General features: G+C 55.8%; 55 protein-coding genes and 1 riboswitch (1 of these 56 running past the window's edge). Of the genes, 36 read left to right on the top strand and 19 right to left on the bottom strand.

From position 1 onward, the window contains the following. The 5 genes from AC6RNO_RS29645 to AC6RNO_RS29625 form a co-directional block, all read left to right on the top strand. Nucleotides 1-566, top strand: partial view of an ABC transporter permease subunit gene (locus AC6RNO_RS29645; protein ID WP_497107690.1) — the 3' portion only. The gene continues 193 nt to the left of window position 1, outside the view; only the last 566 of its 759 coding nucleotides appear in the window; its start codon lies beyond the left edge, outside the window; its stop codon occupies nt 564-566. A 192-nt stretch (nt 567-758) separates the two neighbouring features. Continuing rightward, the gene (locus tag AC6RNO_RS29640) at nt 759-1997 is read left to right on the top strand and encodes an MGDG synthase family glycosyltransferase (RefSeq protein ID WP_474681105.1); all 1239 of its coding nucleotides are present in this window, start codon (nt 759-761) and stop codon (nt 1995-1997) included. 105 nt (nt 1998-2102) lie between these two features. Continuing rightward, nucleotides 2103-2798, top strand: a complete 696-nt coding sequence (locus AC6RNO_RS29635; protein WP_488436781.1) for a TVP38/TMEM64 family protein — start codon at nt 2103-2105, stop codon at nt 2796-2798. 27 nt (nt 2799-2825) lie between these two features. Further along, nucleotides 2826-3911 (top strand): beta-propeller fold lactonase family protein, encoded by a 1086-nt coding sequence (locus tag AC6RNO_RS29630; RefSeq protein WP_497107689.1) that lies wholly within the window; start codon nt 2826-2828, stop codon nt 3909-3911. 175 nt (nt 3912-4086) lie between these two features. Further along, complete coding sequence (locus AC6RNO_RS29625; protein WP_474681102.1) at nt 4087-4242, top strand: hypothetical protein; 156 nt, start codon at nt 4087-4089, stop codon at nt 4240-4242. A gap of 1089 nt (nt 4243-5331) precedes the next feature. Here the strand turns inward: AC6RNO_RS29625 and AC6RNO_RS29620 are convergent. The 4 genes from AC6RNO_RS29620 to AC6RNO_RS29605 all read right to left on the bottom strand — a co-directional run bounded on the left by AC6RNO_RS29620 (nt 5332) and on the right by AC6RNO_RS29605 (nt 8869). After that, nucleotides 5332-7476, bottom strand: a complete 2145-nt coding sequence (locus tag AC6RNO_RS29620) for a glycosyltransferase family 39 protein (protein WP_497107688.1) — start codon at nt 7474-7476, stop codon at nt 5332-5334. A gap of 608 nt (nt 7477-8084) precedes the next feature. Beyond that, nucleotides 8085-8237 (bottom strand): hypothetical protein, encoded by a 153-nt coding sequence (locus tag AC6RNO_RS29615; protein WP_497107687.1) that lies wholly within the window; start codon nt 8235-8237, stop codon nt 8085-8087. A gap of 111 nt (nt 8238-8348) precedes the next feature. Then, the gene (locus tag AC6RNO_RS29610; RefSeq protein WP_474681099.1) at nt 8349-8555 is read right to left on the bottom strand and encodes a YwbE family protein; all 207 of its coding nucleotides are present in this window, start codon (nt 8553-8555) and stop codon (nt 8349-8351) included. Between the two features lie 125 nt (nt 8556-8680). After that, entirely contained in the window at nt 8681-8869 is a 189-nt protein-coding gene (locus AC6RNO_RS29605; protein WP_474681098.1) for a hypothetical protein, read from the bottom strand. 27 nt (nt 8870-8896) lie between these two features. On the opposite strand from AC6RNO_RS29605, the gene AC6RNO_RS29600 reads away from it, so the two are divergent. The 8 genes from AC6RNO_RS29600 to AC6RNO_RS29565 all read left to right on the top strand — a co-directional run bounded on the left by AC6RNO_RS29600 (nt 8897) and on the right by AC6RNO_RS29565 (nt 16702). After that, nucleotides 8897-9808 (top strand): helix-turn-helix domain-containing protein, encoded by a 912-nt coding sequence (locus AC6RNO_RS29600; RefSeq protein ID WP_497107686.1) that lies wholly within the window; start codon nt 8897-8899, stop codon nt 9806-9808. A gap of 16 nt (nt 9809-9824) precedes the next feature. Then, nucleotides 9825-10814 (top strand): Gfo/Idh/MocA family oxidoreductase, encoded by a 990-nt coding sequence (locus tag AC6RNO_RS29595; RefSeq protein ID WP_497107685.1) that lies wholly within the window; start codon nt 9825-9827, stop codon nt 10812-10814. 69 nt (nt 10815-10883) lie between these two features. Beyond that, nucleotides 10884-11684 carry a TIM barrel protein gene (locus AC6RNO_RS29590; RefSeq protein WP_497107684.1) on the top strand — a complete coding sequence of 267 codons (801 nt, stop codon included), beginning with the start codon at nt 10884-10886 and terminating at the stop codon, nt 11682-11684. 56 nt (nt 11685-11740) lie between these two features. Beyond that, complete coding sequence (locus AC6RNO_RS29585; protein WP_497107683.1) at nt 11741-13189, top strand: sulfatase-like hydrolase/transferase; 1449 nt, start codon at nt 11741-11743, stop codon at nt 13187-13189. Between the two features lie 6 nt (nt 13190-13195). Continuing rightward, on the top strand, nt 13196-14233 hold the full coding sequence (locus tag AC6RNO_RS29580) for a Gfo/Idh/MocA family oxidoreductase (protein ID WP_497107682.1): 1038 nt from the start codon (nt 13196-13198) through the stop codon (nt 14231-14233). Further along, complete coding sequence (gene cysC / locus AC6RNO_RS29575) at nt 14230-14775, top strand: adenylyl-sulfate kinase (RefSeq protein ID WP_497107681.1); 546 nt, start codon at nt 14230-14232, stop codon at nt 14773-14775. Before AC6RNO_RS29580 ends, cysC begins: the two co-directional genes overlap by 4 nt. Then, a complete protein-coding gene (locus AC6RNO_RS29570) occupies nt 14772-16163 on the top strand; it encodes a sulfatase-like hydrolase/transferase (RefSeq protein WP_497107680.1) in 1392 nt (463 codons plus the stop codon). The genes cysC and AC6RNO_RS29570 overlap by 4 nt, the downstream gene beginning before the upstream one ends. Before the next feature lie 5 nt (nt 16164-16168). After that, the gene (locus AC6RNO_RS29565; protein ID WP_497107679.1) at nt 16169-16702 is read left to right on the top strand and encodes a hypothetical protein; all 534 of its coding nucleotides are present in this window, start codon (nt 16169-16171) and stop codon (nt 16700-16702) included. On the opposite strand, the gene AC6RNO_RS29560 is transcribed toward AC6RNO_RS29565, so the two are convergent. Further along, on the bottom strand, nt 16685-17488 hold the full coding sequence (locus AC6RNO_RS29560) for a polysaccharide deacetylase family protein (protein WP_474681089.1): 804 nt from the start codon (nt 17486-17488) through the stop codon (nt 16685-16687). The genes AC6RNO_RS29565 and AC6RNO_RS29560 overlap by 18 nt on opposite strands. 164 nt (nt 17489-17652) lie before the next feature. Further along, the gene (locus tag AC6RNO_RS29555; protein ID WP_497107678.1) at nt 17653-18501 is read right to left on the bottom strand and encodes a YheC/YheD family protein; all 849 of its coding nucleotides are present in this window, start codon (nt 18499-18501) and stop codon (nt 17653-17655) included. Nucleotides 18502-18699: 198 nt separating this feature from the next. Between AC6RNO_RS29555 and AC6RNO_RS29550 the strand changes: the two genes are divergently transcribed. Beyond that, nucleotides 18700-19251 carry a hypothetical protein gene (locus AC6RNO_RS29550; protein ID WP_474681087.1) on the top strand — a complete coding sequence of 184 codons (552 nt, stop codon included), beginning with the start codon at nt 18700-18702 and terminating at the stop codon, nt 19249-19251. A 59-nt stretch (nt 19252-19310) separates the two neighbouring features. Here AC6RNO_RS29550 and AC6RNO_RS29545 read toward each other — a convergent pair whose 3' ends face one another. Further along, nucleotides 19311-20225, bottom strand: coding sequence for an FAD:protein FMN transferase (locus AC6RNO_RS29545; protein ID WP_497107677.1), 915 nt, complete (start codon nt 20223-20225; stop codon nt 19311-19313). 191 nt (nt 20226-20416) lie between these two features. Here AC6RNO_RS29545 and AC6RNO_RS29540 point away from each other — a divergent pair, with 191 nt between their 5' ends. The 5 genes from AC6RNO_RS29540 to AC6RNO_RS29520 all read left to right on the top strand — a co-directional run bounded on the left by AC6RNO_RS29540 (nt 20417) and on the right by AC6RNO_RS29520 (nt 24251). Then, the gene (locus AC6RNO_RS29540; protein ID WP_497107676.1) at nt 20417-20737 is read left to right on the top strand and encodes a hypothetical protein; all 321 of its coding nucleotides are present in this window, start codon (nt 20417-20419) and stop codon (nt 20735-20737) included. Beyond that, nucleotides 20718-21437, top strand: a complete 720-nt coding sequence (locus tag AC6RNO_RS29535) for a response regulator transcription factor (RefSeq protein WP_474681085.1) — start codon at nt 20718-20720, stop codon at nt 21435-21437. The genes AC6RNO_RS29540 and AC6RNO_RS29535 overlap by 20 nt, the downstream gene beginning before the upstream one ends. Further along, nucleotides 21410-22711, top strand: a complete 1302-nt coding sequence (locus tag AC6RNO_RS29530; protein WP_497107675.1) for an ATP-binding protein — start codon at nt 21410-21412, stop codon at nt 22709-22711. Before AC6RNO_RS29535 ends, AC6RNO_RS29530 begins: the two co-directional genes overlap by 28 nt. A gap of 74 nt (nt 22712-22785) precedes the next feature. Further along, nucleotides 22786-23385, top strand: a complete 600-nt coding sequence (locus AC6RNO_RS29525; protein WP_497107674.1) for an FMN-binding protein — start codon at nt 22786-22788, stop codon at nt 23383-23385. 20 nt (nt 23386-23405) lie between these two features. Next, on the top strand, nt 23406-24251 hold the full coding sequence (locus tag AC6RNO_RS29520) for an RnfABCDGE type electron transport complex subunit D (RefSeq protein WP_497107673.1): 846 nt from the start codon (nt 23406-23408) through the stop codon (nt 24249-24251). Between the two features lie 28 nt (nt 24252-24279). On the opposite strand, the gene mdcH is transcribed toward AC6RNO_RS29520, so the two are convergent. The 6 genes from mdcH to mdcA are packed head-to-tail and all read right to left on the bottom strand — an operon-like array spanning nt 24280 to nt 30424. Then, complete coding sequence (gene mdcH / locus AC6RNO_RS29515) at nt 24280-25203, bottom strand: malonate decarboxylase subunit epsilon (protein WP_497107672.1); 924 nt, start codon at nt 25201-25203, stop codon at nt 24280-24282. After that, nucleotides 25200-25847, bottom strand: coding sequence for a malonate decarboxylase holo-ACP synthase (locus tag AC6RNO_RS29510; protein WP_497107671.1), 648 nt, complete (start codon nt 25845-25847; stop codon nt 25200-25202). The genes mdcH and AC6RNO_RS29510 overlap by 4 nt, the downstream gene beginning before the upstream one ends. Continuing rightward, complete coding sequence (locus AC6RNO_RS29505; RefSeq protein ID WP_497107670.1) at nt 25838-27547, bottom strand: biotin-independent malonate decarboxylase subunit beta; 1710 nt, start codon at nt 27545-27547, stop codon at nt 25838-25840. The genes AC6RNO_RS29510 and AC6RNO_RS29505 overlap by 10 nt, the downstream gene beginning before the upstream one ends. Continuing rightward, nucleotides 27544-27837, bottom strand: a complete 294-nt coding sequence (locus tag AC6RNO_RS29500; RefSeq protein ID WP_474681079.1) for a malonate decarboxylase subunit delta — start codon at nt 27835-27837, stop codon at nt 27544-27546. Before AC6RNO_RS29500 ends, AC6RNO_RS29505 begins: the two co-directional genes overlap by 4 nt. 16 nt (nt 27838-27853) lie before the next feature. Continuing rightward, nucleotides 27854-28762: a triphosphoribosyl-dephospho-CoA synthase gene (locus AC6RNO_RS29495; RefSeq protein WP_497107707.1), complete on the bottom strand. Its 909-nt coding sequence runs from the start codon at nt 28760-28762 to the stop codon at nt 27854-27856. Nucleotides 28763-28765: 3 nt separating this feature from the next. Further along, nucleotides 28766-30424 carry a malonate decarboxylase subunit alpha gene (gene mdcA, locus AC6RNO_RS29490; RefSeq protein ID WP_497107669.1) on the bottom strand — a complete coding sequence of 553 codons (1659 nt, stop codon included), beginning with the start codon at nt 30422-30424 and terminating at the stop codon, nt 28766-28768. Nucleotides 30425-30586: 162 nt separating this feature from the next. On the opposite strand from mdcA, the gene AC6RNO_RS29485 reads away from it, so the two are divergent. The 13 genes from AC6RNO_RS29485 (at nt 30587) to AC6RNO_RS29425 (ending at nt 46436) form a co-directional block, all read left to right on the top strand. Beyond that, the gene (locus AC6RNO_RS29485) at nt 30587-31501 is read left to right on the top strand and encodes a LysR substrate-binding domain-containing protein (RefSeq protein ID WP_497107668.1); all 915 of its coding nucleotides are present in this window, start codon (nt 30587-30589) and stop codon (nt 31499-31501) included. A 50-nt stretch (nt 31502-31551) separates the two neighbouring features. Beyond that, nucleotides 31552-31631: riboswitch (ZMP/ZTP riboswitch) on the top strand. A 50-nt stretch (nt 31632-31681) separates the two neighbouring features. Then, nucleotides 31682-32269, top strand: coding sequence for a DJ-1/PfpI family protein (locus AC6RNO_RS29480; RefSeq protein WP_497107667.1), 588 nt, complete (start codon nt 31682-31684; stop codon nt 32267-32269). Nucleotides 32270-33106: 837 nt separating this feature from the next. Further along, entirely contained in the window at nt 33107-34333 is a 1227-nt protein-coding gene (locus AC6RNO_RS29475; protein WP_497107666.1) for an MFS transporter, read from the top strand. A 104-nt stretch (nt 34334-34437) separates the two neighbouring features. Then, nucleotides 34438-36291 carry a cache domain-containing sensor histidine kinase gene (locus AC6RNO_RS29470; RefSeq protein WP_474681073.1) on the top strand — a complete coding sequence of 618 codons (1854 nt, stop codon included), beginning with the start codon at nt 34438-34440 and terminating at the stop codon, nt 36289-36291. Then, nucleotides 36288-37832, top strand: coding sequence for a response regulator (locus tag AC6RNO_RS29465; RefSeq protein WP_497107665.1), 1545 nt, complete (start codon nt 36288-36290; stop codon nt 37830-37832). Before AC6RNO_RS29470 ends, AC6RNO_RS29465 begins: the two co-directional genes overlap by 4 nt. 226 nt (nt 37833-38058) lie before the next feature. Continuing rightward, a complete protein-coding gene (locus AC6RNO_RS29460) occupies nt 38059-39429 on the top strand; it encodes an extracellular solute-binding protein (RefSeq protein ID WP_497107664.1) in 1371 nt (456 codons plus the stop codon). Between the two features lie 116 nt (nt 39430-39545). Continuing rightward, entirely contained in the window at nt 39546-40412 is an 867-nt protein-coding gene (locus tag AC6RNO_RS29455) for a carbohydrate ABC transporter permease (protein ID WP_488436806.1), read from the top strand. A gap of 170 nt (nt 40413-40582) precedes the next feature. Further along, the gene (locus AC6RNO_RS29450) at nt 40583-41362 is read left to right on the top strand and encodes an ABC transporter permease subunit (RefSeq protein WP_497107706.1); all 780 of its coding nucleotides are present in this window, start codon (nt 40583-40585) and stop codon (nt 41360-41362) included. Between the two features lie 40 nt (nt 41363-41402). Continuing rightward, nucleotides 41403-41927 (top strand): GNAT family N-acetyltransferase, encoded by a 525-nt coding sequence (locus AC6RNO_RS29445; protein WP_497107663.1) that lies wholly within the window; start codon nt 41403-41405, stop codon nt 41925-41927. A gap of 10 nt (nt 41928-41937) precedes the next feature. Next, a complete protein-coding gene (locus AC6RNO_RS29440; RefSeq protein WP_497107662.1) occupies nt 41938-42771 on the top strand; it encodes a helix-turn-helix domain-containing protein in 834 nt (277 codons plus the stop codon). Nucleotides 42772-42936: 165 nt separating this feature from the next. Next, nucleotides 42937-43752, top strand: a complete 816-nt coding sequence (locus AC6RNO_RS29435) for a hypothetical protein (protein ID WP_474681068.1) — start codon at nt 42937-42939, stop codon at nt 43750-43752. A gap of 911 nt (nt 43753-44663) precedes the next feature. Beyond that, entirely contained in the window at nt 44664-46148 is a 1485-nt protein-coding gene (locus AC6RNO_RS29430; protein WP_497107661.1) for an alpha-L-arabinofuranosidase C-terminal domain-containing protein, read from the top strand. A gap of 3 nt (nt 46149-46151) precedes the next feature. Continuing rightward, complete coding sequence (locus AC6RNO_RS29425) at nt 46152-46436, top strand: DUF6171 family protein (RefSeq protein ID WP_474681066.1); 285 nt, start codon at nt 46152-46154, stop codon at nt 46434-46436. A gap of 180 nt (nt 46437-46616) precedes the next feature. On the opposite strand, the gene AC6RNO_RS29420 is transcribed toward AC6RNO_RS29425, so the two are convergent. The 6 genes from AC6RNO_RS29420 to AC6RNO_RS29395 all read right to left on the bottom strand — a co-directional run bounded on the left by AC6RNO_RS29420 (nt 46617) and on the right by AC6RNO_RS29395 (nt 51205). Beyond that, nucleotides 46617-46841, bottom strand: coding sequence for a spore germination protein (locus AC6RNO_RS29420; protein ID WP_474681065.1), 225 nt, complete (start codon nt 46839-46841; stop codon nt 46617-46619). A gap of 133 nt (nt 46842-46974) precedes the next feature. After that, nucleotides 46975-48117 carry an ABC transporter substrate-binding protein gene (locus AC6RNO_RS29415; protein ID WP_488436752.1) on the bottom strand — a complete coding sequence of 381 codons (1143 nt, stop codon included), beginning with the start codon at nt 48115-48117 and terminating at the stop codon, nt 46975-46977. 50 nt (nt 48118-48167) lie between these two features. Beyond that, nucleotides 48168-49052, bottom strand: a complete 885-nt coding sequence (locus AC6RNO_RS29410; protein ID WP_488436751.1) for an ABC transporter permease — start codon at nt 49050-49052, stop codon at nt 48168-48170. Continuing rightward, complete coding sequence (locus AC6RNO_RS29405) at nt 49052-49795, bottom strand: ATP-binding cassette domain-containing protein (RefSeq protein ID WP_497107660.1); 744 nt, start codon at nt 49793-49795, stop codon at nt 49052-49054. Before AC6RNO_RS29405 ends, AC6RNO_RS29410 begins: the two co-directional genes overlap by 1 nt. Nucleotides 49796-49905: 110 nt before the next feature. Continuing rightward, nucleotides 49906-50595 (bottom strand): GntR family transcriptional regulator, encoded by a 690-nt coding sequence (locus AC6RNO_RS29400; protein WP_488436749.1) that lies wholly within the window; start codon nt 50593-50595, stop codon nt 49906-49908. 289 nt (nt 50596-50884) lie between these two features. Then, nucleotides 50885-51205, bottom strand: a complete 321-nt coding sequence (locus AC6RNO_RS29395) for an ArsR/SmtB family transcription factor (RefSeq protein ID WP_474681060.1) — start codon at nt 51203-51205, stop codon at nt 50885-50887. A gap of 146 nt (nt 51206-51351) precedes the next feature. On the opposite strand from AC6RNO_RS29395, the gene AC6RNO_RS29390 reads away from it, so the two are divergent. From AC6RNO_RS29390 to AC6RNO_RS29375, 4 genes are all read left to right on the top strand, one after another. Continuing rightward, on the top strand, nt 51352-52740 hold the full coding sequence (locus AC6RNO_RS29390) for an MFS transporter (protein ID WP_497107659.1): 1389 nt from the start codon (nt 51352-51354) through the stop codon (nt 52738-52740). Nucleotides 52741-53155: 415 nt separating this feature from the next. Beyond that, nucleotides 53156-55966 carry a golvesin C-terminal-like domain-containing protein gene (locus tag AC6RNO_RS29385; protein ID WP_497107658.1) on the top strand — a complete coding sequence of 937 codons (2811 nt, stop codon included), beginning with the start codon at nt 53156-53158 and terminating at the stop codon, nt 55964-55966. Between the two features lie 54 nt (nt 55967-56020). Continuing rightward, entirely contained in the window at nt 56021-56692 is a 672-nt protein-coding gene (locus AC6RNO_RS29380; protein WP_497107657.1) for a molybdopterin-dependent oxidoreductase, read from the top strand. A gap of 106 nt (nt 56693-56798) precedes the next feature. Beyond that, nucleotides 56799-57381 (top strand): MFS transporter (locus AC6RNO_RS29375; RefSeq protein WP_497107656.1); only part of this gene is annotated, 583 nt, incomplete at its 3' end.

The raw sequence follows: 57381 nt of genomic DNA, 5'->3' as shown, positions 1-57381 counted from the left end.
ATACGGTAATCGGGTATGTGTTGGCCAAATTTTCGTTTCGCGGCAAAAACGTCATATTTATCGCGATTCTCAGCACGCTAATGGTGCCTACTGAAATGCTGATCATCCCCTGGTACTTGCTGACCGTGAAGCTCGGCTGGGTGGATTCGTATGCCGGCATTTTGTTCCCGGGCCTCATATCGGCTTTCGGCATTTTTCTGATGAAGCAGTTCATGGAATCGCTGCCGGAAGATTTGCTCGATGCCGCGAGAATGGACGGAATGAACGAATGGAACATCCTGCTTCGCATCGCGGTTCCGCTTGTCCGGCCGGCTGTTGCCACATTGTGCATTTTAACGTTTCTCGGGAGCTGGAACGCGTTTATATGGCCGCTGATCGTGACCCAAACGCCGGAAAGACTGACGATTCCCGTCGGCATCTCGTTTTTTTCAAGCGAGCTCAAGGACAGCAGCAGTTGGGTGCTGATCATGACGGGGGCTTCCGTATCGGTCATCCCGCTTATTGTTTTGTTTTTCTTTTTTCAAAAGCAAATTATTCGCGGAATTGCCCTCACAGGGTTCAAGTGACGGTAAAACCGGAATTTTCGCAAAAGCTTGTCCGGGGAGCGGAATGCTGTCGGATCAGGCTTTTTTTGCGTTGTTCGGCTGGGCTTGGGCGGATTTAATAATAATTTAATAATTGTTTCACAATTGTTTTATTTATAATGATTATGATTTGTTTTGTAAAGGAGCTGTACAGAAGTTAAGGAGGAAGGTCCTGTGGGGAAAAGAAATCCGCGAATCATGATACTGACTGCCAGCTACGGGGACGGCCATTTACAGGCGGCTCGCGCGCTGAAGCAAAGCTTGTTGCAGCAAGGGGCCGCAGACGTACAGGTCATCGATTTAATGAAAGCTGCGCATCCGCTGCTGAATACGATCTCGACCAGCCTCTACATAGCCAGTATGCAAACGTCCCAATACGGGGCGGATTACTACGGCTGGGGCTACTATAAAACGCGCGATACGGATTCCAACCATCCATGGGCCCGATACTTGAACCGATTGGGGAAAAAGAAATTAAGCGAGCTGATCCGAATCCATCGTCCCGATGCGATCATCAATGCGTTTCCTTACGGCGCCGCTTCGGAAATCGGCCGCGATTGGGGCATCCCCGTGTTTACGGTGCTTACCGACTATGCCTTGCATTCGCGCTGGATGCATCCCAATACGGATAAATACTATGTGGCTGCGGAAGAGCTTAGAACCGAGCTAGCCGCCAAAGGCGTCCCGCGCGGGCGGGTTGAAGTAAGCGGCATACCGGTCAGATCGGCATTTTACGGTGCGGCGGATACGAATAACGGCTTTCGCGAACTGCTGGACCCTTCCAAAGAAACGGTGCTGATTGCAGCGGGCGCTTACGGCGTGCTCGATCAAATCGAAGAGATGGCGGATTCGCTGTTGAAAAAGGCGGCTTGCACGCTGGCGATCGTCTGTGGTCGAAACCGGAAACTTGAATATAAATTAAAGGAGATGTTTGCGGGGAATCCGAACGTCCGCGTTTTCGGATTTGTCGACAACGTCCATGAGCTTATGGCGCTTGCTTCCTGTATCATTACGAAAGCGGGAGGGCTTACGCTGTCCGAAGCTTTGACGCTTGGGCTTCCCGTGTTTGTCTATAAACCGTTCGACGGGCAGGAGAAGGAAAATGCATTGTTTTTTATGAACAAAGGCATCGGGCAAATTTCGAACAGTCTTCCGGAGCTCGAAGAGCAGATCGTCCGATACTTATCGGACCGTTCGGGGGCAGCGCATATGAGGAAACAAATGACGGCTCTGCGCAAGGGAAGAGCGGCCGATACGATCGCCGGCGATGTGTTCCGTGCCATTGAGCGTTCGGCAAAACGCCCGCGCGTGCCTGAGGCAAGAAGGAGAGGATTCGTATGGCCGAGCATCGATTCGTTCAAACTGAGATGGAGCAATTTTTGGAGTATGTCCATCAAATTGAGGCAAAAATAACGGAATTGATTTTGAAAACAACGTTGACGGAGCAAGAAAAACAATACATTTTGGACCATATTTTGATTGTACCGGGCAAATCCGACGGGAATTGGACGGGGCGAAATGAGCGTTGAAGCGGATGCGGCAAAAGTCAAGCGGTTCAACCGGTCCGTCAGCATTACGGGACTGGTTCTCATCGCCGTCGTCGCCCTCGGGTATGGATATGTACTGCATACGGGAGATGCTCAAAGCTGGCTGAAATCGATTCAAAACCTGGGCGGCTCCGGCGTCCTTATCGGCATTGCGGTCCAGACGCTGGTCAACATGTTCCCGCTTCCGGGCGAATTCACTTCCCTTGTCCTGATGGAAATTTACGGCCCCGTATGGGGAGGGATTTATTCATGGATAGGGGGAGTGACAGGCGCCGTCGGCGGATTTTATCTCGCGAAGTGGGTAGCCAGGCCATTCTTCAGCCAACTGGCGTCCCCCATTCTCCATAAAGTAGATGAACTGGTCGCCAAGCGGGAAGTGGCTGGGCTGCTCGCGCTTCGTTTTGCCCCGTTTGTTCCTTACCATCTGGCGAATTACGCCGCAGGGCTGCTGAAAGTGAAGCTGTGGAGCTTCGTGTGGACGGCTGGCGTCGGAATTCTGCCATATACGGTCGCCATGAGCGGAATTTACGCCGGGGTCAGGAAGGGCTCGATGGGATGGGGCATTGCGGGCGGAACGATTTTTGTTCTGCTTGCGGGAATCGGCTGGTATGCGAGGCGGAGAAAACAGCGTCAAACTATTTGCCAAAAGGAAATGGATTTGCGATAATGCGCATAGGACATGATTGTAGATGGGATGTGCATAATGTTGGAAAATAATATCGTAGCTTTCATAGGTTCCTATGCAGATTCAAGTACACCAGGGGTATATGCATGCAAGTACGATGCGGAAACCGGAAGCCTTGAGCTGATCGGCCAAACGGCAGGGCTGCAAAATCCGACTTTCCTCGACATCGATGCGGCTAATAAGAGATTATACGCCATTTCCGAGGGCGTCGGTGCGGACAATCAGCGCTGCGGTGCCGCGGCTGCATTTGCTTTTGATCCCGCAACCGGAACGCTGACGCTGCTGAATGAAGAGATCACAGTGCCGGCAACGACTTGTCATATTATTTTGGATCATACCGGAAAGTGCTTGATGGTTTCCAGCTATCACGGCGGCATGGCCGGGTTGTCGCCTGTGCTGGAGGACGGGCGAATCGGTGCGGCCGCGGACATTCGGCAGCATCATGGCTCCAGCGTCCTTCCCGTGCAGGACCGCCCGCGCGTGCATTCCGTGTTCATCGACCGGAACAACCGGTTTGCCGGCGTTTGCGATCTGGGTTTGGATCGCATCTTTATGTATCGGCTTGACGCCGCCGCGCATCGCCTCATCCCTCACAATGAGGTCGCAGTTGCACCGGGTTCGGGGCCGCGGCATTTTGCGTTTCACCCTTCGTTTGCATACGGGTACCTCATTAACGAGCTGAATGCTACGATAACGGCGTTCTCGTATGACGAAGAACTGGGTGAATTGCGCGAAATCCAAACCGTACCTACGCTGCCGGACTCGTATGAGGGGGAAAACTCCTGCGCGGACATTCACGTTTCTCCGGACGGAAAGTTTTTGTACGGATCCAATCGGGGGCATGACAGCATCGTCGTATATGCCATCGATCAGGCCTCCGGCCGGCTCGCCTTCGTCGAGCACGTGTCGACGCTGGGCGGCCATCCGCGCAATTTCGCGATTTCGCCGGATGGACGTTTCCTGCTGGCGGCAAATCGGGACGGCGGCAGCATCGTGACGTTTGCCAGGGACGCCGCCACCGGCAAGCTCGTTCCGACGGGAGCGGTGTTCCACGTGTCGAAGCCGGTGTGCTTGAAGTTCGCCGCGTTTGAATGAGCTTGAACGATTGAACGCCCTCGGCCCCTTGTGCCGGGGGCTTTTTTTGTTTCTGTTGTGACATTTGTCACATGAAAATAAGTCCATTCTTTGTATATTGGACGCAAGACGATCTTTCAGACATGCGTTGACAGCTAATGTACGAGAAAAGCATACGATGGAGGTGTGTGAGGCGATGATTACTTGCGAGCAATGCGGCAAAACCAACGGGCACGGCGAAATCGGGACAAATTGGGTCTGCGAGGACTGCAAAATGGGCGAGGACGAAACTCCCCGCCAGCCGGACGAGGCCCCGGGGAAGGAAGCGAAGACTGGGCAGAATCAGGAGTAAGGCGGGAGGCGGGCGCAAAGCGGGCTGAAGTAGGAGTGAGGCGGAAGGCGGGCGCAAAGTGGGCTGAAGTAGGTGTGAGGCGAAGGCGGGCAAGTGGGCTGAAGTAGGAGTAAGGTGGAAGTGCGTCGGGACACGTCCACCTTGTGACCTCACCGGGTGCCGCGCCTCTGTAGGAGCCACTTCCCTGGGAGCCACCTCTTTGGGCGCTGCCTCGTGGGAGCCGCTTCCCTGGGCCACCTCTCTGGCCCCGCCATCCTGGGCGCCATCTCCCCGGGACCATCTCCCTGGGCGCCTTTTTCCCGGGAGCTTTCTCCCCCGGGGGGAGGGGAAAGGGGAGACCGGAGGAGGGGCCTTCCAGAGTGGTGACAAACAACGTTCGCGTGGGCGATTTTCGCGGAGCCTGACTCGCGCGTCGCCCCTGGAACGATGGGAAAATCGTTGCTGGAGCCGCGGGGGAGCTTCGAACGATGGCAAACATCGTTCGAGCGAGCGATCCTGCGCAAAAAAACTGCAAAAGTACATCTTTTTGCGCGTTGATGCACTCGCTGAGAAAAATTCCTGCAAAAGTGCAGGCTTTTCGCGGAAATCTAGTGCCCAGCCCTGTCCTGCGCAAAAATTCCTGCACAATCGCAGGCTTTTCGTCCAAACGGACCGTTTCTTGAGAAAATTCCTGCACAATTGCAGGTTTTCCCGCTATCGTGCCAAATTGGTTGCGCTTTCAAACCTTTGGAGCGGAAAAAACACAAAATAACCCTCGGCGCCCAACAAAATAATCTCCCATGCCACCCAATTAGCTTACGACGCCCAACAGAATAATCTGCAATACCCAGTAAACTAACCTACGACGCCCAACAAATTCCCCTTCTTATCCCCACTTATGCGGTAACAGTGACCTAGAAAAACGAAATTTACTTGTCGGAGCTTGTTTGGGTGGAACTTTTTTGAATAGGTGGTGTGGGGGCATCGCGAAGGATTGTACAAGGCTCCGGGATTTTTGTGGGAACTGCTTTCGGTCGTTTTAGGACAGCATACGGGGAGCGGTTGGTCAACAAAAAAGGACGCCTCCGTTTGCGGAGGCGTCTTTTTGATTCAGGATAGCGTGTTGTACTGATACAAGACTTCGCCTGATTTGGATTTGCCCGCGGCTTGGTTGCCGGGTGAAACGATGGTGCAATGCTGCAAAATCCAGTCGGTATATGGCATTTTTCTGCCGAAGCCGGAGTTCTGGGGCAGCAGGAAGTATTTGACTTTCCCTTCCTGGGCGAGCTGCTGGAGCTGATCCTTCGTCAGTATCGGATCGGAGCCGCTGAAGCCGCCCAAGGTGAGAACGGGCAGGCCGGTATTGAGAATGAGCGGCGATGAAGTTTGCGCCGACGGCGTCGCCACCAGGTAGTCGCCGCTGGTGTAGTGCGCCTGGAGGAAGGAAGTCAGACTTTCTTCCTCCTTCGACTGCAGGCTCGCCGTATGGCGGCTAGCCAGTTCCGGGCCGGCGACCGGGTCGGAGCCGCCGGCACCATAGTATGCCGGTGTCGCCGACCAGACGACCGGACCGATCAAAAGCGCGAGCAGGCAGGAGCCTTTCGCGATAAAGCCGATGAAGCGGCTGCGTTCTTTTCGCAGCAGCAGGAATGCCGCCAGGGCGCCGAGGGACACGACGGTCAGCCCGCCGATGACGTAAGCGAGCGGCTGGCCGAGCCCCTTATAGCTGAGCGCTATCGTGACCGCAAGCGCAGCCGTGGCGGGCAGCGCCGCAAAAAGCAGCCAGACGCTCCGCTTGCTGTTGGCCGCATACCGCCAAAGCTGTACGAGTCCTGCTCCTGAGAGCGCGGCGATAGAGGGGGCCATCATGACGGTGTAATAACGATGGAACATCGTAGCCATACTAAAAAATACCGCCATCGGCACAAGCCACGCCAGCCAGAACAGGACGTGCCTGTGCTGCGCACTAAGTCTGGAAGGCCTGTGCAGCGGTGCTCTCCACAGCAGAGCGGCCGCACCTAGCAAGGCCAGCGGCAGCAGCCAGCCGACTTGCCCGCCAAGATCGGGCGTCAGCAGCCGGAATGGGCCCGCTTTGGCGGCGGCGCCGCGGCTGTAGTCCCTGGCGCCTGAATCGGCCGCGTCATGGGAAGCCGCAGTTGAAGCCGTCCGCTGAAGCCCGCTCGCGGCTTCAAAATTCGCGCGCGGACCTTCCGCAGAAGCAGTCCAGGCATCAGCCCTTGCACCGGCGTTAGCTCCTGCCCAGGTTCCAGCACTACTTCCAGTTCCGGCATCACCCGCCGTACCAGCACTAGCTCGCGCCTTGGTTTCACCCGTTATCCCAGCGTCAGCCGCCGACTTTGTTTCACCTATAGTCCCAGCCCCGGCTCCTGCCCTTGTCCCATCACTCGTCCCGGACTCGGTTCCGCCTTTGGAACCCGCAAACAGATGGGACGTTTGCGAAAAGCGGTCCGCCGCGTTGTGCTCCAAGGCGAGCTCAAGGACGGAGTTGCCTTTGGTGCTGCCGACGTACGGGCGCTCATTTTGGGGGGTGAGATCGACGGCGAACGCCCAGGATAAAGAGACGACCGCCAAAGTGACAGCGGCGAACGTGAACTGTTTGAGCTTGCTTCTCCAGTTGAACCCCGGAGCAAGCAGCACAAACAAAAAGAACGCCGGCAGCACCAGGTAGGCTTCCATCATTTTGATGTTGAAGCCGATGCCGATCATCGCCGCGGCAGCGACGGTCCAGCGGACCACGCGGCCGGTTTCCGCCGCTCTGAACAGCATCCAGGCCGCGAGCAGAACGGCGAGCACGAGCGTGCCGTCAATCGTGTTGTTGCGCGCCGCGGCGACGGAAATCGGCGTTACCGCCAGGATCAGCGCCGCGATCAGACCGCTGGCGGTGCCGAACACTTTGCCGACCAAACGATAGATCAGCACGACGGACAAAAGGGCCGCTGCGATTTGCGGGAGCATTAGGGCCCAGCCGTGAAATCCGAACACGGCCGCACTAATAGCCTGCAGCCAAAATCCGAAAGGCGGCTTGTCGACGGTCACGAAACCGCCGGGATCGTAGGCCAAATAAAAGAAATTGTGCCAGCTTTCCAGCATGCTTTTCACACCTGCCGCATAATAAAGATTTCCGTATCCTTCCTGGTTCAGCCGATACGTATTCAGGGCAAGGGAAAGCAGCACAATGGCTGACAGCATCACATGTTTCGGGCGAATGTTACCCAATAAACGTCTTGATGGCATTGCTGGCCTCCTCCTCGGCATTTGTTCGTTTCCCCCAATATACCCACCGCGGATGACAAAAAGCTGAAAAAAACCTTAAAACAAAATAAGTTCTGTCTGGCCGACGGTCGTGCGGTGCAGTTGATCATCGTTTACGTGAGCGGTACGGTGAAATGTCCGAGGTCTACTTCGCCGTCCCGGTCTCCCGGTAGCGCTGCGGCGAGACACTTTTGCAGGTATTGCTGGTTGCCAAGTAGCTTCACAAAGCCGCCGGTGCTATCGAGCCGGTGAAAACCATCGTAGTTGAGGCGCAAACGTCTGGAACGTCGGCAGTAAGCAAAAAGCCTGCGAAAGTGCAGGCTTTTTGCTCGTTGATACGCTGACGGAAGAAGTATTCCTGCAATTGTGCAGTTTTTTTCGCTAAATGTGGGGTTCAGGCCCGGGTATAGTCGAAAATTCCTGCACAATCGCAGGCNGATACGCTGACGGAAGAAGTATTCCTGCAATTGTGCAGTTTTTTTCGCTAAATGTGGGGTTCAGGCCCGGGTATAGTCGAAAATTCCTGCACAATCGCAGGCTTTTTCGCCGAACGGGGTGCTACTCTGGAAAAAGCCTGTACTTTTGCAAGTTTACGCGCCGCCAAGTAGCTTCACAAAGCCGCCGGCGCCACCGAGCCGGTGAAAACCGACTTTGCGCAGCAGGCGCAAACGGCCCGCTTTCATCGTCCCCTCACAGCAGAGCCTGTCGATGTGAGTTTCCGCGGTCACGCGTGTGGGAATCATCGCTCCGGGAACGTAAACGGCCGGCTTCGGCGGCGTAGAAAAGCCCCCGCAGCAGGGTCCGGCGATCTGAGTGTCCCGGAGGCAGGTTTTTGTAGTCGGTGTCCCGCAGCTTTATTCGGCTGTGATGATGGCTTTGACCCGGCCGACGGCTCCGCTTTGCAGCCTAACTTTAACCCCGTGCGGGTGATAGGGCGAGTTGGTCAAAATATCTTTTACGACACCGCGGGTCAATTGTCCTGTGGTCTGGTCTTTTTTCAAAACGATATCTACAAGCAGTCCGGGCCGTAAGGCCGACCGCTGTTGTCCGCCAGTGCTCATGCTTGCGCGCGCTCCTTTCTATGCTTGCCGGATGCCCTCTATCATATAGCAAGTGCAAGCTCAATGCAAAACACTTTAAATCCGGAGTTTTGTTGGAATTTTGTTGGAGTCTTGGCGGCGTTTTATTAATGCTTGTTGACATAGGACGAGCTGCGATGAGTTATAATTTTCATGAAGCAAGCATCCCGGTTCTTTTTGGCGCAATCCCCATGCAAGTTGGCGCGAACCGCAATGAAAGCGGCGGTGCCATTCGATAAGATGATTATCAAGGAGGCCATCGTAATGATAAAAGCGTTGATGTTGTTTACGGACATGGCATGTTCGTCCGGATCGGGGGAGCTATGGTCAAACAACTGAAGACAGCGCAGTACATTTGCGACACCCAAATTCCTTTTAACATCGCCAGATACTACCATGATGAGCACAATATGCCGGTCGATCATTCGCATGATTTTATTGAGCTTGTTTTTCTGGTAAGCGGCAGCGCCCGGCACTTGTTCGAGGGCGAGAGCTATCCGATCCGGTCGGGAGACGTTTTTATTATTAATCCCGGGGAGGTTCACGCTTACCGGACGGAGCCGGGGGAAAGAATCGAAATTATCAACTGCCTGTTTACGCCCGGGCTTATTCACGAGTCTCTGCTGCGCGAGCTGGGCGTTTCGCAGTCGATGGATTATTTTTACGTGCATCCTTTTCTGGATGTTAGAGAGCGCTTTCATCATCGCTTGAATTTGAGCGGAGGGAAGGCGGGGCAGGTGTTGAGTTTGCTGGAAGCGATGATGGCGGAATGGGAGCCGCACCGGCCTGGATACTCGACTGTCATCAAGCTGCAGCTGCTTCAACTGCTTATTGTGCTTTCGCGCTTTTATGCAGAGAGCGTGACGGCTTGCAAGAAGCCGGCCCGCGAGGGCGAGCATACGCTTTTGGTCAGGCGGATCACAGGCTTTTTGGAGCGGCATTTTGACAAGAAACTGGCGGTTCCCGATTTATGCGGTCTTTTTCATATCAGCAACCGGCAGCTGAACCGGATTTTCAAGCAGGAAAGCGGGCAAACCGTAACGGAATGCATCCATCAAATCCGCATCGAGCGGGCAAAGCAGTATTTGGTTGAAGGCAACGATAAGGTGATTCAAATTGCGCATAAGGTGGGCTATGAAGACCCTGCCTTTTTCACGCAGCTGTTCCGGCGCATCGTCGGCTGCTCGCCCGGGCAATACCGGGATGCACATGGGGAGGTTCAGGATTTTATATGACACGGAGGGATGCGGATTGGTTTTAAAAGTCGGGGTTGTCGGTGTAGGCAATATCGGATCGATTCATGCCGGCGTGTACAAGGAGCACCCGAAAACGGAGCTTGCGGCGGTATGCGACATTGTCAAAGAGAAGGCTGATGCGGCGGGAGCCAAATTCGGCTGCAGAGCTTTTTACAGTGTCCGGGAGATGCTGGAAAGCGGGATTGAGCTGGACGCTTGCAGTATGGCGACCAAAGGGGAGGAAAATGGGGGCGAGCATTACGGGCCGACGATGGAGCTTTTGCATGCGGGGATTCCGGTGCTTGGCGAAAAGCCGATTTCCAACCGCATCGACGAGGGAGAGCGCATGGTGGCGCTGGCGAAGGACAACAAACTGCCCTACGGCGTTAACCTCAATCACCGCTTCACCCCCGCCGCTCTGAAGGCCAAAGGGTGGATCGAGGAGGGGCGGCTCGGGAAACTGTATATGATCAATATGAAAATGTGGATCAACAATCCGGTGGAGACGTCGCCGTGGTTCCATTTGCGGGCGCTGCATCCTCATTCTTTTGACGTCATCCGGTATTTTTGCGGGGATGTCCGCAGAGTCGGGGCGTTCATGATGAAAGGGGAGGGTCGAACCATTTGGTCCAATGCCCAGATCATCATGGAATTTGAAAATGGCGCTATCGGCCATCTCGTGGGCAGCTATGACGCCGGGGCGAGCTACGGCCTGGAGTGCGCGGAAGTAGTCGGGTCCAAAGGACGGTTTGTGCTGGAAGACGCTTGCGAGCGCTTGACTTATTTCCCGAGAAATAGCATCGAAACGGAATCGTACCGTTATTTGGGAGGGATGCGCGCTTTTCCGGAAACGTTCAAAAGCCGCATAAGCGACTGGATCGAGCAGCTTGACGCGAAAACCGCATACGACCAAATCCACGGCTCCGGCTCGGATGCGCTTAAAGCGCAGTATATCATTGAAGCGGCCATTCGTTCTTTTGAAACGTCGCGTATTGTTGAACTGTGAGCCAGGAGTCTGGGCATATGCGCAAAAGCAACTCCGCTCGCCAGACTCATCGAAGGGAGAGAAAAGCCAATGATACAACTCGGTATTAATTCGGTATTGTTCAAAGAGTTCGATTTCGCAACCGCAGCCAAACATATCCGGCTGTGCGGCTATGACGGCGTCGAAGTGTCGGCGATTAAAGGCATGTGCGAGCACCTGGAGCTGGACCGCTGGCGGGAGCAGGCTCCCGATATCCGGCGTATCGCGGAGGAGCACGGGCTCAAGCTGCTTTCGATGGAAGTGGCGGCGCTGGATGAGTCCAGGCTGGCGCTTGCTTTCGATGCGGCGCAGGAGCTAGGCATTCCGATCGTCAACGTCGGGCCGGGCGGCAAATCGGGCGTGGAAGACGATCTCGCGGCTTCCATCGACAAGCTGGCGCGGCTGTCGGAGCTGGCCGGCAGGCACGGCGTCACGCTCTGTGTGAAAGCGCACGTCGGTCAAGCCATCTACAACACGCCGACGACGCTTGCGGCGATGGCGCAGATCGAGGCGCGATCGTTCGGCATCGATATGGATCCGAGCCATATTTTTCGGGCGAACGAGAACCCGGAAGAGGCGCTCTCGCAAGTGATCGGACGCGTCCGGCACGTTCATATCCGCGACTGCAAAGGCCGTCAGGCCGGTCCCGGACCGATCGAGGCGCAAGCTTGCGGGCGAGGAGATATCCGCCTGGCCGAATACTGCAAAGTGCTGGCGGAGAACGGTTACAGCGGCCCCGTTTGCCTGGAAGTCATTGGCGCCGGCGGCCACTCGCTTGCACAGGTTTCCATCGTAGCGGCAGAAAGCTGCGGGTATTTGAACGGTGTGCTGAAGTCGCTGGGAATACGGTAAAGAGCACGGTAAAGCAGCGGGTTCAATCCTATTTTGCGAAAAAAGGAGCTTGCGAGATGACGCGAAAAAAAACGAATCTTATTTTGCTCGGCATCGACAGCTTGCGCAGAGATCATATAAGCGGGTACGGCTACCATCGGCTGACGACGCCGCACCTGGACCGCTTCAGCGAAGGGGGCGTGCTGTTCGAGCAGCATATTTCACCGAGCATTCCGACGACTCCGGGATACGCTTCGATGCTGACCGGCATGGACTGCTTCGGCACCGATGTCGTTGCGCTCCGTCACGAAGGCCCGCTGGGCTCCCATGTGGCGACGCTGGCCGAAGTGCTGGGAGCGGAAGGCTACCAGACGACCTGCATCGGGTTTACGGGCAATCCTTCCTCCCGGGGATTTCAGACGTATTTGGATTACGAAGCGTGGGGCATGGACGAAACCGGCAGATGTCCGAAAGCGGAAAATTTGAACAAAACGGCGATCCCCGAACTGAGGCGCCTGGCTGCCGCCGACAAGCCGTTTTTCCTGTTTTTGCGGCATATGGACCCGCATTCGCCGTATTTGCCGCCGAAGCCGTTTGAGCGGATGTTTTATGGCGGCGACGAGAAGGACCCGGACAATCGTTCGCTGGAAAAAATATACCAATTCAAGCCGTTCGCAGACTATTTCGCTTCGTGGTTTCCCGAAGGCTGCACAGACAGCGCCTATATCGACGACCAATATGACGGCGCCGTCGCTTACATGGATGCTTCCATTCAGTCGCTGTTTGCGGCTTTGGCGGCGCTGGGGCTGGAAGAAGAGACGCTGGTCATCGTCACCTCCGATCACGGGGAAACTTTGAACGAGCACGATTGCTATTACGACCATCACGGCTTGTACGAAACGAATTTGCGCATTCCGCTGATACTGCGCCTTCCGGGTACGCTGCCGGCGGGCTTGAGAGTGCGCAGCCAAACGCAGATCAAGGACGTGATGCCGACCGTCCTGGAGCTGCTCGGCGTGGAAAGCGGCATCGCCTTCAACGGGCGCAGCCTGCTGCCGCTCGTGCAGGGCGAAGCGTGGGAGCCGGAAAGCGAGGCGTACATCACCGAATGCACCTGGATGCGCAAGCACGGCTGGCGCACGCCGGAGTGGAAGCTGATCGTGGCTTTGGAGCCGGATCTGCATTTCAAGCCCGCCGTGGAGCTTTACAATTTGATCCGCGACCCGGAAGAACTGCGCAATGTCGCCGACGAGGAGCCGCAAATCGCAGCCCTGCTGCAAACGCGAATGATGTCCTATATCGAGCGGAGGGAAAAGCAGAACGGCCGCATGAACCCGATGGACACGAATCTCAACTGGCATGGAGGAAAAGGCGGGCCTTTCGTTTCCTCCCGGCAGGCTTACGAATCCATGCATATCGGCTCGTCGACGGTGGCCAAAAGGCTGCAGGCCAAAGCTGCGCACGCCGAACCGGAGCAGGAGCAGGCGCCGAACGATGCGGAAAAGCCGCATTCCGACAGGAGGTAGCTCAAGATGCTGAAAGCTGCTGTCGTCGGCGTCAATCACATCGGGCGCATTCACTGCCGGTGTTACAAGGAGCATCCGGATGTAGAGCTTGCCGCCGTCTGCGACTTGAATGAATCTCTGGCTGACGAGGCGGCGCGCCGGTTCGGTGCGAAAGCTTACCGCGATGTGGCGGCGATGCTGGAGGCGGAAGAGCTGGACATCGTCAGCGTCGCCACCGGCGGCATGGAGAACGGTTCGCATCATTACGGGCCGGTGATGGCGGCCATTGCGGCGGGCAAAGACGTCCTGGTCGAAAAGCCGATCTCCAACCGCCTGGAAGAAGCGCGCGAAATGGTTCGCTTTGCCCGGGAAAAGGGTGTGCGCTTCGGCTGCAACCTGAACCACCGCTTCACGCCAATGGCGCTCAAAGCGAAAGAATGGGTCGACCGCGGAGAGCTCGGCCGGCTCCTTTTCATCAATATGAAGCTGACGATCGGCAACCCGAACGAAACGAGCCCGTGGGTCCAGATGAGAGCGCTTCATCCGCATTCTTTCGACGTCATTCGGTATTTTGCCGGAGATGTCAAAAGAGTGCAAGCGTTCATGACCAAAGCTCCCGGCCGTTCGGTGTGGTCTACCGCTTCCGTCAATCTTGAATTCGCATCCGGGGCCGTCGGCCATCTGACGGGCAGCTTCGACATGTGCAACAAGCATCCGATCGAAGCGTGCGAAGTGGCCGGGCACCGCGGCCGGTTCGTTCTCGATAACGTCTACGAATCGCTAACTTGCTATACGCACGGACAGGAGGAGCTGCGGGTGTTCCGCAACCCGGTTCTCGGAGGCTTCCAAGGCTTCGACGACACGTTTCGGATGCGGATCGGCACGTTCGTCAGGCAGGTCAAGGAGCGGGTTCCCGCCGGACAGATCGACGCATCCGGAGCCGACGCGCTGGTCGTGCAGGAGCTCATCGAAGCCGCGATCCGCTCCCAGCTTGCCGGAGGCGCGGTCGTGGACATAGCGGGCGCAGGCATGCCTCATTTGACGGAGGAAGGAGGAGGGATATGAGTCAACAGGACGGGTTGGTGCTGTGGTTCACAGGGCTTTCGGGAGCAGGCAAAACGACGACGGCCCGCTGCTTGCTGGACCGGCTGCGCGAACAGGGAACGAGAGCCGAACTGCTGGACGGCGACGAGCTCAGGGCGGTCATTTCCAAAGGGCTCGGCTTCAGCCGGGAAGACCGCATGGAACATATACGCCGCATCGTCTACATCAGCAGGCTGCTGTCCCGCAACGGGGTGACTGTGCTCGTATCGGCCATCACCCCTTACCGGGAGATGAGGGATTTTGCGCGGAAGGAGCTTCCGGGTTATGTGGAAATTTTTGTGGACTGCCCACTGGAGGAGTGCGAAAGGCGCGATGTAAAAGGGCTTTATGCCCAAGCGCGCGGCGCCGGGCTCAGCCGGTTTACCGGCATCGGAGACCCGTATGAAATTCCGGAGCGGCCGGATATCGTGATCCGCACGCATTTGGAGGATCTGGAAAGCAATGCGGCATTGATTCTCGATTACGTGGCATCCCGACCTGGCGGCAGGGGGGATGCCGGATGAACATCGTCTTCGTCTCGCTGGATACGCTGCGCGCTTCCCGTCTCGGCTGCTACGGGTATGAAAAGCCGACTTCGCCTTACCTCGACGCCATCGCCTCGCAGGGCGTTTTGTTCGAACGGGCGTATGCGGCGGATATCCCGACCGAAGCGGCCCATACGGGGATTTTCACCGGAAAAGTCGGGCTCCGCACCGGCATCGTATCGCACGGCTCCGCCTTGACCGGGCTGGCCAAAAGCGAGCCGTGGCTGCCGGCTTTGCTGCGGGACGCGGGGATTACGACGGCTGCCGTCGACAACTTGTACCAGCTTAAGGAATGGTTCGCGCGCGGCTACCGGTACTACATCAATTCCGCCGGAGCGAAGCGGCATATCGACGGAAAAACGGTCAATGCGCTCGCGCTGCCCTGGATTCGCGAGCATAAGGAGGAGAACTTTTTTCTGTTTCTCCATTACTGGGATACGCATACCCCTTATGTGCCTCCGGCCGAATATGTGTCCCGGTTTTACGAGGCCGGACGCGATCCGTTCGACCCTGCGAACCGCAGCATGGAAGCGGCGTATAATCATGCGGCTTATCCGTTTTTCAAGCACCACCACTACGACATGCTGGGGCCGGTGACGGACGCCGCTTATCTCAACGCTCTGTATGACGCGGAAGTGCGGTATTTGGACGACCGCCTGAAAGAGCTGGATGAAGCGCTGACTGCCGAAGGACTCCGCGAGCGGACTTTGCTGGTGCTGTTCGGCGACCATGGGGAAAGCTTGACTGAGCATGACATTTATTGGGATCATTGCGGACTGTACGAGACGACCGTTCATGTTCCCATGATCATGAGGTGGCCGGGGGTGATCCCGCAGGGCAGGCGGGTGAGCGGGCTCGTGCAGCAGACCGATCTGTTTCCGACGCTGCTGGAAGCCGCGGGTGTGGCAAGTCCCGACACGCCGGACGGCAAAAGCTTGTGGCCGAGCATCCGCGGGGAGCAGGACGGCACGCACGACACCGTCTACTTGAGCGAGTGCGCCTGGCAGGCCGCCCGCGGAGCCGTAACCCGCGACTACAAGCTGATTTGCACGGTGGATTCGGGGCCGTTCACGCGTCCGCGGAGGGAACTGTACGATCTCCGTGCTGACCCGAATGAAACCGATAACGCCGAGCGCCGGCTGCCGGATGTAGCGGACCGTCTGGAGCGGCAGTTGGCCGATTGGGTGCAGGCCACGCTCGCGGAAAAAGCCGATCCGATGGATCGGCAGCTGACGGCCGGGCTGCCCTTTCGCAACCGGATACACGAAATTTTGCTGCAGTACGGGCTGACTTGGGAGTCATGGATAGCCGACCCGCGCCGCTCGCGTTTCGACCGGGCGGCAGAAGCCCGCCGGAGAGGAGGATGATGGGTATGGCCGCACGAAATGGCGCGCAGAAAACCTGCAAAAGTACAGTTTTTTCCCGGTTGATGCGCTGGCTGAGGCATATTCCTGCAAATGTGCAGGCTTTTTGCCGCGAACACGGGCTCTGGTTCATTTTATCGAAAATTCCTGCACAATTGCAGGCTTTTCGCCAAAATGAACCATTTTTACGAAAAAAACCTGCACTTTCGCAGGTTTTCTCCATGCTAAGCCGCCTTGCCCCCTACTTCAGCTCCGCAAACCGAGCAGGAGAGGCGAGTGTTGGGGAAGAGTGGGTATGCCCCTCTGGCTCCTCTAACCCGTCATTTTTTCAACAAGTTGACTTTCGCAGGTTTTCTCTCTGCCAAGCCGCCTTGCCCCCACTTCAGCTCCGCGACCCGAGCCGGAGAGGCGAACGCTGTGCCTCTCCGGTTCCTCTAACCCGTCATTTTATCAACAAGCTGACTTTCGCAGGTTTTCTGCGCGCGGGCCCGCCGCAGCGGCGCAGGAGTCCATCGGCCGGACTCCTAGTTGGCTTTCAGTGAAGTTAGCAGCTCGGGCACCGTGACGAAGGAGTAGCCGTTGCTTTTCAAATACGCGATGATTTGCGGCAAAGCTTCGACCGTGTTGTTGAGGTTTCCTTTTTTGCCGCCGGAGCTGTGCTGCAAAATGATGGCTCCGGGAGACGCTTGTTTTTTGACTGCGGCCATGATTTGCTGAACGCTTTTGCCGTCCCAGTCCATGGTATCTACGGACCATCCGATCAGCCGATGGCCGCTCGACGCGGCATCCGATTTCACCTGTTCATTGACCGCTCCGTAAGGCGCGCGAAAAAGGGAAGGGGACTGCCCGGTTATTTGTTTAATCATCTCGTCCGTTTTTTCAATTTCGTTATGTATGCTTTCTGATGGCAGCTTGGCCAGATCCTGATGATCCCAAGTATGGTTGCCGATGATGTGACCTTCTTCCGCGATGCGTTTGACCGTATCAGGGTACCTTTCTGCATGCTCGCCGACCAGGAAAAACGTAGCCTTGATTTGATTCTTTTTCAGAATATCGAGAATTTTAGGCGTATATTTGTGGTCCGGGCCATCGTCGAATGTAAGAGCAATTTGCTTGCGCGCATCCAAAGGAACATGGTTAATGACACGGTCATCCACCGTTTCCTTGGAAACGGGCTCCGCGATAGATTGCGGGACGGATGCCTTCTCGTGGTCGGGGGGAGCAGTCGCAGCTGCAGCCGTATCAACTTTTGCAGTTTGCGGGGTGCCGCCGCACCCGGAAATTGTAGCAGCCAATAACAAAATCGCCAGTTTGTTGTAGTGTTTCACGGTTTCGCACTTCTTTCAGTTTACTTTTTTGGGGAGGATGAGGGGAACTGCCTATTATGAAAAATATTCATTCACGCAGCGATTTATATCCTGGCCATGCTTCTATTATAGCAATCTTAAATTGCGATGGAAATTGACAATTATTAATATTTTCCGACAAAATATCAGGGCGCTCCGGAGGCGCCCTTTTTGGTGGGAATTCGCTTCGCACGCCTGCCGGACGACTTGTGCGCCGGTCGGGGGGTGCGTGTTTTTTTTGGCAAAAATCTGCCGTGAAGCCGGGTGAGCCGCATCACTCTGCGGAACACTTTGGAATTGCGGAGCTTGAGGAATATGAACGGATCGGGTCTCGAATTCACTTCGAAAATCCACGGAAAACAGTTGCGGTCGAGCCCCACGTCCACGCCGATTTCCTTCAATCGGGGAAAGGCGGTTTGCATATGTGCAGCAACCTTCAGCCCCAGATCGGAAAGCTCTTTTTGGAGCGTTTTGCTTTCGTTCGCATTCAAGTGGGGCTTGAGCAAAACAGGAAGCGGCAAAGGAGTGCCGCCGTTATGATAATTGGTCACAATTCGCCGCGGATGGGCGACACGCCCGATCGTCCCGGTGTGCTCCCATTTGTTCTGCTCATTTTTTTGCACCATGATGCGGATATCGAACGGGCGATTGTTGTAGCGGAGCATGCGGATGCCTTTTTGCACCAAATAAGTGCGCCTGCCGAATTTTCCTTGCATCGATTTGACGAAAGCGTCGAACTTGCCGAACCGGTAGGTCCGCGTATTGTGCGTGTAGACGTAGTTGGTCAATTTCCCGTTTTTCACCATTTCAGCCTTCATAATTCCGAATCCTCCGGTGCCGAGACTAGGTTTGACATACACCATCCCGTATGTTTTCAGCATCGAATCCAGCGCTTCTTTAGACGCTTTTCTCGTCTCGGGGACAAAGCGAGCCAACTCCTTGCTGCGGTTCAATAGCCGGGTTTTGCCCCATTTGTTGTTGTCATACCGTACCATATGATCCCTCCGCCGGAACCGCCCGCTGTCTGCGGCCGCCCCTTGACTCCTGTCTGAAACAGTGTTGTTATATCGTATGGCGTTCGGCCGGTTTGTTTCAGGCGGGGAGCAAGAATGGGCGAGGGAATTTTTTCATTTATTTTTCAGAAAACTAAAGTATAGTTGAGCTGATAGACAAACATAATAGGAGGGAAATTTTTGGAGCAAATTGGAAGAAAATCGGCATCCGCTTCGAATTGGATACCTGCTCATGAGCGGAAATGGGTATATGCGGCGCTCGTTGTGTCCGTCGTATTAGTATGTTGGGAAATGTGGAACTTGCTGCATCTGTCCCCGGCGGTCGTGCAAAGCAAACGATTCGAACATACGTTTAAAAATTACGGTTCCGATGCGAGGCTGGCGTTATTTGTCGTGCTGGCGAACTACGTTCTCCTCCTGATCGTCAAACAGCGCGTTTTTGACAGCTTTCGCAGCGTGAAAAAAGGGCTGGCCGCGCTTTTGCGGTTCGTCCGTACGTGGCATGTCCCTGCTGCAATTATAGCTATCGGCTTCATCGTTCTTCATGCAGTCGCCGTGTTTATGCACGGTTTTGCCTTTGATTTCAACAACATCAGCGGCTTGCTTGCGCTGTTGGTTCTGCTGCCGGTGCCGGTGTCCGGGCTGTTCAGATACAAGAGATTGGACCGGAAATGGCATTTGCGGCTGGGTCTGGCGTTCGCCGTGTTGTTTTTGATCCATGCTTTTCTGTAGCCGACCGCCGCGCTTGCCCTACACGTCCAAAGCCGGCTTGCCCGGCAAGCAGGCCGTTTTTATCCCATGACGAACCCGGGGGTCATCTTGAGCGCCACGGAGGGGAGTACGAACAGCCCTTCCAGGCCGCCCGATTGCAGCAGCCCGAGACCGGGATCAGGCCCCAAAATAAAGGCGGCTGTAGAAAAAGCGTCGGCGAGCATGGCGTAAGGTGCAATGACCGTACAGCTCAGTACGTCTGTCCGGCTTCGTCCGGTTTGCGGAACAATCAGGTGATGTTCGCCGGGCAGCTGCGGATTTTTTCTTTCATAGCCCCCGGATGTACAAACGGCCGTATCGAAAAGCCGCAGCAATCCGATATTCTCGTCATGCCGAAGCGGGTGCCGGATGCCTACTTGCCAAGGCTCGTCCCTGGCATTCAATCCCCCGACGTACAAATCTCCGCCGGCCTCGACGAGAAAGCCTTCGAACGGCTGAAGCTCCTTGACGGCCAGATCGATGGCGAACCCTTTTGCCAGTGCTCCCAAATCCAGAAGGAGCGGTTTTTTCAATAAAAGAGTACGATTTTTTTCGTCGAGCTGCACATCCCGAAAGGAAACGGACGCATGTTCTTCTAACTCATCCGTTACGGGCTGTCCGGTCAGGTAGTGATGCTTGAAGCCGAGCGCAGTCATACGGCTGCCGACCGCCGGATCGAAGCTTCCGTTCGTCAAGGAAGCGACCGTCAGTGCAAACCGGACCAGCTCAAACAACATATCGCTGACCCGGACCGGACTGCCGGGCTGCTTGAAAAGCTGCCGGACTTCGCTATCGTCCGAAAACCGGCTGCACACGCTCTCGACGAGATGAAACGATTGCAGGACGCGTTCGATTTTGCGCAGTGCCTCTTCCTCGGGCTGCGATGTAATCACTTCGATGTGCACCGTCGTTCCCATGGAAAGAGCCTTTCTGGCCACTGTTTTTCTATCCGCCATGGCGATGTCCCCCTTGAAATGGTTTGATTTTTTTATCTTACGTTAAAATAATGAAATCAAACTGAAATTGCTAGAACAAGCTCGCCGCGCCGGGAGACAGCGCATCTTCGAACAGGAGGGGCATCGGCTCTTCCGCAACACATGCATCTCCTGTATGGGTTACGAAACTGAAGTGGGGGGGCGAGGCGGCTTTGCAGGAAAAACCTGCGAAAGTGCAGGAATTTTTTGCAAAAAGGGTCCGTTTTGGCGAAAAGCCTGCGAAAGTGCAGGAATTTTCGATTACAGCGGGTCTGAGCTCATGTTCGCGGCGAAAAGCCTGTACAATTGCAGGAATTCTTCGCGGGCAGCGATTAAGAACGCAAATTCATGTATTTTTGCAGGTTTTCTTCGCGACACCAGGCAGGTTATGCGACTGGCTCGGGCGTCTGGGTTTCTCCGTATCCTGCACTTTTGCAGGTTTTCCGCTAAACGTTGCAAATGGGGGGGATAGACATGAATATTTTGCTCGTTGAAGATGACAGGAAGCTTGGCGAGTTGATTCAATATAAGCTGAAAAAACAGCTGTTCCGGGTGGAATGGGCCCAGGATGCGGATGCTGCGGCGGATTTTATGGAAAGATACCCGTTTGATATTTACATTTTGGATTGGATGATTCCTGGGAAAACAGGCGTGGAGCTGTGCAAGGAAATACGCATGAAAAAAAATCAGACGCCGATTCTGATGCTGACTGCGCGCGATGCCGTTTCAGACCGGGTGCAGGGACTGAATGCGGGAGCGGACGATTATTTGGTCAAGCCATTTGATTTCGAGGAATTGATCGCGCGCCTGAACGCGTTGTACCGGAGGAAGGAAACGGCTTGGGAAGGGGAAGTCAAAGCTTTCGGCGATACGCTTGCCGTCCATTTGACAACCCATGAAGTGTATAGAAACGGTGTTCCCGTCATGCTTTCGCGGCGCGAATTTCAATTGCTCTCGTTCATGGCGAACCATCACGGACAAATATTAAGCAGGGAGCAGCTGCTCGACCGGGTATGGGGAATGGATGCGGACATCACTTTGAACGCTGTCGATGCGACAATCAAGCTGCTGCGCAAAAAATTGGACGATCCGTTCCCGGACAAGCTCATTCACAATGTGCGGGGACTCGGGTACCGCCTGCTGGCGAAAGGGGGAGAAGGGGACCCGTGTTCGAGCGAACGAGAAAGCGATTGACTTTGCTGTTCGGCGGCATTTTGGCCGTAATCTTGATCGTCGTTACCGTTATTTATTACCTCATCCTGCAGCAGACGCTGCAAAAGAACGAGCGGATTCACTTGGCCAACGTGCACGATAAAATGAACCGTCAATGGGAGCACCGGGTGGAAGAGCAGCGAAAAACACGCGGCGACAAGGCGGACGGGCACGAAACGAAAAACATGGAATGGGCGTTCCTGCAATCGGATGAGCTTGCCGTATTGGTAGCTCCCGATGGAAAGACGTCGGCTTCGCCCACCGCTTTTACGGCCATGGGAGCTCAACTGCTGCAATGGGCCCAGAACCGGCAGTACTTGGGGGTGCAAGGAGACGTTTTTCAGCTCGACGACGGAGGGACTAAAGAAACTTTTTTAGCAAGCACGAACACGTTGAGCCTTTCCGGCGGAACTTATTGGGTAGCCGTGAACATTTCCGACGATCTCCTATTGATCGGGCAAATGAAGCTGTTATTGTCCGTTTTTTCGATAGTGCTGCTGACGGTTGCCAGCGTTGTAGGTTATTTTTTTGCCGGAAAAGCGATAGTGCCGATAAAAAATTCGTTTTTTCGGCAAGTCGAGTTTACGACTAACGCCTCGCATGAACTGAGAACGCCGCTTAGCGTCATCCATTCTTCGGTAGAGCTGCTGGAAGAGTGCAAAGAAGCTCTCCCCGATTTTGAACAGCGCGTTCTGACAGGCTTGAAGGATGAAGTGAAGCGCATGATTCGGCTGGTGGAATCTTTGCTGACTTTGGCCCGCAGCGATGCGAAAGTGTCGGTCTACAGGCAGGAGCCGGTCGATTTGGCCCGAATAGCGGCCCAGGCGGTTCAAGCGATGCAGACATTGGCGCGAAAAAAAGAGATTTATTTGCATATGGACCTCTCCCATAAGGAAGAAGCGGCCGTTCAAATCGAAGGAAACGAGGACCAATTGCGGCAATTGGTTTTGATCGTGCTGGACAATGCCATTAAATACACCTCCGCAGGGGGAGAGGTTACAGTCGCGTGTCATAGAGGCAAACATGCCGGAGCGGTTCTGCAGGTCACGGATACGGGGATCGGGATGTCCAGGGAGGAGCTGCCGCACATTTTTGAACGGTTTTACCGGGTGGATAAAGCGCGGTCCCGGGAATTTGGCGGAGCGGGATTAGGGTTGTCCATTGCAGCGGAAATATTGCGGCAGCACCGGGCGTCAGTCCATGTCGAGAGTGAAGCTGGAAAAGGGAGCCGCTTCGAATTCGTGTTTGGACCGTAGCTTTTTTCACTTTGTTTTCACTTTCGTGCCGTAAAGTATGCGGTAGACAAGAAAGCAAAGGAAGTGTTGTTGATATGGCACGAATGGGAAAAAAACTGGTCGCTCTTTGTTCGACCGCAATCGGCATCGTCTACTCCGCCGGTTACATGATCAACCAGCCGCCGGCGCAAACGGTCCTGCCGTCAACGTCTGACTCTTACTCAGCATCTGCGTTTGCGCAGGGGCTGACCGCCGAAGAGACTCCAGGCTTAACGCCGGAGCCTTCCAAAACGATGCAGCCCTCTACCGTTCCGGCCTCGACTTCGACTGTGAGTTCGGTTCCGGCCCCGATTTCGACTCCAACCACAAAGCCGGTACCGAGAGCGTCCGCCGAACCGCCCAAACCGACAGCTCCGGCCAAAGCGGCATCCAAATATAAGGACGGAACTTATACCGGTTCGGGTACGAACCGTTTTGGCACAGTCGCGGTGAGCCTTTCGATTGTTAAAGGTAAAATCTCATCCGTCGTCATCACGGAATCCAAAACCCGTTATCCTCAGCGCTATATCGATTCGCTGCCAAGTCAAGTCGTTGAACTGCAAAGCGCCGCTGTCGATACGGTCAGCGGGGCCACCCGGAGTTCGGAAGATTTTATCGAAGCCGTACAAGTAGCGCTGAAGCAAGCGCAAGTATAGAGAGTGGAGGATGAACGGTTATGAGAAAGACCGAATCTGCCCGGGATACCGGCAAAAAAGCAATACGCATATGGAACACGCCCAAAGGATTTGTCATGCTCATGCTGTGCCTTCTGCTTGGCCTGGAGATTGCTTATACGCGAGAGTACCAAGGGCTGCTCCATGCAGGCGTCGCAATTTTTGCCGCCGCGCTTGTCGACGTGTGGGTCGGCTTGCTGCAAAAAAGGAAGCGCCTGTTTCCGGACGGAGCTATCGTTACTGGGTTGATCATAGCTCTCGTTCTGAGCGTAAAGGAGCCTTGGTATATCGCTTTGGCAACTTCGCTGTTCGCGATCGTATCCAAGCATATATTGCGGGTGAAGCGCAAGCCTGTTTTTAACCCGGCGGCATTCGGATTGCTGTTGTCCGTCTTCGTATTTTCAAGCGGCGAGGATTGGTGGGGAAGCTTGACGGATCTGCCCGTCTGGGCTGTGGGCATCATGCTTGTAATCGGATTTGCGGTTGCCGGGAAGGCGAACAAATTTCCGCAGGCGTTTTCTTTTTTAGGCGCGTACTTTACGATTTTGCTGGCGCTCGGCATATTTCATATCGGCGAAGTTGCGGAACTATACCAGCCTCCGTTCATTAACGCCGTTTTGTTTTTAAGCTTTTTGATGGTTACAGACCCGCCTACCTCTCCCGGCAAATATGCGGGACAAATCTGGTTCGGCGTGTTCGCGGCGATCGTCAGCATCGCATGGAATCTGACATACGGCGGCATTTCATTTCTCCTGGTCGGATTGATCGCCTCCAACTTGGTTCATGCCGCGACGCATGCGGTTAAAACGAAATCGTTGAATAAAGAGCCGATACGAAGTGTACAGTAAAAATTCTCCAATCGAAGCTCGCGGTTCCCTATAAAATCCTGCCGGCCAAAAGCTTGACCGTCTCATGCCCGGCTTCGCCCAAGGCGACGCTTCGCACTTCGGGGAAGGCCTGATTGGCAAGGTCGGAGAGCACATGGCCGGGAGGCATTTCCACAAACAGCCGGGCTCCCAGTTCGAACATCAGGGAGACGGTGTCATGCCAGCGCACCGGATGGGCGACGCCGAAAGCCAAATCGTCCCGGATTGCGGCGGCATCCGTCAATAACCGCGCGCGGCGGGCTCCGGCATACGGCACGCTAGGGCGGCGCAGGCTGATCCGGTCCAGCGCTTCGGCCAACCGGGCGGCGGTGGAGTCAAGCAGCCGGCAGTGCGAAGGGACGCTTACCGGCAGCATGACGCCTTTGCGCGCGCCGGCCGATCCGGCCGCTTGGAAAAGGGCTTGAATGCCTGCGAATTTGCCGGAGACGGCGATTTGGGAAGGGGCATTCAAATTCGCGATATGGACCGGCGCTTCGGGCGTAGAAACTTGCCCGATCAAAGCGAGCAGCCTGCGCTCCGTCAGGCCGGTAATAACGCCCATCCCGTAGCCCCCGGGATATGCGCTCTCCATGCATTCCCCCCGCAGTTTGACGAGAGTCAGCGCATCGTCAAAAGCCAGCGCTCCGGAGGCGACGGCGGCTGCGAAGGCCCCGACCGAATGCCCGGCGACCATGTCCGGCACGATGCCTTCCGCTTGCAGCGCGGCGGCGGCTCCGACCCCGGCCGCGAGCAAACAGATTTGCACCCAAACCGTGGAGCGAAGATGCCGGTCATCGTCCACGGACAGCACGTCCAGCCGCAGCACCTCGCTTGCTTCTTCCAATACAGCCTTGACAGCCGGATGATCCGGCAAACAATGCAGCATGTCCGCGTGCTGCGAGCCTTGTCCGGGAAACAAAAAAACGATGCTCATCGTATCCTCCTATCCGCTTGCGGCGACCAGGGATCGGCCGTTAACCACGGCCCTTCGAAAGTCCGCAGCAGCACCTGGCGCTCTCCGCGGGCGTACTCGATCAGCGACACAGCGCCATAAGGGGTTTCGATCTGCATGTCGAGGCGAACCGGCAGCACATCCTGCAGCCGGAGCAAGCCGCATGCTTCCTTAACCGACAACGGGGCATCCGCCCGAATCGTCACATCCAGGTCGCTTCCTGGTCCGGCGGTTTCCGCGCCGCTCGCCAGCTCGAAGCCGACGCTGCCCGCCGGTCCCCATGCGGCGCCCAGCCCTGTGAAAAAAACGTCCGCCTCCTCCAGCGCGGCGATGGCCGGCACGAGCCCGGAGCGGGGAGCGCTCCGCCATGCTTTGCTTGCCGCAAGCTGCTGCGGCGTTATCCTTTCGATGGCGTCGCCAAGGGGCAAAAAGGCGGCATAACGCTCGTTCCGCCTGCGCCCCCGCACGCCGACCGGAGCCGCCCCCTGCAGCCAGGCGGCCCGGCGGACGACGACAAAGGGTGCTCTTGCCAGCGATGCTTCGACCCAGGCAAGCTCCGGTACCGCTGCGCCGCGGGCGAGTGCGCCGGGACGGATGCGCACAATGTCATGCGGCGTCAGTTCCACAGCGCAGCCATGCGTTCACGTACGCGGATCGAAGCGGCCCGGCCGGTGCGGGCTGCGTCGGAAGCAAGGCGGCCGCCCAGACCGCCGTCCCCGGTGCGGACGATCGCGATAGCGTCCGCCAGCAGGCCGCGGACGCGCTCCACATCGTCCGCTTCCGGAGCGTCCGCGCGAATGCCGCCGATCAGTTCGTCCACGGCGCCGAGCGAAGCGAACGACTTGATGTCGTAGGCGGTCGCCGGCACTTTTCGGGCGGCTTCCTCCAACTCCGCGACCGTTCTGCGGGTGACGCGCGCCGCCGATGTTTTGGACATGACCTGCACGACGACGCCCGGGTCGTCCAGAGCGAGAATCCGGCTAGCCTGCAGGCCATGCGCCAGAAAAGCGCCGGAAATGGCATTGCCGACGAGCAGCGCAATCACCGGATGTCCGGCGAGCCGCGCCGATGCATAGGCGTCGACGGCCGCCGCGCAGGCCAGATGGATGCCGAGCAGCTCCTCCATGTAGCCGTAGGCTTGGCTCGGCACATCGACGATGGCGACGATGGCGCGCTTATGCCCGCCGGCGTCCTGCTCGATGGCGTCGCGAATATGCCGCGCTAGCGTCCAGCCTTCGTCGATGCCGACTTCGCCTTTGCGGGCCCGCGGAAACCGGCTGTTCGGATTCGGCGCGACCGCTATGTAGCGGACGCGTTCCTTGCCGAGCGCCGCATCCGCGCAAAGCACCGCCGGAGCGCCGGGGAGCGGGCTTCGCGAAGCGCCGGACAACCGCTCGAACCACGTTCGTCCGCGGCTGTCCGAACTGCCCGCGGTTTCGCTCCATCTTTGCTCCAACCACGCGACGGAGCCGCCGGAAGCTGCCGTACTTTCCGTTCCCCACAGCGTGCGCAGCGTTTCTCCGCCGATTTTTACGGCGGGATCGATTGCGGCAAGCTTGCCCAGAAAGCGCTCCACATCCGCGCTTCGGTGTACGGGCGGAATGCCGCGGCCGAACGATTCCCCGACGGCCCTGCGGACCGCTTCCGCCGTATCGTCGGCGAGCATATCGGCAAGCGCCGTCCCTTGCCGCTGCTCGCCGCCCGTCGTTCGCCAGATCAGGCGGCGGTCGCTTGCATCCAGCTCGGCGATCCCCGCTTCCTGCTCGATCACTTCAGGCCCGTTCAGCCCGAGCCGGCCCTGCTTCGTCATCACGAGCCGGCTGCACAGCGCAGCGCAGATCGACATCCCGCCGAAGCAGCCGATCAAACCGGGAATGACGCCGACGACCGGCACGAACCCGCGCAGCGCGACAATGGCGGCACCGATCTCGGCGATCGCCAGCAGCCCGTAGTTGCCTTCCTGCAGGCGCACGCCCCCGGTATTCAGCAGCAGCACGGGCAGCACAGGCTTGCCGTCCCGGCAATCCCGCAGCGCGAGCTCCAGCGCTCCGGCCATTTTGGCTCCGGCCACTTCACCAACGCCGCCGCCCTGAAACGCGCCGTCCATGGAAATGACGACGGCAGGCTTGCCGCCAAAACTTCCGCGGGCGACGACAACCCCGTCATCGCTTTGCGGAACGATGCCCTGCGCTGCGAGATGGGGCGATTCGAAACGTTCGAACGGGTCGAGCAGTTCCCTGAACGTTCCATCGTCAAGCAGCGCTTGAGCGCGTTCGCGGGCATTCAGCTCGATAAAGCTTGTCTCTTTTTGCGTGCGCACATTCATCGTTCCAACACCTCGATTGCTTGGGCCAGCCGCAGCGAGACCACGCCGGGCGTTGCGCCGTAATCGTTAATCTGTATGGACGCCGCAATCGGATGCATATAAAAAAATTTATCGAGCACGGCTCTCCACGTTTCTTCAAACCCTTGCACCGACGTACGGATCCGTACGTGCGCATGCAAGCCGGCGGAAGGCTCTACCAATATTTCCAAATCTCCCGATCCGACGGCTCCCACGTGGGCCCGCGCGGCAAGCTTCCGCGCAGCATCATATTGAAAGTTCAGCGTCTCCAAGTTTCGTACACCTCCGTTAGTGATTGAGCGGCACAGCCGTGGGCCGCAGTCCGTCGGCCGGAGCGGAAGCCATCCGCTCCAGACTGTCCAAAAACAAAGCGGCGGCAAGCAGATCCGCGCTGCCTCCGGGGGATATGCGCAGCCGGACACACGTTTCGGCCAGCCTCTGCAAGAGAAACCACCCTTCGGGAGCGGACGTTCCGCCCGCAGCGAGGATGTTTTGCGCGCCCTGCTGCGCCTCCCGGAGCGCTTCCATGCCGCCCCGGTGCAGCAGGCACGTATCGTCGAGCCGGCTCATGACGGCCAGCAGCGCGTCCAGGCGGGCCAAAGATTCCGGCACGCCCCGTCTGCGGGCTTCCCGCAGCGCCGGCAAGGCGGCCTCGATAACATGCGGAAAAGCCTGCTCGGCTTCTCCGCGGGCCCCCGCCGCCCCGAACCGCTGCCGGACTCTGCTTCCGTTCGATTCGCGCGGGGGATGGAAGCGGTCCGGGTATTTGGCGATTTCGCCGGCGATGGCGGCGATTCGCTCCGGCGCGGCGCGCCGCCCGGCGATGGCCGCTCCCGCCGTCAGCAGGCCGAGCGCCCAGATCGCGCCGCGGTGGGTGTTGATGCCGCCGGTGGCGGCCATCATCCGCGCTTCCGCGTCGCGCCCGAGCTGCGCCAGCCGTTCGCGAAGCGGCTGGCCGGGAGCTTGCCCGCAAGCGGCGCGGGCCATCAGCGCGAAGCCTTCGCGGAGCGAATGCGCGGAGCGGATCATCAAGCCGATGTGCAGATCGGCGTGGGCGCCCGGGCCGCTGCGGTCGACGAGGCCCGGCTTCGGCGTCAGCTCCGCTTCCTCGATGAGCGCGGCGACGGCCAGCCCGGCAAGCTCATCGGCTTCCGCCGGCGCCGGCTGCGGTAAATGACAGGTGCAGGTGAGCTTCATCATTTACCAGCTCCTGAATTTGGCCGGCGGCTCATACAAGCCTCCGGACCAGCCGACCAGTTCCTCGACGCTTCGCGCGGCGAGCAGCGACCGTTTGGCATCGGTGCGGCGGACGCCCAGATCTTCCGGGAACGCGACAAGCCCGTCCGCACGCAGCTGATCGTTAAGCGCGTAATCGTGGATTCTCCCGAGCGGAGTAACGCCGGCGACGGCGGCGATGGCAAGCTTGCGTTCCTCCAGGTTCCGTGCTTTGTACACATAAGCGACGCCTTCTTCGGTGACGACATGCGTCACGTCGTCGCCGTAGATCATGACCGGCGCAAGCGGCAAGCCGGCGCTCCGGCCGACTTCGATCGCGTCGAGCGATTCGACGAAAGTGGGGATGCCCCCGCGCTGGAACGTTTCGACCATCTGGACGACAAGCTTGCGGCCGCGCACGAGCGGATGGTCCGCCGTTTTCATGTCGAGCCAGGCGGGCGTCGGGTGCCTCCGCCCCCGCGGGTCGTGCCCCATGTTAGGGGCGCCCCCGAAACCGGACAGCCGGCCCGACGTCACGGTGGAAGAATGGCCTTCCGCATCCATTTGCAGCGTGGAGCCGATGAACAGATCGACGGCATATTGTCCGGCCATCTGGCAGTAGGCGCGGTTGGAGCGGAGACTGCCGTCGGGGCCGGTGAAGAACACGTCCGGCCGCGCCGCGACGTACGCCTCCATGCCGACCTCGCCGCCGAAGCAGTGCACGCTCTCGACCCAGCCACTTTCGATCGCCGGAATGAGCGTCGGATGCGGGTTGAGCGCCCAATGCCGGCATATCCGGCCGCGCAGTCCGAGCGATTCGCCGTAGGTGGGGAGCAGCAGTTCGATAGCCGCCGTGTTGAAGCCGATGCCGTGATTCAGGGATTGCACCTGATGGCGTTCGTAGACGCCGCGAATGGCCAGCATGCCCATCAAAATTTGAATGTCCGTAATTTGCCGAGGATCGCGCGTAAACAACGCCTCCAGCGGATAAGGCTTGTCGGCGGGGACGACGACGTCGACCCAGGAAGCCGGAATATCGACGCGCGGCAGCTCATCGACGATCTCGTTGACCTGCACGATCACGATCCCGTTACGGAAGGCCGCCGCTTCGACTATCGCCGGCGTCTCTTCCGTATTCGGCCCCGTGTACAGGTTTCCGTGCCGGTCCGCCTTGTCCGCAGCGACGAGCGCAACGTCGGGAATGAGGTCGACGAACATGCGGGCGTACAGCTCCAAATAAGTATGGATCGCGCCGATTTCCAACTTGCCGTCCTCGACCATTTGGGACATGCGCAGGCTCTGCGGCCCCGAAAAGGAAAAATCGACTTTCCGGGCAATGCCATATTCGAAAATATCGAGGTGCTCGCGCCGCGAGATGCTGGATATGAGCATGTGCAGGCCGTGGATTTTGCCGGGATCGACTTTGGCAAGCGCTTCGGACAAAAACGCGGCTTGCTTCTGATTGTTTCCTTCCAGCACGACCCTGTCGCCAGGCAAAATCAGCGCTTCGAGCGCTTCCACGATGCTGCCTGTCGGCAGCAGTCGCCCTTCCATCAGCCGGCTTGCCTGCCGCAGCCTCCGCGCTTTTTCGTCGCGCCGCGTCGTCCAGGAGCGCGCCGCTTGCGCATGTATCGTTTGATTCATACCGCATCCTCCTCGTTCGGGGTACTAGGAGTCTGACCGACATCGGACAGACTCCTGTATGTGTATCCTTTTGAAAATAGTATACAGGTAGTCTATACATATCGGATAATATATAATTATGTATAAGAATTATATTCAATATCGAATAGATGAGGGGTTGCCATGGAGCTGCTTCAGCTAAAATATTTTCAAACCGTCGCCAGGCTGGAGCATATGACGAAGGCGGCGGCGGAGCTTCGCATTCCGCAGCCTGCGCTGAGCAAAATGATTTCCGCGCTGGAGAAAGATTTGGATGTCAAACTGTTCGACCGCACCGGAAAATATATTCGTTTGAACGCATATGGCAAAGCGTTCCTCCGAAAAGTGGACACCGCCATCGCGGCTTTGGAGGACGGGAAGAGGGAGATTCGGGATATGTCGGGGGAGACCGGCGGCAGCATCGAGCTTGCCGTTCTGGTCGGCTCGCACCTGCTGCCGGATTTGCTCGCTTCCTTCCGGCTAAAGCATCCGCAAATCGGCTTTCACTTGCTGCAGCATGCTTCCCTCGCGGCGATGCGCTCCGATTTCGATCTGTGCCTGTCCTCTTCGCCCGTGCCCATTCAAGGCGTGGAGAGCAGAGCGCTGCTTACGGAGGAAATTTTTCTTGCGGTGCCCTGCGGCCACCGGCTGGAAAGCCGCGGAAAAATCCGGCTGAGCGAAGCGGCGGACGAGGGGTTCGTCAGCCTGCGGCCGGGCAAAAACTTGCGGGAAACGGCGGACGCGCTGTGCCGGCAGGCGGGATTTGCCCCCCGCATCATTTTCGAAAGCGACGACCCTGCGACGGTCCGCGGATTGATTCGGGCCGGACAAGGCGTCGGCTTCATCCCTTCCGTGACCTGGGGAGGAGCGACCGGCTCGGCCGTCGAGCTGCTTCGGATCGAAGAGCCGAGATGCGAACGCACGATTTGGCTGTCGTGGTCCAAAGACAAGTATCTCACCGAAGCTGCGGCAAGATTCCGCGAATTTACAGCGGACTATTTCAGACAGATGGCGCAGAGAGAACCGGCTGGCCGGCAGGGGACGAGAGCGGATTTTTGAAAATAGGTTGTAATTATCTGAAATTTCTGATATGAATAGTTCATCGAAATTTTTGGGCGTGTTACTGGCGTAAACGTGGAGTACCACGAGGGAGCACAGCCTTTATAAGCCGTACGCCTGGGCAAAGTATTCGGTCATTGACCGGATGCTTTTTTTATTATTTTCAGGGGAGATGAGCCTATGGAGCAGGTACGGCAGGCAAGAAACGTAGCGATATTGATTTTTGAGGGGGTTGAAGTGCTGGATTTTGCGGGCCCGTTCGAAGTGTTTACAACAGGAAGCGGCAGAGGGAAAGACTTCCGGGTCTATACGGTGGCCGAACAGGAGGGACCCGTTGCCGCATCGGGCGGCTTGAGCGTTACCCCGGGGTATACGATCCGCAATTGTCCGCCTCCTGATATTTTGCTCGTACCCGGCGGCCGGGGGGCGCGAAAAGAAATGCATAACGAGACGCTTACCGATTGGATTCGCGAGGCGTCGCGTCAAGCGGAGCTTGTTTTGTCGGTGTGCACCGGGGCTTTAATTTTAGCCAAAGCGAACCTATTGGAAGGATTGAAGCTTACGACGCACCGTCTGGCAATGGACGAATTGCGGGAAGCGGCCCCGAAATCGTCGCAAATATTGGAAGATGTCCGGTATGTGGATAACGGAAAAATAATTTTGTCCGCCGGTGTATCTGCGGGGATCGATATGTCTTTGTACGTTGTAAGCAAGCTGCTTGGAGAAGAAAGACGCCGGGAAACGGCAAACATCATGGAGTGGCAGTAAACCCCCGAAAATCAGCTTGTGGATAAAGTGGCAGGTTAGAGGAACCGGAGGTGGTACAGCCGATCTTCCACAATCCGCGCCTCCCCTGCACGGGTTGTGGCGCTGAAGTGGACACGCCTCTTCTGTTCTGGCTGAGGATCTGGAGCGGGTGGCATGGCGACTCCGCAAGTAGAAAGCCTGCAAAAGTGCAGGCTTTTTCTGCAAAAGTGGTACATTTTGGAGAAAAGCCTGCGATTGTGCAGGAATTTTCGATTGAAACGGGCCTGGGCTCATGTTCGCGGCGAAAAGCCTGCACAATTGCAGGAATTTTTCGTGGACGGCGCATTCGTTGAGCAAAAACTGCACTTTTGCAGGTTTTCTTCGGGCAACGAGGCAGATTGTGCGGTCGGCGCTGACGTGTGGGTTTCTGGACAGCCTGGATAGTGCGGCAATTTCAGTAAAACCGAGTCAGAGCCCCTGTATCCGATGAAAAGCCTGACATTTGCAGAAATGTTCCTTTACCGGCACAGCACTTTCACTAATTTCCCCCTACGCTGCCAGACAAGATGACTGCCGGCTCCGGCCGTGTGCGTTTATGCCTTTTATCATCATGGGTGCCGCCCAGCAGCACGGAGGCTCTTACAGGCATATCCTGCGCAACCAGGCAGGATATGCCGCCGGCTCCGGCCTTGCGCTTTTGCGCCGCCCAGCGGCACGGAGGCTTCCCTCACCACCCGCGGGGTGGTTTTTTTATTTTGAAAACGCTAAACAAATTTTCCGCTTTATAGGCTATAATAGATGGCATGGCAACAACATATCGAAATATTCGCTCTCAAGCGGAGGAGAGACTGGCTAACGATGGCTAACAGCGTGCTTCAAAAATTAGGCTTGCACATGACCCCGGAGACGAAATACAACTTTTACTGCGATTTCGGCGCCGGCACTTTATTCAGTCTCTTTAATGTCGTTTTCAATCAGTTTTATATTCCGATTGCGATCCGGCAAGGGGCGACCAACCTGGAGGTCGGCATTTTGGCTGCCGCTCCGGCGATCGGCCTGCTGTTTTCGCCGATTTGGGCGTCGCGGATCGAGCAGTCGAGCCCCAAGCCGTTTGTCATCCTTCCGAGTTTGATCGGGAGGCTGCTTCTGTTGTTTCCGGCTTTTTTCGGGCATCCGACAGTGTATGTGGTGACCGCCATCGTCTTTCAGCTTTTAATGGGCATACAGGCGCCGGCTTACGCTGCGCTGGTGACGCGCATGTACCAGCCGGATTTGCGGGGCAGGCTGATGGGCTACGTTCGCGTCGCGATGGGGGCGCTGATGATTCCGCTCGCTTATTTTATCGGCTTCTGGACGGACAAGTCGGGGCCGAGCGGGCCGCTGATCGTTTCCGCCGTAACCGGGGTGCTGTCCATTCTTTCCCTGGCCCGGGTCAAGGAAATAGGCCCGGTCAAAAAGCGCCCTCCGCGCAGCTCGTCCATCCGGGAGCAGTTCAAGCTGGTGAAGGAACACCGGGAGCTGCTTTATTTTTTCGGGGCGACGATGCTTGCCGGTTTCGGCAATATTTTGGCCAGCCCGCTGTACCAGATCATCCAGGTCAAGACGCTGCATTTGAACAATACGGAGATCGGCATTGCGCGGATTTCGTACTATACATGCCTGCTGCTGGCTTATTTTATCGTCGGGTGGGCGATCGACCGGTTCAGCCCCAAGCAGACGCTCGTTTACGGGCTCGGAGCTTACACGGTCGTGCCGCTGCTGTACGGGATTTTCGGCAACTATCCTGCGGTCATTATCGGCAGCGGCATCCAGGGGATCGGCGACGCGATCTGGGATATCGGCATTCTCGCTTACGTATTTCGGGTCACGCCGGGGCGGGAGGCGGTCGTGTTCGGCATGCATTTGATGCTTTTCGGCATTCGCGGGACGATCGCTCCGTTACTCAGCACGGGGCTGTCGAGCCAGGTGCCCGTCGCCGGGCTGTTGATAGCGTCATCGGTTTGCGGATGTATCGGCACCATCATTTTTTTGCTGCAAAAAGGGGACAAGGCGTCCGTCGAATCCGGAATCGCCAAAAATATGTAACACAGCAGCGGAGATCCGGCAGTCATGCCCGGGTCTCTTTTTTATTTGTATTTACATAATCTATACAATGCATATTCGCCGAATCGCGACGGGAATCCATTATAATGTTCATAAAAAGCCTGATTGCTCAAGGGGTATGGAACATGCGGCGGAAGCATCGATTCAAAAGTCTTTTCAGCGGATGGAAAATGCTCGTCTTCGTTACGGTCTCCTACACGGTTCTGTTTCTGATTGCCTCGCAGGGCTACATTATTGGCAAACAATCGACAACGACAATCGAAAAACAATACAACCAAATTATTTTCGACAAAATGGACGGGCTATCCGTAAATATTATTAATTACTTGAACTATATCGACGATTTTGCCCGCACCTTGTCGCTCAAACCGGACCTGATCGGCAAAATCCGGCAGGACCAGGATGTGCCCAAAGAAGAAATCGAGGGATATTTGAATTTTTTTCGCCTGCGCCTTCCTTTGTATATTCAAATTTTGACCGACCGGAATCGCGTGTTCGCGTATCCGCCTATCGATCCGGAAGAAGAGGAGAAATTCAGGCAAACGCTCGCTTCGTTTCCGTGGTATGGGTCGCGCGCTTATTTGAACAACAGCTTTATCAATGCCGACGTAACCGCCGATTTTCATTACAGCGCCTTTCCGCATGCTCTGTACATCAGCAAAAATTTGCTCCAGGACGACCGTTCGCTCGGAACTTTAACCGTCAAGCTGAACGGCTCGGCCATCGAAACGCTGCTCGATACCGTGCGCATCAACCCGCTCAACGCGGTGCTGATTATTTCGTCGGACGGCAAGGTGCTGTTTGAAAATAACCGGTCGGCGGCGGAAATTTCCGGCTATCTGAAATCGCTCGACAGGAAAAGCATCGACGAATTGATCCGCAAAAACGGCGAGGAATCGGGCTCCGGCACAATCCGCATAGAGGGTCAGGACTACTACTATATTTACAAGCAAATTCCTTCGACGGCATGGCAGACGCTCTCGATCATACCCCTAGGTTCCCTGCAGGCCGAAAGCAGCAGCGTATGGCAGACGACCGTCATTACGACGGCTTTTTCCGTGCTGCTGCTGGCAACGTTCGGTTATTTTTTGTACGCGAAGCTCTTGCTCCCTGTCAAACGGATGTCCGGCATCATACGCATTGCGGGAAAAGGCGATACTCCGGCGCGCTACGAATACGAAGGATTCAAGGAGCTTGAGACGCTGAATCAGGGGATTTACCAATTTTTCAACCAGATTCAGACGCAAATTCAAATGATCAAGACGGGCGAAAGCGAGAAAAGAAGGCTGGAGGTGCATGTGCTTCAGGAGCAAATGCGGCCGCATTTTTGGCACAATTCGTTAAATTCCTTGCGCTTTATGGCTGTGCTGCACGGCAATGCCAAGATGGCCGATGCGATCATGGCGCTGACGCGAATGGTCGATTACACGTTGAAAAGGTCGCACGATCTGTTCAGCAAAGTAGAGGAAGAGACGGACTATGCGCTGCAATACGTCAAATTTCAAGAAATGCGCTCGATGCAGCGGATTGAAGTTCGGCTGGATATGGATGAGCGGGCCGCTGCTGCGCAAATCCCCAAATTTACGCTTCAGCCCTTGCTGGAAAATGCGATTATTCACGGCTTTTCCGCGCCGTTTAAAGGGCAGCCGTGCCTTGGCATCGCGGTGCATGCGTCTGACGGCACGCTGACGATCCGGATCGAGGATAACGGCAACGGCATCGGCGGGGAGACACTTCCGTCTTTGTTGCTTCCGGCGAGCGGCGAGGAGCGCAGGACAAGGACCAAGGGGATCACCCTGCTGAACTTGCAGGAACGGATTCGCCTGGAATACGGGAATGGTTACGGCATTCAAGTGTACAGCCGGCCGGGCGAAGGTACCCGGGTCGAGATACGGCTGCCCTTAATCATTAGCGAAGAGAAAGAAGGCGGACGGCTATGAAGGTCATGATTGTCGAGGATGAAGTGCTGGTGAGGCTCGGTTTGAAAAAGTCCATCCCCTGGGTCACGCTCGGCATGGAGCTGGTCTGCGAAGCCGCCGACGGGGCCGAAGCGTACGAAATGTTCGTCAGGCACATGCCGGATATTGTGCTGGTCGATATCGAACTGCCGAAAATGGACGGCTTGCGGTTTATTCAATTTGCCAAAAAGCACCGCGAAGATGCGAAGTTCATTATTTTGACCTGCCAGCAGGATTTCAAATACGCCCGCAATGCGATTCAGCTGCAAGTGTCGGATTTTTTGCTGAAATCGACGCTGGATATGAATGAGCTGTGCCAAATTTTACAAAATATGGCTTTGGAGCTGCGCCTCAAGCGGGCTGGAAGCGGCGAGCCGGACATAGCCGGCGAAGACCCGTCGCTGCGCAGACAACGGTTCGCCCAAAGCTGGCTGAACGGCACGCTGCCGAAGCCGGAAGCGGCCAGCTCGGACGCGCAGCTGCGGGAGTTCGCTTCGGCGCTGCAGGCCGTCAGCTTCCAGGCATGGGCTGTCCAGCTGGGCGCGGATGCAGCGGAGGAGGAGCGGCTCCATCATGAGGAGGCGCTCGAACGGCATGCGGCCGGCCATTTTGCGGGCCGCTGTCTGGGCGCTGTCGCAGACCGGGACAAGCGTCGGCTGCATCTTATTTTCGCGGGTTCTGTGGCCGCCGGTGAAATCAGGCGATGGAAAGAAGACGCGGAGCGCAGGCTGGGAGCGGCGGTAACGGTCGCCGTTAGCGACGCTTTTACGGACCCTTACGACTGGCGGCTGTACGATCTCCAGGCTTGCGGGCTGCTCCAGCTCGAATTTTACGACCGGCTTGGTGATGTGCTGACCGGCAGCGATTTGATCGGCGAAGCGATCGCAGAGCCTGTGCTGGCCGTTCAAACGGAGCTGTACTCGAGCCTGACCGCTCTGCAATTCGCCGACATCCGCCGGCTTGCCCGCAAACTGTGCGAAGCGTTGACGCATCCCCCGTATCTATTCCCCCATACGGTGAAAAACATGTTCACCGAAATGCTGTTCCGCATTTGGACCGCCTGCGAGACGATTGCCGAAGCTTCGCGGATTGCCAACTATCAGCTGGTCGACCGGCTGAATGCCGCAGTCCGTCTGGAGGACTTGCTGCATCTGTCCCTGGAAGAAATCGACCGGATCGAGCAAGCTTTGGCCGACAGCTATGCTCAGGACGATAAAGCCGGAATGGTGCTGCAAATCAAGCAGTATATCAAGTCGAATCTGCACAGGGAATTTTCGCTGCAGGACGTCGCCGACACGTTTCATATGAACCATTCCTATTTGAGCCGCATGTTCAGGGAAGTAACGAATTCCAGCTTCACCGAATATGTGCTGCACGAAAAGACGGAGCTGGCCATGATGATGATGAGAAACGGGCTGCCGCTGACCGAAATTTCCGAGAGGCTGGGCTATCAAAATTTGAGCTCGTTTACCCGGATGTTTAAAAAAGTGCGCGGCGTTTCGCCGTCCCGCTACGAGCATTAACTTGATAAGCCTTTCGTCCGAAGATGATAAATCGGCGCGTTTGCCGAACCCTATTTTACGCCCCCTCTACAAATTCGCAACAAACTGCCCCCGGCGTGCCGACTCCTTTGAAATAGATAAACAAACGGTCAAGCTCTGTCATGTCCAATCGTTCTCTCCGCTTTTATACTGAAAGTGAAAGGTGCGCCATTCTTAATCGGATAACGAAAAAGGAGAGAAATGATCCATGCAAAAGCACTTGAAATGGCTGCTGCTGCCATCTGTCGGTTTGACTCTGCTGGCGGGCTGCGGACAGTCGGCAGGCACGACGGCAAGCACGGCGTCAAGCAAATCCGAGCCCACGCCATCGGCGGCGGCGACCTCGGAGGCAAGCGCCAAGGCGAAGAACGATCCTGTTGAATTGACCTTTTATTATCCTGTCAATGTGGGCGGTCCGGTCATGAAAGTGATCGACGGAATGACCAACAAGTTCATGGAAACTCATCCGAATATCAAGGTGAAGCCGGTCTATACCGGCAACTACGGAGACAATACGATCAAAATCCAGTCCGGCATCCAGGCCAAGCAGCCTCCTGATGTAGCCGTGATGATGTCGACGGAGCTTTACAGCATGCTGGACTCCAATGCGATTATTCCGCTGGACGATTTCATCGCCAAAGACCCCGATATCCATATGAGCGATTTTTACCCGGCGTTTGTCGAAGATACCCAGACAGGGGGCAAAACGTACAGCATTCCGTTCCAGCGGAGCACGATCGTTTTGTACTATAACAAGGAAATGTTCAAGCAAGCCGGACTCGATCCCGAGCAACCGCCGAAAACATGGGACGATCTGATCGAATACGCGAAAAAGCTGAAAAGGGACGGACATGCGGGTCTGGAAATTCCGGGAAATGACGATTCCTATTGGATGCTGCAAATGTTCGCGTTCCAAAACCATACCGATCCGAAGCAAAACCTGATGTCCCAGGACGGCAAAAAAGTGATGTTCGACACGCCGGAAAATCAGGAGGCGCTGCAATTCTGGGTGGATCTGTCCCGCAAGCACAAGGTGATGTCCGAAGGAATCATCGATTGGGCGACGGTGCCGACCGACTTCATCCAAGGAAAAACGGCGATGATGATCCATACGAGCGGCAATTTGACCAATGTGAAAAATAATGCCAAATTCGAATTCGGCGTCGCTTTCCCGCCAATGAAAAAGCAGTACGGTTCGCCGACCGGCGGCGGCAACATGTACATTTTCAAAGATACCGATGCCAAAAAGCAGGCCGCAGCCTGGGAATTCGTCAAGTTCATGACGCAATCGGAGCAAGCAGCGCAGTTTAGCGTAGGAACAGGTTATGTGGGCGTGCGCAAATCCGCTTTCGAAACCGATCTGATGAAAAAGTACGCAGCCGGCTTCCCGCAGGCGCTTGTCGCCCGCGATCAGCTGCAATATGCGCATGCGGAACTGTCCACGCACAATCACGGTAAAGTGTCGACGGCGCTGACGAACCAGATTCAGGCTGCCTTGTCGGGAACGATCGATCCGGCGGGTGCGCTGAAGAAAGCCCAGGAAGAAGCGGAACGCGCACTTGCGCCATTCAATAAATAATCGCCACAGCTCGGCGAAACATGCGGCCCATCGATAGCGCGACACACTCGCTCTTCCGATGGGCGCTGCAATATGAAAGGAGATTGTCCCAAGTGAACGCAATTTGGAGCGAGAGGATGAGACGCAACGGATTGGGCTGGAGCTTGCTGCTTCCTTCTCTGCTGTTTCTCGGCTTGTTCACCTATTATCCGATCGGCAAAACCGTGTGGCTCAGCCTGTTTCAAAAAGATTTGGCGACGCCGACGCCGCTCTTTAACGGGTTAGGCAATTACGCCGCCCTGCTCAAAGATCCCGTCTTTCTGAAAGTGTTCGTCAATAACTTGTGGTTCGCGCTCGGAACGGTGCCGACCTCGATGGCGCTCGCCTTTGCGATGGCGTTATTCGCCGACAAGGCGGTCATGGGGCGGAGCCTCGTTCGCGTCGCCTACTTTTATCCCAACATGATCCCGATGATTGCCGCAGCGAACATTTGGTTGTTCCTTTACACGCCCCGGTTCGGTTTGCTGGCGCAGCTCGCCTCGTGGGTCAGCCGCAAGGAAGTCAGCTTGCTCGGTCAGCCGGACACGGTCATGGGGGCGATGATCGTCATGATGATATGGAAAGAAGCCGGCTATTTCATGATTTTTTATTTGGCGGCTTTGCAGCAAATTCCTAAAGATTTGTACGAGTCCGCTTCCGTGGACGGCATCGGCTTCTGGAGCGTGCTGCGGCGCATTACGATTCCGCTCACGATGCCGACTACGCTGTTCGTGGCTGTCGTGGCCGTTACGAATGCGTTCAAGCTTGTCGACCATTTGTGGATTATGACCAAAGGCGGGCCGGACAATGCAAGCAGCCTGCTCCTGTACTACATCTACGATACGGCGTTCAGCTTTTACGATCAGGGGATGGGGGCGGCGATGACGGTCGTGCTGGTCGTTCTGCTGCTGATCGTATCTTCGCTGCAGTTTTTCGGCTGGGACCGCAAAATCCATTACGATTAAAACGCTCTGCGAAGCGGGTTTCGCCTAGCAGAAAGAGGAGGGATTGCATGGAACGGCAGATCGGGCTGGGGTTTGAACGCGAGCGGAGCAAACGGCATCAACCTTTCATCGAACGGTCCTTGTTGGAACGGAAACGGGGTTTGGCGGCTCGGGTGGTATGGCATATATGCATGCTGGCCCTTGGCATCCTGTGGCTGATTCCTTTCGCCTGGGTAGTCTGGACCGCTTTTCGCCCCAAAAGCGCCGCCCTGGGCTTTCACCCGTCATGGGACTGGACGCTCGACAATTTTGTGAAAGTATGGCACGAAGCTCCGTTCGGGCAATATTATTTGAACACGATACTAATTACCGGCGGGATCTTGTGCGTGCAGCTGTTTACGCTGACAATGGCCGCATATGCCTTTGCCAGAGTCCGTTTCGGCGGCCGGGATCCGCTGCTGATGCTGTTTCTCGTGCAGATCATGATACCGCCGGATGTGCTTATTTTTTCCAACTATCACGTGCTTAGCGAACTGGGGCTGCTGGATACGAAGCTGGGCATCATGCTGCCTTATTTTGCTTCCGCGTTCGGCGTGTTTTTGCTGAGGCAGTCCTTCAAGCAGGTTCCTTATGAGCTGGAGGAGGCGGCCCGGGTGGAAGGAATCTCCGTGATGCGCCTGCTGTGGAGCATTTATGTGCCGTTATCGCGGCCTGTCTACGTTTCGTTCGCCCTTGTTTCCGCCAGCTACCATTGGAACAATTTCCTGTGGCCGCTCATCGTGACCAACACGCCGGCCAATCGGCCGCTTACCGTCGGCCTCGCGATGTTCGCCAAAGCTACGGAATCCGGCGGCCAGTGGACCGAGGTTTGTGCGGCTACGCTGCTCGTGGCGGCCCCTCTTTTTATCGGATTCGTGTTTTTTCAGCGGCAGTTTATAAGCAGCTTCATGCACTCGGGAATAAAAGGCTAGAAGTACGTCTTCCCAAGTAGAGAAGGAGGGCAGCGGAACGATGGATCAGCCTTTATCCAAACTATTTATGTACAAAAGCAGTCTGGACGACCTTCCGGAGCTGGAGCTTCCGGCGGGTTTCAGCTTGCGCCATTTTGCGCCGGGCGAAGAAGAGGTCTGGGAGCGCCTCATTGAGGCCTCGTTCGGGACGAAGATCACGTTCCACGAAAAAATCGGCCGGTTCCCGCATTTTCGCCCCGAGAAGGTGCTGTTTGTGTGCAGCGGCTCCGCGCCGGCAGCTACGGCGACAGCGTTTCAAAATGAGATGACCGACGAACACACCGGCTATCTGCATATGGTCGGAGCTTTGCCCGAGTATGCGGGCAGGGGCCTTGGTTACGGAGCGACCCTTGCGGCGCTGCATCGAATGAAAAGCGAAGGCCGCAAGAGCGCGCTTCTGAAAACGGACGATTTTCGGCTTCCCGCGATCAAAGTGTACTGGAAGCTCGGTTTTCGCCCCAAATTCATGGACGACAGTCAATATGAGAGATGGGACCGCATTCAAACAGCGATTCAGTTGAAATAAGGTGATAGATATGAAAACGCCTTTTATTTCCAGCGGAATGCCGGGCTGGGACAAGGTGCGGCTCTCCTACTGGGAGAACGCTCCACTGCTGGGGATGAACGATGAGGAAATCGAGGACAAGCAGGCCGTTTCCATATACTGCTGCTCCTGCGATGTATCCGGACGCGCCGATATTCATATTGTTCCTGCGGGTCATTGCTATCGGTTCGTACAGCACAGCGGCTCTTTGCTGGTGATCGAAATCGCGCATGCTCTCGTGGATGAAATTGCCTACGAATCCGGGTTCGGATTGACCGGAAGCGTTGAAATCAGGCATAAGGTTCAGCTCCAGGATGAGAAGCTGTGGCAGCTTAGCCGTTGGATGCTGGAGGAAGTGAAGAACGAAGGAGTGAACGGCCCTGCCTACCGGGATGCTTTGGCCAAAATGACCGTGCTTCATTTGCTCCAAAATTACGCGAGCCATACCCGTTCAGCCCCTGCTCCCAGCCGTTCGGCCCAACGGCAAATTTCCGATGTGATCCAATATATGCGCGAAAATCTGGATTCCGATATTCCGCTCTCGCAGTTGGCATCCGTAGCCCATATCAGCTTGCCGCATTTGATCCGCCTTTTTAAAAAACAGACGGGCTATACGCCGCATCAATATTTTATCCGCATGCGCGTGGAACGTTCCAAAGCGTTGATCCGGCACGGAAGAGAGAGCTTGAAAGCGATTGCCAGCCGGACGGGATTTGCCGATCAGGGGCATTTTACGAGAATTTTCAAACGGTTGACCGGAATTACCCCCCTGCAGTATGCAGGCGAAGTCGTTTCCAAGCAAAACGGAGAACGAGTCGGTTCATAAAATCCATACAAAACAAGAAAATTTTGTTCAATGAACGACGCGTTTTGTTCAATAGCAAATTTCCGAAAAGCTTTACGATGAAGATAAGCGCAAAGGAGTGCCGGCCGATCCGCGTTAGGCCGATGCCGGAGTCCTTCGCAGCTCATTCAAATTCGGGAGGAATGAATGATGAAAATGATTAAGAAAATTTCCACGCTGACGGCCGGGTTTATGCTGGCCGCATCCCTCGTCGGCGCAGCTTCGGCAGCGGCATGGCATCAGGTCAGCAGCCAGTCCTATTGGTTGCTCGACGCATTCGAGCGGGGACAAGGCGTCACTTCCGACGGAAGCAGCTGGATTTTCAACTCCAATTACGGTTTGCTGCGCACCGCTCTTGACGGCAAAACGGTTCAAGCCAGAAATGTGCTGGCGATCCCGAGCGACATTTCTGCAGAAGGCGGAAACCACATCGGCGACATCAGTTACTACAACGGTAAAATATACGCCCCCATCGAGGACAGCAGTAACTACCAGCACCCGTACATCGCACTTTTTGACGCACAAACGCTTCAGTACACCGGAACAAAATACGCGCTTCCGTTGAACCTGCATCCGGGCGGTGTTCCTTGGGTAGCGGTTGATGCCGGGCGCGGCCAAGTGTACACGGCCCAATGGAGCAACGCTCCTGTGCTCAATGTATTCAGCCTTGCGGATATGAGCCTGGTCAAAACCGTTCCGCTCAGCCAAACGCTGGACCGCATCCAGGGAGCGGAAGTGTACAACGGGCTGCTGTACGCTTCAACCGACAACGGCGCCGCGAAGTCGGTCTATACGATCGACCCCGACAGCGGCAAAGTCGAGCTTGCTTTCGACCGCAACCTGGGCAGCAACACCGAAGCGCAAGGCATAGCCGTACTCCCGACATCAGGCGGCGCTGTGCTGCACATCCTGGATGTAGGCTCCTCCCGCGTGGACGTGAACTTCCGCCACTACGCACCATAATTGCGGCAGGCCGCAATGAACGAACGCCTCCAAAACCGGGAGGCGTTTTTGTTTTGGCCGCCGCCCGCGGGCTGGGGCGGGCGGGTTGGGTGAGGCCAGGCGGGCTAGGCGTGCCGGGAGGGTTGGGTGAGACCGGACGGGCTAGGCGTGCCGGGAGGGTTGGGCGAGACCGGACGGGCAAGGGGGGCCGTTGGGTTGGGCGAGGCCGGACGGGCAAGGAGGGCCGTTGGGTTGGGCGAGGCCGTGAGGGCTAGGCAAGACCGGACGTGCTAGGCGATTCCGGGCGGCTAGGCGAGGTTGGGAGAGGCCCTGGCGGGCTAGGCGTGCCATGGGGGCTGGGCGGGGCCGTGAGGGTTGGGCGAGACCGGACGGATTAGGTGAGGCCGTGAGGGTTAGGCAAGACCGTGAGTGCTGGCCGAGACCGGACTCGGGTTGGGTGAGGCCAGGCGGGCCAGGCAGGGGAAAGCATGCGAAAGTGCAGGCTGTTGAGATGCCCGACGCCCAGCGCAGATAGCCCATATGCCTATCTGCGCAAAGAAAGCCTGCAAAAGTGCAGGCTTTTTTGCAGGAATCGGCTCGTTTAGAGGAAAAGCCTGCAAAAGTGCAGGAATTCCTTTCGAAGTAGAGGCTGAGCGCGTGAATTCGCTGAAAAACCTGCAGATTTGCAGGAATTTTGCTCGGCAAGCGCATCTTGGCGCAAAAGGATGTACTTTTGCAGGTTTTTTCCGTGCAGCCCGCCAGATGCGTCGGCTCCGGCGGGCTGCGAGACGCTATTAGGGTACTCCGGTACCTGAGGTGGGCGGAACAAACAATCGTTGACAATAGTCTCCGGCAAAGTATATAGTTAATATATATATTGTATAATTAATATATTTGTTAATCATTATTTTGCGGAGAGGATGAAGCAAGTTATGGCTAACCGGTTGACGATTCATACGGATGTGGTTACAGGAACGATTAACAAAAACATCTACGGTCATTTTGCCGAGCATCTCGGGCGCTGTATTTACGAAGGCATCTGGGTGGGAGAGGATTCGCCGATCCCGAATACGCAAGGAATTCGCAACGACGTTTTGGAAGCGCTGCAAAAGCTGCAAGTTCCCGTGCTCCGCTGGCCGGGCGGCTGTTTCGCGGACGAATACCATTGGCGCGACGGCATCGGCCCGCGCGAGACGCGCAAAAGAATGGTGAACACCCACTGGGGCGGGGTCGTCGAAAACAATCACTTCGGCACGCACGAATTTATGCTGCTGTGCGAGCTGATCGGCTGCGAGCCGTATATTAACGGCAACGTCGGCAGCGGCTCCGTGCAGGAAATGCAGGAGTGGGTCGAATACATCACGTTCGACGGGGAGTCGCCGATGGCCAATTTGCGGCGGGAGAACGGCCGGGAAAAGCCGTGGAAGCTGCAGTATTTCGGCGTTGGCAATGAGAACTGGGGCTGCGGCGGCAATATGCGCCCGGAATATTACGCGGACGAATATCGCCGCTACCAGACTTATGTCCGCAACTTCGGCGGAAACGAAGTGTTCAAAATCGCTTGCGGACCGAACTCCAGCGACTACCACTGGACCGAGGTGCTGATGAGGGAAGCGTCGCAGCATATGCGCGGATTAACGCTTCATTACTACACGGTGCCGGGCCCGACTTGGCAGGACAAAGGCTCGTCCACCGATTTCAACGAGCAGGAGTGGTTCAGAACGCTTCAGAAAACGCTCGTCATGGATGAATTGATTACGAAGCATTCGCAAATTATGGACCGCTACGATCCGGAGAAAAAAGTCGATCTGATCGTCGATGAGTGGGGGACGTGGCACGATACCGAACCGGGAACGAATCCGGGCTTCCTGTACCAGCAAAATACGATGCGCGACGCGCTGGTCGCCGGCATTAATTTAAACTTGTTCCACAAGCATAGCGACCGGGTGCGTATGGCGAATATCGCCCAAACCGTCAACGTGCTGCAGGCGATGGTGCTGACGGAAGGCAAGCAAATGCTGCTGACGCCTACATATCATGTTTTTGAAATGTACAAGGTGCATCAGGATGCGGAAGCGTTGGACATTCATCTGGCCAGCGATTCTTACGAGCTGGACGGAGAAATGATTCCGCAAATCAGCGCTTCGGCTTCCCGGGACAAAGACGGGCGGATTCACATCAGTCTGTGCAATTTGCACCACAATGAGACGGCGGCGATTGAAACGCGGTTGGAAGGACTGCCGGCAAACCGCAAAGTTGCGGGACGCATTCTGGCCTCGTCCGAAATGAACGCGCATAATACGTTCGAACGCCCGGACTACGTTCAACCGGCTGCATTCGAGGGCGCCAGCTTGAAGGACGGGACGCTAAGCGTAAGCTTGCCGCCGATGTCCGTCGTTGTGCTGACGCTGGCATAGCGCATGGAAGCGGGAAATGTCAAAACCGGCAAGCCGTGCAGAGGGTGCATGGCACAGCCGGACGACGGGTATGCCGCGGCAGAAGTATCCAAGCTGCTGGCCAGGCTTGAGGGAAAAGTCCCTTTTGCGACTGCGGACGTATACGACAGGCGGCTTGCCGCCTGCTCGTCCTGCGCTTCCTTGCTGGGGAACCACACGTGCAGGCACTGCGGCTGCTTTGTCGCCGTCCGGGCGCGGATGAAAGACGCCCACTGCCCCGAACCGCTTGGCACGCGCTGGGCGGAGTAAGGGGGGGCTGCTATCGCGCTTTGCAGTAATGTATCGCTGCCACCGCACCACGCGCTTTGCAGCAATGTATCGCCGCCACCGCACTGCCGCGCTATGCAGAAATGCCAAAAGACGCCTCATCCCGCTTGCTGCGCGGTTCGGGGGCGTCTTTTTGCAATTCCCGAGCAGAGGGGGAGTCAACTACACAATCGTACTTGTGCCATCGAACAGATCGGGATCGCTCGTATTCGTGACGCTGTTCGGATTGTTCGTAATCGTGCCGAAGCTGTCCCCCGGTGAAAACGAGTTGGCTCCCGCATGCATCTTATTGCTGCTTGACAGCACGATAAAACCGGTGTCTCCGATTTGCACACTGGAACTGTTTGAAACGTTATTGATTTTGATGCTTCCGACAATGGAATTCACCCGGCGCTCCCCCTCCAGCTATGCGTGCATCCAATAAACCATCGTATGTAAATGTTTGCCCAAATGTCACTGCCAATATTGCGCGTCCATACCAAGAGCCGAGACAAGTGCGTCCCGGCCCATGATATGTGCTTTATTTAAATTCAGCTTTGATCAGGTTTGGGTCTACTGCTTTCAGCAAGCTAAGATCATGATAAGTATCGGCTTTAGGTATGGTTTTGATATTGCCTACGCTCTTGAGGTACTCGCCTACGGCTGCGCCGTTGCTGCCATTCACATAGGTATCGTCCACAACCATGGCGTACACGTTCCGATCCATAATTTGCGTAAGCTCTTCAACGCTCAGGTGCAGCTCAGGCGCAAGAATTTTAATGGCCTCTTTGCGATTCATGTTGATGTAGTCGGTCGCTTTTTTCAAAGCAACGAGAATGGCTTTAATCGTGTTCGGATTTTTCTTTGCATATTCATCCGAAACCTGTATGGTTGTATGTACGCTCATCCAGTCGACGCTGCCTTTTTTGTCAGGAAGCTCGCTCTGGGTACCGCTGAAAAGAAACTTGCCTCCGCCTTGAATCGCTTTGGTGATGAACGGCTCCCAACAGGCCATGGCATCGATATCGCCTTTTTGCAGTGCGACGACGGCATCGCTTGGCGCGAGGTTGACATATTTGATTTTGCTGACATCGACGCCAAGCTCTTTGCCCATATTGTCAATCGCGATCTTCACATCGGCGCCGTTCGGAATGCCGATTGTTTTGCCTTCCAGATCTTTGGAGCTTTTCAGATCCAGCTTTTTCGAGCCGACAACCGCTTGCGTACCGGCGATTTGCGCCAGCGGGGCGACAATTTTGACAGGAACGTTCGAGGATTTAAGGATGATATCCATGAAATTCGTTTGAATGCTGACAGGCGCGCTGCCACCGGCAACCATCGGTCCGATATCCGGTCCGCTTTCGATTAATTGGCTCGTAACGTTCAGTCCAGATTCCTTGAAATAACCCAGCTTATCCGCAATAATTTGCTGGGAGGAGATTTGCGCATCGCGCACGCCGACTAACGTAACGTCTTTCGTCTCCGGGATTATGGCTGCCGCCGGAGTCGCCGCCGTTGCAGCTGCAGTTGCTGCCGGCAGTGCTGATGACGCCGGAGTCGCCGCCGCAGTCGCTTCCGGGGCCGGGGTGCCCGTTGCCGCTTCTTTGGTACCGCATGCTGCCAGAACTACAGCCGCTGTTGCGATTAAAGCTAAAATTTGAACACATTTTCCTTTGTTTTTCATTGTTTTCCCTCCGCCTATCGTCTCTTTTTTAAATTGCCGCCTGATTGATGCTATTTCTCAACCGCATCGCGCATGCCTCCCTTGCGCCAAGCCAAGACCCTCCTTTCCAGCAGTTTCACCAGATAGGAAAACAAGCTGTATGCGAGACCGATCAAAATAATCGCGACAAACATATTGGAAATTTTAAAATAATTTCTGGCATCGACGATAATGTAACCTAATCCGGATTTGGCGCCCATCATTTCGGAAACGATCAAGGCCGAGAACGATAATCCCAGGCTGACGCGGGCGCCGACGATAAAATTGGGAATAGCCGAAGGAATCATGACGCGCGTGAAAATTTGCCTTTCGGATGCGCCCAGGCTGAGGGCTGAACGAATCAAAGTCGAGGGAACCGATTTAAATCCGTCGACGGTGTAGACAAGCACGGGAACAAATGTAGTCCACGCAATAAGCAACATTTTAGGGAACTCGCCAATGCCGAACCAGATGATAAACAGCGGAAGCAAGGCTAAAGCCGGAATTGGGCTTACGAGATTGAGTATGGGGGACATCCATCGTTCCACGGCCCGGAATTTGCTCATGAGGACGCCGACGGCTACGGCCAACAGGCAGCCTGCGGCAAAGCCGACGGCGATCCGGATCGAGCTGGAGATCAGACTTTGCGCAATAAGCCCCGTTTTGGCCAACAACCAGGCGTCGGACAGCACAAGAGAGGGAGGGGGCAGGAAAAGCGGATTAAACCAGGCAAACGTTTCGTTCACTCGGGCAAAAGCTTCCCAGACGGCGAAAAAGGTCAAGAACGGCAGCGCATTCCACTTTTCCAAATAACCGTTCCGGGCGGCTTTGCGTTTCTTGGGCGACGCCGTCTTTTTGGCTATGGCCTTGAACTGCTCGCCGCTGTCCGCGACTGCCGATGTAGTGGTATCGTTCATCAAACGGCCTCCTCCGCATCATCTTCCATCAGAATCCGTTCGATTCTGTGCATCGCTTCGCGAAATCCGGGGGATTCGAACGTCCTTGGATGCTCGATTCGGACCGGGAACGCATCAGTAATTTCGCCGTCCTTCATCACGACGATCCTGTCGGCCAAATAGACGGCTTCGCTGATGCTATGCGTGACGAAAAGAATCGTCGGCTTCAGTTTTGCGCAAATCCTTCGCAGTTCTCTGCGCATCATATCCCGGGTCAAAATGTCGAGTGCGCCGAACGGCTCATCCATCAGCAAAATTTCAGGCGAGCTTGCCAGCGCTCTCGCAATGCCGACACGCTGTTTCATCCCTCCGGAAAGCTCGGCAGGATAATGGTTGGCGTACTTCTCAAGCCCCACCAGAGTTAGAAACTCCAGGCCGATTTCCCGGGCTTTGGCCTTGCCGGCTCCTTGCACCTCAGGACCGAACGAAATATTTTCGAGCACCGTGTACCAGGGAAATAAAGCGTGGTCCTGAAACACCATCCCGCGAGACTTCGACGGCCCCTGAATGCGTTCCCCGTCGACCATGATCGTTCCCTCGTCCGGGAGCAAGTACCCGGCTACCATATTGAGGAGCGTCGATTTGCCGCAGCCGCTGTGCCCCAAGATGCAAATAAATTCATGGGCATACACGGTCAGGTCGATATTTTTCAAAACGATGCGGTCTTCGTACCTTTTACCTGCTTGCTGTACCGTCAGTTTCATTCCTTCACCCCTCTATGCGCATTGTGTCTGCTGCGTTGTATGCGATTTAGGCCGTATTTCCAATACGAGATTGTATACAACCGTGAGCAAAAAAATGTGGTTCTCCCCGGTCACTTTTTGGCTGCCAAATGCTCCCTGGACTTGAAAATTTCAGCTAGCGTATTGGCCGGCGCGCCTTTCTCTTCAAAATCGAGATAGGACTCGATGTCCTTCAGGTGTTCAATGATGAGCCGCCCGGCGAGTTCCTCGTTTCCCGATTTCATCGCTTGCAGGATCTGCTCATGATCGCGGCAGTACACATTTTTCCTCATGCCATAAAAAGCAATAATGACATACGTGAGAGAGATGAGTTCTTCCAAGTATCGAAAATAGTAGTAATTGCGGGCCAGCTCGCCGATTCGCAGGTGAAAGTCGCCGGCGATCCGCAGCGCCCCAAGCGGGTCGCCCTGCCGGTGTGCTTCATGCTCTTCTTTCAGCAGCTTCCCAAGTTGTTGAAATTGCGCTTCCGTCAGCGTTCTGCAAACTTTCTTAATGGCTGCAGCCTCAAGCACTCTGCGCATTTCGAATACTTCTTTAGCTTCGTGGATCGAAGGGCATGAGACGAACGTTCCTTTGTAAGGGATGACCGTCACCAGTTTCTCGCTTGCCAAACGCCGCAGCACATTGCGTACCGGCGTTCGGCTGACTCCGAACGATTCAGCCAAAACCTCTTCGACGAGCTGCATATTAGGGCGAAGCTTTTGCTTGAAGATGGCGTCCTTGATTGCCTTATACATGTCTGCTTCAATCGCTTGTAACATGAGAACATGTTCTCCTAGTCATTATTTGTTGGCCGTTCACCGTGATGGTAATATAAAATAACTTTTAAGGTCAATATAATTGACATAAAATTCACTCATTTTAGCGCAGACAACAAGAAATCACTTAAAATTTTGTTGAAAAATATAAATGAAAGCCATGAAATTCACTTGAATCTCTTTTTCATGTCTAATAAAATGACATAAAAACGCCCCCAAAACCGTTAGGCGATGGAGGCGTTTACGTATAGGAGCGATTCAGTGTCAGAACGGGGGGAGGGCAGCCCCGTTATTAGTTGCTTGGCCGAGATAATGCGGCCGACCGCAGTACGGCGTCCATGATGCCGGGAAAGCGCTCATCGAGATCTTCCGCGCGCAAGGTGAGCATATGCTGCGTCCCCTGGACGCGGACGTTTAACACGCCTGCTTCCCTCAGCGTACGGATATGATGAGTCAGTGTCGATTTGGCCACGGGATAATGAAAACTGCTGCACATCTGTTCGCCGGAGCGGGCGATATTGCACACGATCTCAAGACGGATCGGGTCGCTTAACGCAGCAAGCACGGAAGTCAGGTGGATATCGTCCCGGTTCGGATGGTATAAAATTTTCATCGCTGCTCCCCCCCCTTGTGTAGAAAATGTTAATATAGAAAACATAATTGCATTATAACATACCCCATGTTATATTTTAATAGTTCGATGATTATAGTACAATAGTATCTTTTTTGGATATTATTGTTTATTTTTAAGGAGGTTTTATGACTACCAAATCCATTCCTGTTCTCGCCGGCGCTGAAGGCAGCAGCGTAGTTTTCAGGGAAAAGCTGATCATTCCGCTGCTCGGTTTCGTCCTCATTCTGGTCATTATGAACACGATGATGTTCAATTTGGCTTTGCCGAAAGTAGCCCAGGAATTTCATTTATCCTCGACATCCGCATCATGGATCGTGACCGGCTATTCCATCCTGTTCGCGATCGCTTCGATCACCTACAGCAGGCTGTCGGATTTTATTCCGATACGCCAACTGCTCACGATCGGGCTGCTCTGTATGGGAGGAGCGTCGATTATCGGCTTTTTCAGCCATAATTTTGCCCTGCTGCTGAGCGCCCGCTTGATTCAAGCCTCCGGAGCAGGCTCGGTGATGAGTCTGGCGATCGTCCTGATCACCCGCTTTGTTCCTTTGTCGCGCAGAGGCAAGGCGATGTCGCTGATCACATCCGCAGCTTCGCTCGGCCTGGGGCTGGGACCGGTCGCGGGCGGCGCGATTACCCAATATTTGGGCTGGAACGACTTGTTCATCGTTACGGGTCTCTCGCTTTTTCTCATTCCGGTATTGTACCGCCTCCTGCCGCAGGAAGAAACGGTGCACGGCTCGTTCGACTGGCTGGGCGCGGCGCTGATCGGCATCGGCTCGACGGGGCTGCTGCTGTTTATGACGAACCGGTTCGTCATCGCACTCATCGTTGGCGTCGTTGCCCTGGTGCTGCTCTGGATTCGCATTCACCGCGCCGCCAACCCGTTCGTTCAGCCGAAGCTGTTCACGAACAAACCGTACCTGCTGCTCGGCTCGATGGGCGTCGTTTCCTACATCAACAACTTCGCGGCGCTGTTTTTGCTTCCGCAAGTGCTGGCCCACCTCTACGGATTAACGCCCGGACAATCGGGGCTGATTCTTTTCCCGGGAGCGCTGGTGTCGATGCTCGCTTCGAACAGTATCGGCAAAATGATCGACCGTTTCGGCAACGCCGTTCTGCTGCGCTACGCGCCTTGGCCGATTTTTGCGTCAGGCGTTTTGTTCGCCTTGTTCGCGTCGCATTCGTTTTATATCATTATGCTCGTGTACGTGCTTTTGATCGTAGGATTTTCCACGCTCAATGCGAGCGTCTCCAACGAAATGTCCCGCGTCCTTCCGGCGGAGCATATCGGCGCAGGCATGGGGCTGTTCCAACTGCTGCAATTTTTCAGCGGAGCGTTCAGCGTCGCCGTCAGCGGGACGGTCATGACCGCGCAGCAAAAAATGCCGCTGCCGCAAGTGTACGCCGAAATTTTCTGGGGAATGGCGGCGGTCGGGCTGCTGGCGATCGTCTGCTCGTTGGCGTACCGCGCGCTCAAAAATCGCCGGGCGTCCGCCGCTTTGAACGTATAAAAGCTTTGCCCGAACAGAGAGCTGCCGATTCGAGTCCGCGATTGCCGCGGCGCGGGTCAGGCAGCTTTTTGGCATTGCATGCTGCACCGATTACACGATCCGTGAATATAATATAGCGAAAAATGACAGCGCTTACATCGATGGTGTGCGAATGAACAGTTCGCCCTTCCGGTCCCATTGATCGAAAGGGCTTCATTTTACCACATAAGAATGTTTAAGTTCTTTACAGCGCTAAAGCGCAAAGAACAGCATTCTTATTGGCGAATAAACCTGCCTCTGAACGCGGCCCTCACATCTTCGAAAAGACCTCGATAGAGGTTTATCTCATTGTTTCGGCACAAGGAGGTGGAGTTCGACTCATGCCCGATAGTTTTTAACTAGTTTGCAAGTTCGAATCGTCATAGGAGGCTTCACGATGAAAAAACGATGGATGTTGTTCGGGCTGTCGGTGATGCTGCTTGTCGGCATCGCTTTTTTGGCGCATGGAGCCGGCAAAGCTCATGCGGCTGCGCAGCAAGAGTTTTATGTTTCCCCGGAGGGCAGCGACACGGCAGGGGACGGCACGTTGGCTTCGCCGTTTGCCAGCATGGACAGAGCCCGGCTTGCCGTGCGCTCCTATTTGGCCGGCCACACGCTGACGGGCGATGTGGTCGTATATTTCAGAGGCGGCACTTACCGGCAAACCGCCACCGTCGTATTTGACGCGGCCGATTCGGGCAAGGACGGCTTTGACGTCGTTTACCGGAATATGCCGGACGAAAAACCGGTCTTTAGCGGGGGAGAGGCGATAAAAAACTGGGTTCCGGAAAATGTAAACGTTTACAAAACAAACGTGTACAATTCCGTTTACGGATCGGTCTACAGCTCCGCATACAGTTCCGTATATAGCTCCGTGTACGGCTCCGTCTATGATCCTATTGATTTTAGACAAATCTATGTAGACGAATCGAAAGGGATAAGAGCTAGAAATCCGAACGAAGGGTCTTATTTTACGATGACGGGTACGGCGGAAAAAGATTGCCGGGAAACGGACGGCTTCAATATTCCGAATTATACGCTCCGTGGGGCGGCCGATAGTTCCGATAAAATAGAAGTGTCGATCCTGCTCGATTGGATGCACAAAAGGCTGCGGATTCATCAGACCGATCCCGTGCCCGGCAACGACAATGCAGCACGGGCCGTGATCAACGGAATCGAGTGGAACGCCGCAACCAACCCGGCGCTGCCGCAGGCGAAAAGAAATTATTGCAACAAGCCGTATTGGCTTGAGAATGCCAAGGAGTTTCTGGACAGTCCCGGCGAGTGGTACTTTAACCGGGATACCGGCGATTTATACTACTGGCCGAGGGCCGGGGAAAACATGAATACGGCGGAAGTGATCGTTCCGAAGGTGGAAACGCTCATTTTGCTCAAAGGCGACTTCACCGCACCCGTAACCGATCTTGTGTTTCAGGGGCTGGAGTTCCGGCATACGAACTGGACGCGCCCGAATCGGGCCGGCTTTGTCGATATTCAGGCCAATTCGCTCATTCCGGCATCACCGGATGTGAGCAGGGATACGCAGTACAGGCACAATCTCCGGAAGGACCGGATTCCCGGAGCCATCACGGCGCTGACTTCCGACCGGATTCAGATTATCGGCAACCGGTTTGCCAATCTGGGAGGCACCGGGATTTTGTTCGACATGGGCGGCAACGATAATGTGATCAAAGGGAACGCGTTCACGGACTTGTCCGCCGGAGCGGTCGAGATTGGCAACGATGCCATCAGACCGAACGATACCGCCAATTTGAGCGATTCAAGAATGTGGCCGAGACGGAATACGGTAAGCAACAACTACATTGCGCGAATCGGTACGGACTATTTCGGCTCTGTCGGCATACTCGGCTATTATAACGACAGCTTGCTGGTGGAGCACAACGAAATCGAGGATATTCCTTACACCGGAATCAGCGTAGGGTGGGGCTGGTCGGATTGCGCCCAGGAGTCGAAAAATAACAAAATTCAATACAATCTTATAAGCAACTTTATGAAACGCATGATCGACGGGGGCGGCATTTATACGCTCTGCTCACAGCCGAGCTCCAGCATCGCGAACAATTACGTGCGAAACCAGCTCAATCAGTATGCGGCGATATATTTGGATGAAAACACCCGATATTACACGGTCAACAGCAACGTGATTTCGCTCGTGCCTGAATGGCTTTTCATCCAGCAGTTTTCCAATCCGGCGACGAACAATGCCGCACAGTGGAATTTTACGGACAGCAGCTATTCCAGAAATGACCCGACAGTGAACACGGTCAGCGATAACGCCATCGTCACGAGCGGCAACTGGTCGGCGCAAGCCCAGGCGATCATGAACAATGCCGGTCTTGAGCCCGCCTACAAATATTTGAAAGGGCCGCAAAATACCGGACCGGTGATCGTGGATAACGCCGATAGCGGCTTTAACGTCATATCCGGGACATGGACATTAAGCTCGGGACTGCCTTACAAGTACGGAGCCGATTACAGATACGCCATCAGCAGCGCTTCGGCATCGGCCAAGGTCAGATGGTCGCCGAACTTGACCGAATCCGGCAGCTATGACGTGTTTGTATGGTATCCCGGCTATTCAAGCCGCTGCACGAACTGCAAATTCAAAGTCAATTACTACGGAGGCAGCCAAGAAGTGCAAATAAATGAAACGGTCAACGGGGGCGGGTGGGTCCGCCTCGGAAATTTCCCTTTTCTTGCGGGAGCGACGGGCAACGTGGAATTGACGAATCAGGCGAACGGATCGTTCGTGGACGCCGATGCGGTCAAATTCATGAAGCAGGAAATCATCGTCGATAACGCCGACCCGGGATTTGCCGCCGTCTCGGGCATCTGGTACACGGCGAGCGGCATGGCCGACAAATACGGCGCGGATTACCGCTACGCGGTCAGTGCTGCGACGGCAACAGCCAAGGCAAGATGGACGCCGAATATAACGCTTCCGGGCGACTACAAGGTGTCCGTATGGTATCCGGCCCACAGCAACCGTTGCACAAACTGCTCATATACGGTAAATTACAATAGCGGCAGTCAAACGGTTGCCGTCAATCAGGCGGCGAACGGGGGCCGGTGGACTCCGCTCGGAACGTTCGCTTTCAGCGCAGGCACCGGCGGAAATGTAGAGCTCACCAATAAAGCCGACGGTTCTTATGTCGGGGCCGATGCCGTTAAATTTGAAAAGCAATAGTTACTTTCCCCGGTAAGCGGGGATTTTTTTGCGCGGAAAGAAAGGATGAAAAAAATGAGTTCACAAAGCAAAGCAGACCGCATCAAAAAAATGAAAGTTCCCGTCGTTGACGCCGCGCTTGCGCACCGGGTACCGCCCGGACAGGTCGTCACGGAACGGTTCCCGATTTTGCATGAAGGCGAGGTGCCGGACTACGAGCTGGCGGATTGGTCGTTGCGCGTATTCGGCGAAGTCGCAGAGGAAAAACGGCTCCGCTACGATGAGCTGCTGGCGCTTCCGCAAACGCAGGTCGTCTGCGACATTCACTGCGTCACCCGCTGGTCCAAGCTGGATACGGTGTGGGAAGGGGTGCTTTTCCGCGATTTCATGCGCTTGCTGGATATTAGGCCCGAGGGGCGCTATGTCATGCTGCATGCCGATAACGATTACGAGACGAATGTCCCGCTTGACGACTTGATGGGCGATCAAATTTTGCTTGCGCACACCTATGACGGCGAACCGCTTACACCCAAGCACGGTTGGCCCCTGCGGCTGATCGTGCCGCATCTTTATTTTTGGAAAAGCCCCAAATGGATTCGCGGGATTGAATTTATGAAGGAGGATCGGGAAGGCTTCTGGGAGCGGAACGGCTTTCACAATATCGCCGAACCGTTTGCGGAACAGCGGTTTTCCGGCGAGCCGATACCGATTCCGGAAGACGAATGGCACAAAAAGGAGTACGATTGACCCCCGCCGCCGCGGCTGTGCGTGAAGAGATGTATTTGTCAAACCGGGCGCAAAGTATAATAATAGAACTGACACTCCGATTCGGATATAGATAGGATGAGAGCAGATGAACGACAAAATCGTTATGCCGGTATGGACATTCGGCCTGTTCATCGTTGTGATGAATACGACGATGTTCAACGTTTCGCTGCCGAGTATTATTCGCGATCTGGGCATTTCGGAGGATCTCGGGTCATGGGTGATCTCCAGCTACTCCATCGGGTATGCGCTGTCGACCGTCATCTACAGCAGGCTTACGGATGCGATACCGCTGCGCAAATTGCTCGCGGTGGGACTAACCGTGCTCGGATTATCGTCGGTGATCGGGATTTTTGCGGCGAATTACCACGTGCTGCTGGCGGCGCGCATTTTGCAGTCCGCGGGAGCCGGCGTCATGGCGGGGCTCGGGCTGGTGCTGGCCAGCCGCTACATCCCGTACGAAAGACGCGGCAAAGCGATCGCGATGATCTCGGCGGGAAGCGCGATGGCGTTCGGACTCGGGCCGATCGTCGGCGGCCTGATCAGCGAGTACTTCGGATGGAACGGCCTGTTCGCCGTCACCTGCCTCATCCTCGCGGTGCTTCCGGTGCTGCTGCGCCTGCTGCCGAAAGAAGCGCCGAAGGAGCTGCGCTTCGACTTCCTCGGTGCGG

Source organism: Paenibacillus sp. sgz302190, from assembly GCF_059820445.1.
This window is presented reverse-complemented; position numbering and strand designations above follow the sequence as displayed.

Bases quoted from the DNA above. Each gene is read 5' to 3' on its own strand.
- AC6RNO_RS29495 (WP_497107707.1), bottom strand. From the start codon at position 28,762: ATGAAGCTCACCTGCACCTGTCATTTACCGCAGCCGGCGCCGGCGGAA.
- AC6RNO_RS29580 (WP_497107682.1), top strand. From the start codon at position 13,196: ATGCTGAAAGCTGCTGTCGTCGGCGTCAATCACATCGGGCGCATTCAC.
- AC6RNO_RS29465 (WP_497107665.1), top strand. From the start codon at position 36,288: ATGAAGGTCATGATTGTCGAGGATGAAGTGCTGGTGAGGCTCGGTTTG.
- AC6RNO_RS29585 (WP_497107683.1), top strand. From the start codon at position 11,741: ATGACGCGAAAAAAAACGAATCTTATTTTGCTCGGCATCGACAGCTTG.
- AC6RNO_RS29435 (WP_474681068.1), top strand. From the start codon at position 42,937: ATGATGAAAATGATTAAGAAAATTTCCACGCTGACGGCCGGGTTTATG.
- AC6RNO_RS29610 (WP_474681099.1), bottom strand. From the start codon at position 8,555: ATGAGCACTGGCGGACAACAGCGGTCGGCCTTACGGCCCGGACTGCTT.
- AC6RNO_RS29385 (WP_497107658.1), top strand. From the start codon at position 53,156: ATGAAAAAACGATGGATGTTGTTCGGGCTGTCGGTGATGCTGCTTGTC.
- AC6RNO_RS29425 (WP_474681066.1), top strand. From the start codon at position 46,152: ATGGAAGCGGGAAATGTCAAAACCGGCAAGCCGTGCAGAGGGTGCATG.
- mdcA (WP_497107669.1), bottom strand. From the start codon at position 30,424: ATGAATCAAACGATACATGCGCAAGCGGCGCGCTCCTGGACGACGCGG.
- AC6RNO_RS29520 (WP_497107673.1), top strand. From the start codon at position 23,406: ATGAGAAAGACCGAATCTGCCCGGGATACCGGCAAAAAAGCAATACGC.
- AC6RNO_RS29485 (WP_497107668.1), top strand. From the start codon at position 30,587: ATGGAGCTGCTTCAGCTAAAATATTTTCAAACCGTCGCCAGGCTGGAG.
- AC6RNO_RS29505 (WP_497107670.1), bottom strand. From the start codon at position 27,547: ATGAATGTGCGCACGCAAAAAGAGACAAGCTTTATCGAGCTGAATGCC.
- AC6RNO_RS29565 (WP_497107679.1), top strand. From the start codon at position 16,169: ATGGCCGCACGAAATGGCGCGCAGAAAACCTGCAAAAGTACAGTTTTT.
- AC6RNO_RS29480 (WP_497107667.1), top strand. From the start codon at position 31,682: ATGGAGCAGGTACGGCAGGCAAGAAACGTAGCGATATTGATTTTTGAG.
- AC6RNO_RS29445 (WP_497107663.1), top strand. From the start codon at position 41,403: ATGGATCAGCCTTTATCCAAACTATTTATGTACAAAAGCAGTCTGGAC.
- AC6RNO_RS29525 (WP_497107674.1), top strand. From the start codon at position 22,786: ATGGCACGAATGGGAAAAAAACTGGTCGCTCTTTGTTCGACCGCAATC.
- AC6RNO_RS29590 (WP_497107684.1), top strand. From the start codon at position 10,884: ATGATACAACTCGGTATTAATTCGGTATTGTTCAAAGAGTTCGATTTC.
- AC6RNO_RS29415 (WP_488436752.1), bottom strand. From the start codon at position 48,117: ATGAAAAACAAAGGAAAATGTGTTCAAATTTTAGCTTTAATCGCAACA.
- AC6RNO_RS29625 (WP_474681102.1), top strand. From the start codon at position 4,087: ATGATTACTTGCGAGCAATGCGGCAAAACCAACGGGCACGGCGAAATC.
- AC6RNO_RS29395 (WP_474681060.1), bottom strand. From the start codon at position 51,205: ATGAAAATTTTATACCATCCGAACCGGGACGATATCCACCTGACTTCC.
- AC6RNO_RS29615 (WP_497107687.1), bottom strand. From the start codon at position 8,237: ATGATTCCCACACGCGTGACCGCGGAAACTCACATCGACAGGCTCTGC.
- AC6RNO_RS29455 (WP_488436806.1), top strand. From the start codon at position 39,546: ATGAGACGCAACGGATTGGGCTGGAGCTTGCTGCTTCCTTCTCTGCTG.
- AC6RNO_RS29600 (WP_497107686.1), top strand. From the start codon at position 8,897: ATGGTCAAACAACTGAAGACAGCGCAGTACATTTGCGACACCCAAATT.
- AC6RNO_RS29450 (WP_497107706.1), top strand. From the start codon at position 40,583: ATGCTGGCCCTTGGCATCCTGTGGCTGATTCCTTTCGCCTGGGTAGTC.
- AC6RNO_RS29440 (WP_497107662.1), top strand. From the start codon at position 41,938: ATGAAAACGCCTTTTATTTCCAGCGGAATGCCGGGCTGGGACAAGGTG.
- AC6RNO_RS29535 (WP_474681085.1), top strand. From the start codon at position 20,718: ATGAATATTTTGCTCGTTGAAGATGACAGGAAGCTTGGCGAGTTGATT.
- AC6RNO_RS29620 (WP_497107688.1), bottom strand. From the start codon at position 7,476: ATGCCATCAAGACGTTTATTGGGTAACATTCGCCCGAAACATGTGATG.
- AC6RNO_RS29410 (WP_488436751.1), bottom strand. From the start codon at position 49,052: ATGAACGATACCACTACATCGGCAGTCGCGGACAGCGGCGAGCAGTTC.
- AC6RNO_RS29570 (WP_497107680.1), top strand. From the start codon at position 14,772: ATGAACATCGTCTTCGTCTCGCTGGATACGCTGCGCGCTTCCCGTCTC.
- AC6RNO_RS29405 (WP_497107660.1), bottom strand. From the start codon at position 49,795: ATGAAACTGACGGTACAGCAAGCAGGTAAAAGGTACGAAGACCGCATC.
- AC6RNO_RS29635 (WP_488436781.1), top strand. From the start codon at position 2,103: ATGAGCGTTGAAGCGGATGCGGCAAAAGTCAAGCGGTTCAACCGGTCC.
- AC6RNO_RS29605 (WP_474681098.1), bottom strand. From the start codon at position 8,869: ATGTCCGTAAACAACATCAACGCTTTTATCATTACGATGGCCTCCTTG.
- cysC (WP_497107681.1), top strand. From the start codon at position 14,230: ATGAGTCAACAGGACGGGTTGGTGCTGTGGTTCACAGGGCTTTCGGGA.
- mdcH (WP_497107672.1), bottom strand. From the start codon at position 25,203: ATGAGCATCGTTTTTTTGTTTCCCGGACAAGGCTCGCAGCACGCGGAC.
- AC6RNO_RS29400 (WP_488436749.1), bottom strand. From the start codon at position 50,595: ATGTTACAAGCGATTGAAGCAGACATGTATAAGGCAATCAAGGACGCC.
- AC6RNO_RS29430 (WP_497107661.1), top strand. From the start codon at position 44,664: ATGGCTAACCGGTTGACGATTCATACGGATGTGGTTACAGGAACGATT.
- AC6RNO_RS29475 (WP_497107666.1), top strand. From the start codon at position 33,107: ATGGCTAACAGCGTGCTTCAAAAATTAGGCTTGCACATGACCCCGGAG.
- AC6RNO_RS29555 (WP_497107678.1), bottom strand. From the start codon at position 18,501: ATGGTACGGTATGACAACAACAAATGGGGCAAAACCCGGCTATTGAAC.
- AC6RNO_RS29380 (WP_497107657.1), top strand. From the start codon at position 56,021: ATGAGTTCACAAAGCAAAGCAGACCGCATCAAAAAAATGAAAGTTCCC.
- AC6RNO_RS29390 (WP_497107659.1), top strand. From the start codon at position 51,352: ATGACTACCAAATCCATTCCTGTTCTCGCCGGCGCTGAAGGCAGCAGC.
- AC6RNO_RS29470 (WP_474681073.1), top strand. From the start codon at position 34,438: ATGTTCATAAAAAGCCTGATTGCTCAAGGGGTATGGAACATGCGGCGG.
- AC6RNO_RS29460 (WP_497107664.1), top strand. From the start codon at position 38,059: ATGCAAAAGCACTTGAAATGGCTGCTGCTGCCATCTGTCGGTTTGACT.
- AC6RNO_RS29630 (WP_497107689.1), top strand. From the start codon at position 2,826: ATGTGCATAATGTTGGAAAATAATATCGTAGCTTTCATAGGTTCCTAT.
- AC6RNO_RS29545 (WP_497107677.1), bottom strand. From the start codon at position 20,225: ATGGCGGATAGAAAAACAGTGGCCAGAAAGGCTCTTTCCATGGGAACG.